General features: G+C 66.3%; 47 protein-coding genes and 3 pseudogenes (1 of these 50 running past the window's edge). 26 read left to right on the top strand and 24 right to left on the bottom strand.

The genetic code is table 11. The features are described from left to right. The 3 genes from pdxA to B4920_RS22405 all read right to left on the bottom strand — a co-directional run. A protein-coding gene (pdxA, locus tag B4920_RS22415) for a 4-hydroxythreonine-4-phosphate dehydrogenase PdxA (protein ID WP_079436907.1) crosses the window boundary here: on the bottom strand, nt 1–553 show its 5' portion. The gene continues 437 nt to the left of window position 1, outside the view; 553 of the gene's 990 nt are visible here — the first part of the coding sequence; it begins with the start codon at nt 551–553; its stop codon lies beyond the left edge, outside the window. A 92-nt stretch (nt 554–645) separates the two neighbouring features. Then, complete coding sequence (locus B4920_RS22410) at nt 646–1,944, bottom strand: peptidylprolyl isomerase (RefSeq protein WP_079436906.1); 1,299 nt, start codon at nt 1,942–1,944, stop codon at nt 646–648. A gap of 17 nt (nt 1,945–1,961) precedes the next feature. After that, complete coding sequence (locus tag B4920_RS22405) at nt 1,962–4,463, bottom strand: LPS-assembly protein LptD (RefSeq protein WP_079436905.1); 2,502 nt, start codon at nt 4,461–4,463, stop codon at nt 1,962–1,964. Between the two features lie 81 nt (nt 4,464–4,544). Here B4920_RS22405 and B4920_RS22400 point away from each other — a divergent pair, with 81 nt between their 5' ends. The 5 genes from B4920_RS22400 (at nt 4,545) to mgtE (ending at nt 10,363) form a co-directional block, all read left to right on the top strand. After that, the gene (locus tag B4920_RS22400; RefSeq protein WP_079436904.1) at nt 4,545–5,543 is read left to right on the top strand and encodes an aminoglycoside phosphotransferase family protein; all 999 of its coding nucleotides are present in this window, start codon (nt 4,545–4,547) and stop codon (nt 5,541–5,543) included. 19 nt (nt 5,544–5,562) lie between these two features. Next, on the top strand, nt 5,563–6,270 hold the full coding sequence (gene murU / locus B4920_RS22395) for an N-acetylmuramate alpha-1-phosphate uridylyltransferase MurU (RefSeq protein ID WP_079436903.1): 708 nt from the start codon (nt 5,563–5,565) through the stop codon (nt 6,268–6,270). A gap of 72 nt (nt 6,271–6,342) precedes the next feature. Beyond that, nucleotides 6,343–7,659, top strand: a complete 1,317-nt coding sequence (gene pepP, locus B4920_RS22390; RefSeq protein WP_079436902.1) for a Xaa-Pro aminopeptidase — start codon at nt 6,343–6,345, stop codon at nt 7,657–7,659. A gap of 1 nt (nt 7,660) precedes the next feature. Continuing rightward, nucleotides 7,661–8,809: an FAD-dependent monooxygenase gene (locus tag B4920_RS22385; RefSeq protein ID WP_079436901.1), complete on the top strand. Its 1,149-nt coding sequence runs from the start codon at nt 7,661–7,663 to the stop codon at nt 8,807–8,809. A gap of 111 nt (nt 8,810–8,920) precedes the next feature. After that, on the top strand, nt 8,921–10,363 hold the full coding sequence (gene mgtE / locus B4920_RS22380; protein ID WP_079436900.1) for a magnesium transporter: 1,443 nt from the start codon (nt 8,921–8,923) through the stop codon (nt 10,361–10,363). 91 nt (nt 10,364–10,454) lie between these two features. On the opposite strand, the gene hemL is transcribed toward mgtE, so the two are convergent. The 3 genes from hemL to thiD are packed head-to-tail and all read right to left on the bottom strand — an operon-like array spanning nt 10,455 to nt 13,219. Continuing rightward, nucleotides 10,455–11,741 (bottom strand): glutamate-1-semialdehyde 2,1-aminomutase, encoded by a 1,287-nt coding sequence (gene hemL, locus B4920_RS22375; protein WP_079436899.1) that lies wholly within the window; start codon nt 11,739–11,741, stop codon nt 10,455–10,457. Between the two features lie 19 nt (nt 11,742–11,760). Next, entirely contained in the window at nt 11,761–12,375 is a 615-nt protein-coding gene (gene thiE / locus B4920_RS22370) for a thiamine phosphate synthase (RefSeq protein ID WP_079436898.1), read from the bottom strand. A gap of 4 nt (nt 12,376–12,379) precedes the next feature. Next, nucleotides 12,380–13,219 (bottom strand): bifunctional hydroxymethylpyrimidine kinase/phosphomethylpyrimidine kinase, encoded by an 840-nt coding sequence (thiD, locus tag B4920_RS22365; RefSeq protein ID WP_079436897.1) that lies wholly within the window; start codon nt 13,217–13,219, stop codon nt 12,380–12,382. A 118-nt stretch (nt 13,220–13,337) separates the two neighbouring features. Here thiD and B4920_RS22360 point away from each other — a divergent pair, with 118 nt between their 5' ends. The 15 genes from B4920_RS22360 to hemF all read left to right on the top strand — a co-directional run bounded on the left by B4920_RS22360 (nt 13,338) and on the right by hemF (nt 32,874). Next, nucleotides 13,338–13,490, top strand: a complete 153-nt coding sequence (locus tag B4920_RS22360; RefSeq protein ID WP_216819992.1) for a rubredoxin — start codon at nt 13,338–13,340, stop codon at nt 13,488–13,490. A 73-nt stretch (nt 13,491–13,563) separates the two neighbouring features. Beyond that, nucleotides 13,564–13,962, top strand: a complete 399-nt coding sequence (gene pilG / locus B4920_RS22355; RefSeq protein ID WP_079436895.1) for a twitching motility response regulator PilG — start codon at nt 13,564–13,566, stop codon at nt 13,960–13,962. A 17-nt stretch (nt 13,963–13,979) separates the two neighbouring features. Continuing rightward, nucleotides 13,980–14,345, top strand: a complete 366-nt coding sequence (locus B4920_RS22350) for a response regulator transcription factor (RefSeq protein WP_079436894.1) — start codon at nt 13,980–13,982, stop codon at nt 14,343–14,345. 7 nt (nt 14,346–14,352) lie between these two features. Further along, a complete protein-coding gene (locus B4920_RS22345; protein ID WP_079436893.1) occupies nt 14,353–14,868 on the top strand; it encodes a chemotaxis protein CheW in 516 nt (171 codons plus the stop codon). A gap of 48 nt (nt 14,869–14,916) precedes the next feature. After that, nucleotides 14,917–17,037 carry a methyl-accepting chemotaxis protein gene (locus B4920_RS22340; protein WP_079436892.1) on the top strand — a complete coding sequence of 707 codons (2,121 nt, stop codon included), beginning with the start codon at nt 14,917–14,919 and terminating at the stop codon, nt 17,035–17,037. A 38-nt stretch (nt 17,038–17,075) separates the two neighbouring features. Further along, nucleotides 17,076–23,021, top strand: a complete 5,946-nt coding sequence (locus B4920_RS22335) for an Hpt domain-containing protein (RefSeq protein WP_079436891.1) — start codon at nt 17,076–17,078, stop codon at nt 23,019–23,021. Nucleotides 23,022–23,098: 77 nt separating this feature from the next. After that, nucleotides 23,099–25,069, top strand: a complete 1,971-nt coding sequence (locus B4920_RS22330; protein ID WP_079436890.1) for an RNB domain-containing ribonuclease — start codon at nt 23,099–23,101, stop codon at nt 25,067–25,069. 11 nt (nt 25,070–25,080) lie between these two features. Next, on the top strand, nt 25,081–26,040 hold the full coding sequence (locus tag B4920_RS22325; RefSeq protein ID WP_079436889.1) for an energy transducer TonB: 960 nt from the start codon (nt 25,081–25,083) through the stop codon (nt 26,038–26,040). A 7-nt stretch (nt 26,041–26,047) separates the two neighbouring features. Further along, the gene (gene aroE / locus B4920_RS22320; RefSeq protein WP_079436888.1) at nt 26,048–26,866 is read left to right on the top strand and encodes a shikimate dehydrogenase; all 819 of its coding nucleotides are present in this window, start codon (nt 26,048–26,050) and stop codon (nt 26,864–26,866) included. A gap of 11 nt (nt 26,867–26,877) precedes the next feature. Next, nucleotides 26,878–27,570, top strand: a complete 693-nt coding sequence (mtgA, locus tag B4920_RS22315) for a monofunctional biosynthetic peptidoglycan transglycosylase (protein ID WP_079436887.1) — start codon at nt 26,878–26,880, stop codon at nt 27,568–27,570. Between the two features lie 111 nt (nt 27,571–27,681). Then, nucleotides 27,682–28,710, top strand: a complete 1,029-nt coding sequence (dusB, locus tag B4920_RS22310; protein ID WP_079436886.1) for a tRNA dihydrouridine synthase DusB — start codon at nt 27,682–27,684, stop codon at nt 28,708–28,710. Continuing rightward, nucleotides 28,707–28,946: a helix-turn-helix domain-containing protein gene (locus B4920_RS22305; RefSeq protein WP_079436885.1), complete on the top strand. Its 240-nt coding sequence runs from the start codon at nt 28,707–28,709 to the stop codon at nt 28,944–28,946. The genes dusB and B4920_RS22305 overlap by 4 nt, the downstream gene beginning before the upstream one ends. A gap of 66 nt (nt 28,947–29,012) precedes the next feature. Continuing rightward, on the top strand, nt 29,013–30,581 hold the full coding sequence (purH, locus tag B4920_RS22300; RefSeq protein ID WP_079436884.1) for a bifunctional phosphoribosylaminoimidazolecarboxamide formyltransferase/IMP cyclohydrolase: 1,569 nt from the start codon (nt 29,013–29,015) through the stop codon (nt 30,579–30,581). 14 nt (nt 30,582–30,595) lie between these two features. After that, complete coding sequence (gene purD / locus B4920_RS22295; RefSeq protein ID WP_079436883.1) at nt 30,596–31,885, top strand: phosphoribosylamine--glycine ligase; 1,290 nt, start codon at nt 30,596–30,598, stop codon at nt 31,883–31,885. Between the two features lie 80 nt (nt 31,886–31,965). Next, nucleotides 31,966–32,874, top strand: a complete 909-nt coding sequence (hemF, locus tag B4920_RS22290; protein ID WP_079436882.1) for an oxygen-dependent coproporphyrinogen oxidase — start codon at nt 31,966–31,968, stop codon at nt 32,872–32,874. 134 nt (nt 32,875–33,008) lie between these two features. Here the strand turns inward: hemF and ahpC are convergent, their stop codons facing one another. From ahpC to hemC, 5 genes are all read right to left on the bottom strand, one after another. Then, complete coding sequence (ahpC, locus tag B4920_RS22285) at nt 33,009–33,572, bottom strand: alkyl hydroperoxide reductase subunit C (protein ID WP_079436881.1); 564 nt, start codon at nt 33,570–33,572, stop codon at nt 33,009–33,011. A gap of 298 nt (nt 33,573–33,870) precedes the next feature. Continuing rightward, nucleotides 33,871–35,046 (bottom strand): heme biosynthesis HemY N-terminal domain-containing protein, encoded by a 1,176-nt coding sequence (locus B4920_RS22280; RefSeq protein ID WP_173862692.1) that lies wholly within the window; start codon nt 35,044–35,046, stop codon nt 33,871–33,873. Nucleotides 35,047–35,054: 8 nt separating this feature from the next. Continuing rightward, nucleotides 35,055–36,152: a uroporphyrinogen-III C-methyltransferase gene (locus B4920_RS22275; protein ID WP_161493372.1), complete on the bottom strand. Its 1,098-nt coding sequence runs from the start codon at nt 36,150–36,152 to the stop codon at nt 35,055–35,057. 10 nt (nt 36,153–36,162) lie between these two features. Continuing rightward, entirely contained in the window at nt 36,163–36,963 is an 801-nt protein-coding gene (locus B4920_RS22270; RefSeq protein WP_079436920.1) for a uroporphyrinogen-III synthase, read from the bottom strand. Between the two features lie 10 nt (nt 36,964–36,973). Next, nucleotides 36,974–37,903: a hydroxymethylbilane synthase gene (gene hemC, locus B4920_RS22265; RefSeq protein ID WP_079436878.1), complete on the bottom strand. Its 930-nt coding sequence runs from the start codon at nt 37,901–37,903 to the stop codon at nt 36,974–36,976. A gap of 198 nt (nt 37,904–38,101) precedes the next feature. Between hemC and ppc the strand changes: the two genes are divergently transcribed. Continuing rightward, nucleotides 38,102–40,864 (top strand): phosphoenolpyruvate carboxylase, encoded by a 2,763-nt coding sequence (gene ppc / locus B4920_RS22260; protein WP_079436877.1) that lies wholly within the window; start codon nt 38,102–38,104, stop codon nt 40,862–40,864. Between the two features lie 47 nt (nt 40,865–40,911). Here ppc and B4920_RS22255 read toward each other — a convergent pair whose 3' ends face one another. The 5 genes from B4920_RS22255 to B4920_RS22235 form a co-directional block, all read right to left on the bottom strand. Beyond that, nucleotides 40,912–42,540: a PAS domain-containing methyl-accepting chemotaxis protein gene (locus B4920_RS22255; RefSeq protein WP_079436876.1), complete on the bottom strand. Its 1,629-nt coding sequence runs from the start codon at nt 42,538–42,540 to the stop codon at nt 40,912–40,914. 138 nt (nt 42,541–42,678) lie between these two features. After that, nucleotides 42,679–43,236, bottom strand: a complete 558-nt coding sequence (locus B4920_RS22250; RefSeq protein ID WP_254051023.1) for a hypothetical protein — start codon at nt 43,234–43,236, stop codon at nt 42,679–42,681. Between the two features lie 281 nt (nt 43,237–43,517). After that, the gene (locus B4920_RS22245; protein ID WP_216819989.1) at nt 43,518–45,650 is read right to left on the bottom strand and encodes a YgiQ family radical SAM protein; all 2,133 of its coding nucleotides are present in this window, start codon (nt 45,648–45,650) and stop codon (nt 43,518–43,520) included. A 267-nt stretch (nt 45,651–45,917) separates the two neighbouring features. Then, nucleotides 45,918–46,685, bottom strand: a complete 768-nt coding sequence (locus B4920_RS22240; RefSeq protein ID WP_079436873.1) for a LytTR family DNA-binding domain-containing protein — start codon at nt 46,683–46,685, stop codon at nt 45,918–45,920. Further along, entirely contained in the window at nt 46,682–47,701 is a 1,020-nt protein-coding gene (locus tag B4920_RS22235; RefSeq protein WP_173862690.1) for a sensor histidine kinase, read from the bottom strand. Before B4920_RS22235 ends, B4920_RS22240 begins: the two co-directional genes overlap by 4 nt. 84 nt (nt 47,702–47,785) lie before the next feature. Here B4920_RS22235 and argH point away from each other — a divergent pair, with 84 nt between their 5' ends. Together argH and B4920_RS22225 are read left to right on the top strand one after the other, a co-directional pair. Then, nucleotides 47,786–49,237 carry an argininosuccinate lyase gene (argH, locus tag B4920_RS22230; RefSeq protein ID WP_079436872.1) on the top strand — a complete coding sequence of 484 codons (1,452 nt, stop codon included), beginning with the start codon at nt 47,786–47,788 and terminating at the stop codon, nt 49,235–49,237. Nucleotides 49,238–49,248: 11 nt separating this feature from the next. Continuing rightward, nucleotides 49,249–50,532, top strand: coding sequence for a serine/threonine-protein kinase (locus tag B4920_RS22225; protein WP_079436871.1), 1,284 nt, complete (start codon nt 49,249–49,251; stop codon nt 50,530–50,532). A gap of 72 nt (nt 50,533–50,604) precedes the next feature. On the opposite strand, the gene grxD is transcribed toward B4920_RS22225, so the two are convergent. From grxD to gcvA, 5 genes are all read right to left on the bottom strand, one after another. Then, a complete protein-coding gene (gene grxD / locus B4920_RS22220; RefSeq protein ID WP_079436870.1) occupies nt 50,605–50,922 on the bottom strand; it encodes a Grx4 family monothiol glutaredoxin in 318 nt (105 codons plus the stop codon). Between the two features lie 67 nt (nt 50,923–50,989). Further along, nucleotides 50,990–51,820 (bottom strand): peptide chain release factor N(5)-glutamine methyltransferase, encoded by an 831-nt coding sequence (gene prmC, locus B4920_RS22215; protein WP_079436869.1) that lies wholly within the window; start codon nt 51,818–51,820, stop codon nt 50,990–50,992. After that, nucleotides 51,813–52,898 carry a peptide chain release factor 1 gene (gene prfA, locus B4920_RS22210; RefSeq protein WP_079436868.1) on the bottom strand — a complete coding sequence of 362 codons (1,086 nt, stop codon included), beginning with the start codon at nt 52,896–52,898 and terminating at the stop codon, nt 51,813–51,815. The genes prmC and prfA overlap by 8 nt, the downstream gene beginning before the upstream one ends. Nucleotides 52,899–52,945: 47 nt before the next feature. Next, a complete protein-coding gene (gene hemA / locus B4920_RS22205; RefSeq protein ID WP_079436867.1) occupies nt 52,946–54,199 on the bottom strand; it encodes a glutamyl-tRNA reductase in 1,254 nt (417 codons plus the stop codon). A gap of 76 nt (nt 54,200–54,275) precedes the next feature. Further along, complete coding sequence (gene gcvA / locus B4920_RS22200; protein WP_368664734.1) at nt 54,276–55,316, bottom strand: transcriptional regulator GcvA; 1,041 nt, start codon at nt 55,314–55,316, stop codon at nt 54,276–54,278. 78 nt (nt 55,317–55,394) lie between these two features. Between gcvA and B4920_RS29590 the strand changes: the two genes are divergently transcribed. After that, the gene (locus tag B4920_RS29590; RefSeq protein WP_161493371.1) at nt 55,395–55,541 is read left to right on the top strand and encodes a hypothetical protein; all 147 of its coding nucleotides are present in this window, start codon (nt 55,395–55,397) and stop codon (nt 55,539–55,541) included. A 139-nt stretch (nt 55,542–55,680) separates the two neighbouring features. Further along, on the top strand, nt 55,681–55,887 hold the full coding sequence (locus tag B4920_RS22195; protein ID WP_079436865.1) for a glycine zipper 2TM domain-containing protein: 207 nt from the start codon (nt 55,681–55,683) through the stop codon (nt 55,885–55,887). A gap of 71 nt (nt 55,888–55,958) precedes the next feature. On the opposite strand, the gene B4920_RS30795 is transcribed toward B4920_RS22195, so the two are convergent. Both B4920_RS30795 and B4920_RS22185 read right to left on the bottom strand, forming a co-directional pair. Next, nucleotides 55,959–56,354 carry a PilZ domain-containing protein gene (locus B4920_RS30795; RefSeq protein ID WP_079436864.1) on the bottom strand — a complete coding sequence of 132 codons (396 nt, stop codon included), beginning with the start codon at nt 56,352–56,354 and terminating at the stop codon, nt 55,959–55,961. Between the two features lie 511 nt (nt 56,355–56,865). After that, a pseudogene (locus B4920_RS22185) lies at nt 56,866–57,051 on the bottom strand (hypothetical protein); the annotation flags it as partial. 100 nt (nt 57,052–57,151) lie between these two features. Between B4920_RS22185 and B4920_RS31035 the strand changes: the two are divergent. Beyond that, nucleotides 57,152–57,328, top strand: a pseudogene (locus B4920_RS31035) (hypothetical protein); the annotation flags it as partial. Here the strand turns inward: B4920_RS31035 and B4920_RS30585 are convergent. Continuing rightward, nucleotides 57,277–57,671: pseudogene (locus B4920_RS30585) on the bottom strand (transposase); the annotation flags it as partial. The pseudogenes B4920_RS31035 and B4920_RS30585 sit on opposite strands and share 52 nt — an antisense overlap.

Genomic DNA, 57,671 nt, shown 5'->3' with positions numbered 1-57,671 from the left:
TGCGCAGGGTATCGGTGAGCAGCGCACGGGTGATCGCCGCCGGCACGTCCTTCAGTGGCAGATGGGTCGTCGCCAGCGCCACGCGCAGGCCGCCGCCGACCAGCATCATCACCACCAGCGGCGTGGCGGTGGCTTCGGCCAGGTACTCGGTGTGGCCAGAAAAGGGCACGCCGGCTTCGCAGATGATGCCCTTGTGCACCGGCGCAGTGACCATACCGGCGAACTCGCCGGACTTGCAGCCGGCGATCGCCCGATCGAGCACTGCCAGCACGTAGCGGGCATTGACTGCATCGAGGCGGCCGGGGCTGGCCGGCATGGCCAGCGGCACATGGAGCACTTCCAGCGCACCGGCGCGGGACGCGCCACCGGGGTGATAGTCGATGATGTCGAGGGACGGCTCGACGGCATGGATGCGGGCCGCGATCATTTCACGGTCGCCCAGTACGACGAGGCGGGCAGGCCATTCACGGCGCGGCAGGGCCGCGCACAGGTCGGGACCGATCCCGGCGGGCTCGCCGCTGGTGATGGCAAGGACGGGAAGCTGAGAGGACATCTGAGAAGAGAAAAATGGGAAAAGCCCCACGAGGGGGCTGGAGAGAAAACTATACGCGCGTCGGACTGCCATCCGACGCGCACGTTCCCGGTTTATTTGTCTTCCGTGCGGTATTCCACGTAGGCCCGGTCACGCAGTTGGCGCAGCCAATCCTGGTAAGCCTCGTCCATCTTGCGCTCGCGCAGCGCATTGCGGGCGGCGGCACGCTTGCGGTCCTCGGAGACATCCTGGGTGCGGCGCTCTTCCACCTGGATCAGGTGCCAGCCGAAGGGGGACTGGACCGGCTGGCTGATCTCGCCCGGCTTGAGGGCATCCATCGCCTGCTCGAACTCCGGCACCGTGTCACCGGGGTAGATCCAGCCCAGGTCGCCGCCCTTGGAGGCAGACAGGTCGGCGGAATGGACCTTGGCCAGATCGGCGAAACTGGCCCCACCCTGCACCACCCGCTCGCGCAGATCGGCGAGGCGACGGCGGGCTTCCGCGTCGGACACCACCTCGCTGGTCTTGACGAGGATGTGGCGTGCATGGGTCTGCTGCACCTGGGTCGGCGCCGCGGCTTCACTGCCGCCCCGGCGGTCCACCACCCGTACGATGTGGAAACCCGCGGCACTGCGCAGGATACGCGTCGTCTCGCCCGGCTTGAGGTTGGTCACCGCTTCGGCAAACAGGCTCGGCAGCCGTTCGGCGCTCCGCCAGCCCAGGTTACCGCCGGTCAGGGCATCCGGCGCATCTGAGAAGCTCGCCGCCAGCTTGTCGAAAGCTTCGCCACGGGCGATGCGGGCCGCCACGTCCTCGGCACGGGCCCGTACGCGCGCCAGTTGCTCCGGCGTGGCGCCTTCCGGCGTACGGATCAGGATATGGGCCAGATTGAATTCCTGCTGGCCGACCACGTTCTCCGGGTGAATCAGGAAATTGCTCACCTCCGCATCGGAGATCACGATGCGGCTTTCCACCTCGCGCTCGCGCACGCGGCTGATCAGGATCTCGTTACGGATCTCCTCGCGGAAGCGGTCCCAGGACACACCGTCCTTCTCGAGGGCCTTGCGGAAATCGGTCATCGACAGCTTGTTGTTGTCGGCGATGCGGCCGATGGCCCGGTCGAGGGTCACATCGTCCACCCGCAGGGAGGTCTCGTTGGCGAGCTGGATCTGCAGCCGCTCCATGATCTGGCGTTCGAGCACCTGCTTCTGGAGCACGTCGGCGGGCGGCAATGCCGTGCCCTGGCGGGAGAGCTGGCGGGTAACCTGGTCGACCCGCTGGCGCAGGTCGGAGAGGGTGATGACTTCACTATTCACGACGGCCACGATGCGGTCCACCTCCACCGGCCCATTGGCGGCGAAAGCGGACTGGGTGACCAGGTAGGCGGCAAGCAGGGAGACGATCAGTTTCATGGGGGCGGGACGATCTTTCAGAAGTCGTCTTCACTGTAGAAGGGGTTGGAACCGTCGTTGATCTTCCCATATCCGGGGATGCTACGGCGGAGCACGTTGATCGGGCTGGAGCCGAGGCTGCCGGCGCCATTGAAATCGAGCTGGAAGAAGAAGGCGCGGGTCACGTCGTTCACACTGGTGGTGATCTGCTGCACGACGCCGCGGAACACCCAGCAGCCGGCGTTGTATTCGAGGCCGGCGATACCCTGGTTGAGACGGTGGTCGCGCAGGTTGCGATTGTAGCGGGCCACGCCATACCAATTGCCCCACAGGGGCCACTGGCCGGTGATGTCCAGGTCACGGAAGCCGTCCGGGTTGACCGGATCGGTGGAATAGTTGCGACGATAGCGCCAGTTGACACTGACGGCGTGGGCGTAGCTGGGCTGGAAACGCAGGCCGAAATTGAATCTCTCGGTCCAGTTGTCCCGCGGGTTGTACTGCCAGGTGGTATCGAGCTGGGTCTTGGGGGCCAGGTTGATGCCGACGGCGCCCAGCAGATCGGCGCGCTTGCCGGTACGCGGCGTGCCACCGGGCAGCACCACACGCTGATCGTCCATGTAAAAACGCTGCCCCAGCAAGGCCCGCACGGTTTCTGAACCGCTTTCCGGATCGATCAGACGGGACTGGACGGCGGTCGTCACCTGATTGGCGTTGGCGATACGGTCGCCGCCGGTGAAAATGTTCTCGGCGAAGAGCTGCGCGAAATTGAAGTCGTAGGAACCCGAATCGAAGTTCGGGATCATCGACTGGTCGCGATACGGCACGTAGAGGTAATACACCCGCGGCTCGAGGGTCTGCACGTAATCACGGCCGGAAAAACTGGTTTCCCGCTCGAAGGTCACGCCGCTGTCCACGGAAACGATGGGAACCGAGCGGGTCAGGGAGTTCTCACCGACGGTCGTGCGGCGATCCACGTCATAGCGCGTCATGTGCACGCCGACCTTCGGCGTCACGTAAAAAGCTGACGTCTGGATCGGCAGGGACAGCTGCGGATAGAGCGTCATCCGCCGTCCCTCGTCGAGGGTCGGGTGGCTGAAAGCCACGTATTCGCTGTTGAGCAGGAAAGTCGTGCCGCCCGGCAGCTCCGGCCGGTTGGCGGTGAGCGTCAGCTGCGGCAGGCGTTTGTACGGCACGGCCACCGGCGCACCATTCGGATCCTGCAGCGTCTGGTAGGCCTGCAACAGACCCGTGGCATTCCACCAGCCGCCGCCCGAATAGCTGACCATCCCCTGGCGCAACAGGTTGACCTGGGAGGTCAGCGCCAGCCGCGAACTCAGGTCGATGAAGTAGCGTGGATCGGAAACACCGGAAAAATCGATGGCGCTCGCCCAACCGTTGCCGAAAACCTGATTGTGGCGGATCTGGCCGGCCATCCGGCTACGCCCTTCCACCTCGTCGTTGGGCATCCACTCGAAGTAGTTCATGCCCCGGTAGGTCGGCGTGATGTAGCGTGCCTCGTTGCGCAGCTGCAGACCCCGCCGCCCCATGTAGCGCGTGGTCAGCGTGTCGTCGTAGTTGGGCGCCAGGTTGAAGTAATACGGAATGGTGAGATCGAAGCCAACCTTGTTGGACGTCCCGAAGGTCGGCGACAACAGGCCGGACTTGCGGCTGTCGCCGAGCGGGAAATCGGCCCACGGCATGTAGGCCAGCGGCACGCCCTTGAAAATCAGCGTTCCGTTATGCGCCTCGCCCACACTGCGATCGTAGTCGAGCTCGAGCTCCTTGGCCTTCACGTACCAGTCAGGGCGGTCGGGCTTGCAGCTGGTCCAGGTGGCGTTGAAGAAGCGGAACTGGTTCTCCCCCTCCAGCTGCAGGGAGTCGGCAGAGCCATGGCCGGTGAGCGGCTGCTGGCTCATCGGCACGGCCTGGCCGGGCAGCAGCGGGGCGTCGCCGGGACGCGGCCCGCGCGGCGGGCGGCTGATCGAGTAATTCGGCGAATCGAAAGTGCCGACCTGCTCCTGCACTTTCATGCGCGCGTGGGGGCCGGTCATCTCGTCCTGGCCGCGGATCACACGAACGTTGCCGGTGGCTTCGACCTCGTCGGTCAGTTCGAAGTACTGCAGCCTGTCGGCTTCGACCCGGGTGTTGTCACGGGTCAGCACGGCCGAACCTTCGGCCACTGCGTCCAGGTCCTGGCGACCGCGCACCCGATCACCGTCGATCACCGTCGTATGCAGCGGCAGGGCCGGGCCCGCAGACGCGGGGACAGGCTGGATGGTGGTGCCCTTGCGCCCGCTGGCAGGCGGCATGGCCGCTTTCCTGGCGGGTGCTGCCGCGGCAGCCGGGGAGGCGGTCGCCGGCCTGGACGGTGCTGCCGCAGCAGGCACCGCGGCTTGCGGCGCAGTCACGGGGCGAACCGCAGCCGGCTTGCCGAGCAACGACGGTGCCACCACGAAGGGCGGAAGATCCTCGGCGCCGGCCCGCCCCCACAGGGCGAAAAGGGCGATGGACAGGAAGCGCAACTGCGTACGTGGTTTCATCCGGGGACAGGAACCAGCCGGCGAGCCGACCGCATGGTTTGATAAACTGCCGGATTTTACACGAACACTTCTTCGACTCCCGTGGAACGACGCCAACAACTCCAGACCTGGATCGCCGCCGAATTTCCCGGCCGCGCCTTCGAACTCGCCCCGGCCAGCGCCGACGCCAGCTTCCGGCGCTATTTCCGGCTGACCTTCGCCGACGATCCGGTATCGCTGATCGTCATGGATGCGCCTCCCAGCCACGAGGACTGCCGCCCCTACATCAAGGTTGCCGAGCTGCTCGGCGCCGCCGGCGTGCATGTGCCGCAGATCATCAAGCAGAACCTCGAACAGGGCTTCCTGCTGCTGTCCGACCTGGGCAGCACCACCTACCTGCAGGCGCTGACCAAGGACAACGCCCACAACCTGTACGCGGAAGCCCTCGGCGCGCTGATGAGCATTCAGCTCTCCAGCAAGCCCGGCGTGCTGCCCGAGTACAACCGCGAGCTGCTGCTGCGGGAAATGGAACTGTTCCCGGTGTGGTACGTGTCGCGCCACAAGGGCCTCACTCTCACCGACAAGCAGGCCCAGCAGCTCTACGAGGTCTTCGACCGCGTCCTCGACGTGAACCTGTCCGAGCCCAAGGTCTACGTCCATCGCGACTACCACAGCCGCAACCTGATGCAGTCCACGCCCAACCCCGGCGTGCTCGACTTCCAGGACGCCGTCTATGGCCCGCTGACCTACGACCTGGTCTCCCTGCTAAAGGATGCCTACGTCCACTGGGACGAGGACTTCACCCTCGACCTGCTGGCGCGCTACTGGGAAACCGCCCGCAGCCTCGGCCTGCCGGTGCGCGAGGACTTCGCCGATTTCCACCGCGATTACGAATACATGGGCGTGCAGCGCCACATCAAGGTGCTCGGCATCTTCGCCCGCCTGTATCACCGGGACGGCAAGGACGGCTACCTGAAGGACATGCCGCTGGTTCTGCACTACCTGCGCAAAACCTGCGAACGCTACGGCGAACTCAAGCCGCTGCTGCGCATCCTGGAACAGACCGACCCGACCGTCACCGAAGTCGGCTATTCGTTCTGAGCCCACGACGATGAAAGCGATGATCCTCGCTGCCGGCCGCGGCGAACGCATGCGCCCGCTTACCGACAGTTGCCCCAAGCCCCTGCTGGAAGTGGGCGGCAAGCCGCTGATCGTGTGGCACATCGAGCGCCTGGCCGCGGCGGGCATCTTTGATTTGGTGATCAACCACGCCCACCTGGGCCGGATGATCGAGGACGCCCTCGGCGACGGATCGCGCTTCGGCGTGCACATCCGTTACTCGGCGGAAGAAAGCGCGCTGGAAACCGCCGGCGGCATCACCCGCGCGCTGCCGCTACTCGGCAACGAGCCCTTCCTGGCGGTAAATGGCGACGTCTTCTGCGACGCCGACCTAGCCGGCCTGCGCCGCGCCGCCGACACCCTGAGCCCCGGTGGCACCCAGGCCCACCTGCTGCTGGTCGCCAATCCGCTCCACCACCCACAAGGTGACTTTGCCCTGTGCCCGGACGGCCTGGTCCACGACGACGGCGACGAACGCCTGACCTTCTCCGGCCTCGGCGCCTATCACCCGGCCCTGTTCATCGGCGTGGATGGCAGCCGCCCCGCCAAGCTGGCTCCGCTGCTGCGCGCTGCAATGGCCGGCAGGCACGTAGCCGGCAGCCGCCTGATCGGCGACTGGGTGGACGTGGGCACGCCTGAACGCCTGCGCGAGCTAGACACTTACCTGCGCGACACCCACCTGCGCGAGGCCCGTCCCTGCACGCCCTGACGGGATTCCCGTAAGCTCGCAACAAAGCGGCCACCTCACGGTCCATCCAGAATCCAGCCACCGGACATCGCCATGCCCCTCGACATTTCCCCCTTCCAGGCCCGCCGCGCCCGCCTGCTGCAGACCATGCAGGCCGCCGGCGGCGGCGTCGCCGTCATTCCCACTGCGCCGGAACGCGTGCGCAACCGCGACACCCACTACGGCTACCGTTTCGACAGCTACTTCTACTACCTCACCGGCTTCCGCGAGCCGGAGGCAGTGCTGGTGCTGGTGGCCGGGGACACCCCGCGCAGCATCCTGTTCTGCCGCACCAAGGACATGGAAAGGGAGATCTGGGACGGCTACCGCTTCGGCCCCGAGGCGGCGCAAGAGACTTTCGGTTTCGACGAAGCCCACCCCGTCGCCGAACTGGACGAGCAGCTCGCCACGCTGTTCGCCAACCAGCCGGCGATCTTCCATTCGGTCGGCTACGAGCCGGCCTGGGACAGCCGCATCGCCGACGCCCTCAACCGCGTGCGCGCCCAGGCTCGCACCGGCTGCCATGCCCCCGCCCAGATCCGCGACGTGCGCGGCCTGATCGACGAGATGCGCCTGATTAAGGACGCCAGCGAAATTGCCACCATGCGCCGCGCTGCCGAGATTTCCGCTGGCGCGCATCGCCGCGCGATGCGCGCCACCCGCCCCGGCGCCTGGGAGTACGAGGTCGAAGCCGAACTGCTGCACGAGTTCCGCCGCCACGGCAGCCAGGCCCCGGCCTACGGCTCCATCGTCGCCGGCGGCGCCAACGCCTGCGTGCTTCACTATGTCGAAAACGACGGCCAGCTGAAGGACGGCGACCTGCTGCTGATCGACGCCGGCTGCGAACTCGACGGCTACGCCTCGGACATCACCCGCAGCTTCCCGGTCAGCGGCCGCTTCAGCGGGCCGCAGAAGGCCGCCTACGAACTGGTGCTGGCCTCCCAGGCCGCCGCCATCGAGGCGATCCGCCCCGGCGCCGGCTGGAACGACCCGCACGACGCGGCCACCCGCGTGCTCGCCCAGGGCTTCATCGACCTCGGCCTGCTCACCGGCACGCTGGACGGCGTGCTCGAATCGGGCAGCTACCGCCAGTTCTACATGCACCGCACCGGCCACTGGCTCGGCCTCGACGTGCACGACGCCGGAGAATACAAGCTGGCTGGCGAATGGCGCCCGCTGGTCGCCGGCAACATGCTCACGGTCGAGCCCGGCTGCTACATCCGCCCGGCGGACGGCGTGCCGGAAGCCTTCTGGAACATCGGCATCCGCATCGAGGACGACGCGCTGGTCACCGACTCCGGCTGCGAGATCATCACCGCCGCCACGCCGAAGAGCGTCGCCGACATCGAAGCCGTAATGGCCGAGGGCTGAGATGAAGCGGCACGACCTCATCATCGTCGGCGCCGGCCCGGTGGGCATGGCGCTGGCCCTCGCGCTGAAGGATGCCGGCCTCGACCTGCTGCTGGTGGACGCCCGCGCCCGCGCCCGCGGCGCAGCGCGCGACGACCCGCGCATCCTGGCCCTGTCCCATGGCACCCGCCTGACCCTCGAACGGCTGGGCGTGTGGAACCGCCTGCCGGCCACCGCCATCGAGAGCATCCACGTCTCCCACCAGGGCGGCCTCGGCCGCAGCCTGCTGCAGGCCGAGGAATACGGCCAGCCGGCCCTCGGCTATGTGGTCGCCGCCGGCGATCTAGCCGCCGCGCTGGACGACGCGCTGATGGCGGCCGGCATCCCGCTGCGCGAGTACACGACGGTCAGCCGCCTGGTGCCCGGCGCCGATGACGTGCTGGTCAGCCTCGCCGACGGCCACAACCTGTCCGCCCGCCTGGCCGCCTGCGCCGAAGGCAGCATCGTCAGCGACGAAGATGCCCCCCTCGTCGAACGGGACTACGGCCAGCACGCGGTAATCAGCGTCGCCACGCCAGCCACGCCCCACCACGGCCGCGCCTGGGAACGCTTCACCCCGCAAGGCCCGCTGGCGGTGCTGCCCTGCGGCCACGACTGCGCCATCGTGCACACCGCCACACCGGCCGACGCGGATGCGCTGCTCGCCCTCGACGACGACACCTACCTTGCTCGCCTGCAGGAACACTTCGGCCAGCGCCTGCGCTTTGCCTCCATCGGCCCGCGGGCCCGCTATCCGCTGCTCCTGCGCTACCGGCAGGAACCTGTCGGACGCCGTACCGTATGGCTGGGCAATGCTGCCCAGACCCTCCACCCAGTCGCCGGCCAGGGCTACAACCTGGCCCTGCGCGACGTGTGGGCCTGCGCCCAGACCCTGATCCGCGCCGGCGGTGACCCGGGCGCAGCGGAAACCCTGGCCGCCTACGCCGACGCCCGCCGACTCGACCGCAACGGCACGATCCGCTTCACCGACACCCTGGTACGCCTGTTCAGCACGTCGTTCGGGCCGCTCAAGCACGCCCGTGGCGCCGGCCTGTTCGCCCTCGACCTGCTACCGCCGGCCCGCCATTTCGTCGCCAAACGGATGATGTTCGGAGCCCGCGCCTGGCCCTGACCCAAAACCCTTCCGCGAGCGTGAAAATGGCCGTCGCCGCAGCGCCGCAAACCCCGTAGAATCCGCCCCCTGCGTGCCGCCCGGCACGCAGGGCAGCACGGAATTGCGACCATGGCCGAAACCGACGACCTGCAGCAACACGACGACCTCGAAAGCCACCTGCGCGAGGTCCAGCACCTGCTTGCCCGCCACAAGCTGGTGGAAGAGCTCGTCCATCGCCAGGACATGCCCAAGCATGACCTGGTCGAAAGCCTGGTCCACAAGCAGCACGTCCATGAGCTGACCCACAAGCTCGACAGCCTGCACTCGGCCGACGTCGCCCACATCCTCGAAGCCCTGCCGCTCGACGAACGCCTGTTCGTCTGGGACCTGGTCAAGGCCGAGCGGGACGGCGAGATCCTGCTTGAAGTCTCCGACGCGGTGCGGGAATCCCTCATCGAGTCGATGGACTCGGCGTCCCTGCGCGCCGCCGCCGAACAGCTCGACGCCGACGAACTGGCCGACCTGGCACCCGACCTGCCCCACGAGGTCATGGAGGCGGTTTACCAGGGCCTCGACCCGGAGGAGCGCGAGCAGCTGCGCGCCGCGATGTCTTACCCGGAGGACTCCGTCGGCGCGCTGATGGACTTCGAGATGGTCACCGTGCGCGAGGACGTCACACTGGAAGTGGTGCTGCGCTACCTGCGCCGCTTCGACGAACTGCCTGACCACACCGACCAGCTCTTCGTGGTGGACCGGGACGAACACCTGCGCGGCGTGCTGCCCATCAACCGGCTGCTGATCAACGATCCGGAAACCGAGGTGAGCGAGATCATGCTCACCGACACCCTGACGCTCGAGCCAGCCGATGAGGCCGAGACCGCCGCCCAGGCCTTCGAGCGCTACGACCTGGTGTCGGCGCCGGTAGTGGATTACCACCGCAAACTGGTCGGCCGGGTGACGGTAGCCACGGTGGTGGACTTCATCCGCGAGGAAACCGAGAGCGAACTGCTCAGCCAGGGCGGCCTGAAGGAAGGCGAAGACATCTTCGCGCCGGTATGGGATTCGGTGAAGAACCGCTGGTCCTGGCTGGCCGCCAACCTGGTCACCGCCTTCGTGGCCAGCCGAGTGATCGGTGCCTTCGAAGGCTCCATCGAAAAGCTGGTGGCCCTGGCCGCCCTGATGCCCATCGTGGCCGGCATCGGCGGCAACTCCGGCAATCAGACCATCACGATGATCGTCCGCGGCATTGCCATGGGCCAGGTGCAGGACGACGCACTGAGCCGCCTGCTCAAGAAGGAGCTGGGTGTTGCGCTGATCAACGGCATCGTGTGGGGCGGCCTGCTCGGCATCCTGGCCTGGGTGCTCTACGGCAGCGGCAAGCTGGGCCTGGTGATGACCGCCGCGATGACGCTGAACCTGCTGGTCGCCGCCTTCATCGGCGTGATGGCACCGATGATCCGCCACCGCTTCGGGCAGGACCCGGCGGTCGGCTCCAGCGTGATCATTACCGCCGTCACCGACTCCGGCGGCTTCTTCATCTTCCTCGGGCTGGCGACGATCTTCCTGATGTAGCGCGAGCAAGCGGACAGACACAAAAAAGGGGGCGATTCACTCGCCCCCTTTTCACATCCGTCTCACCGGGGCCTCACCCCGGCGTTCAAGTTCAGCCCGCGTTGGCGGCAAACCAGGCTTCGGCGGCGGCGACGGTGCTGTCGATGTCGGCTTCCGAATGCGCAGCCGACACGAAGCCGGCTTCGAAGGCCGACGGCGCGAAGTAATGGCCGGCCTCCAGCATCGCGTGGAAGAAGCGGTTGAAGCGCTCCCGGTCGGAAGCCATCACGTCGGCGTAGCTCTGCGGCACGGCCTTGGCGAAATACAGGCCGAACATGCCGCCGACGGAATCGGCGATGAACGTCACGCCATGTTTGGCTGCCGCCGCATTGAGGCCCTTCACGAGGCGCTCGGTACGGGCGGTGAGCACTTCATAGAAACCGGGCTTGGCGATCTGCTCCAGGCTGGCGAGACCCGCTGCCACCGCCACCGGGCTGCCGGACAGGGTGCCGGCCTGGTACACGCCGCCCAGCGGGGCGATCTTTTCCATGATGTCGCGGCGGCCGCCGAAGGCCCCCACCGGCATGCCGCCGCCGATCACCTTGCCGAGGGTGGTCAGATCGGGCGTGATGCCGAACAGGCCTTGCACGCCACGCGGACCGACGCGAAAACCGGTCATCACCTCATCGAAGATCAGCACGGTGCCATGCTCGGTACACAGGCGGCGCAGCAAGTGCATGAATTCAGCCGACGGCTTGACGAGGTTCATGTTGCCGGCGATCGGCTCGATGATCACACAGGCGATCTCGCCGCCGCGGGCCTTGAAGGTATCCTCCAATTCGGCCGGGTTGTTGTAGTCGAGCACGATGGTGTGCTTGGCGAAATCTTCCGGCACACCTGCCGACGACGGATTGCCGAAGGTCAGCAGACCGGAGCCGGCCTTTACCAGCAGGCTGTCGGCGTGGCCGTGGTAACAGCCCTCGAACTTGAGGATCGCGTCGCGGCCGGTGAAACCCCGGGCCAGGCGGATCGCACTCATCGTCGCCTCGGTACCGCTGGACACCAGGCGCACCATCTCGAGGCTGGGCAGCAGTTCGCACAGGCGCTCGGCCATGTCGATCTCGCGCTCGGTCGGCGCACCGAAGGACAGGCCTTCGAGGGCCGCGGCACGTACCGCCTCGACCACCACCGGATCGGCATGGCCAAGAATGGCGGGGCCCCAGGAGCCGACGTAGTCGAGATATTCCTTGCCGTCCGCGTCCCACACGCGGGAGCCGAGCGCCTTCTTCAGGAAGCGCGGGGTGCCGCCCACCGATCGGAAGGCCCGGACCGGCGAATTGACGCCGCCGGGGATGGTGCGCTGGGCGCGGGCAAAGAGTTCTTCGTTACGACTGCTCATGCTGGTGTTTCCTTGTTGGTCAATCGAACAGCCCGGCGTAGGCGACCGCACGGGCGGCCGGAGCGGGGGCTGCAAATACGTCGCTGATGACGGCCAGCAGGTCGGCGCCGGCCTCGATCAGCGGCGGTGCATTGTCGAGGGTGATGCCGCCGATGGCCGCCACCGGCAGGCCTAGCTCACGCCGGGCACGGGTCAGGATGTCGAGGGGCGCAGGTATCGCGGCGGGCTTGGTGGACGACGGATACATCGCCCCGAAGGCCACATAGTCGACGCCGGCCGCCGCGCCGGCCACGGCACGAGGCCATTCGCCGTAACAGCTGACGCCGAGGATACGATCTGCGCCGAGGGCCCGCCGGGCGGCGGCCGGATCGCCGTCGTCGCGCCCCAGATGAACACCGTCGGCGCCGATTTCCAGCGCCAGCGCCAGATCGTCGTTGAGCACCAGCGGCACTCCCGCCTGGCGGCACAAGGCCAGCAAGCGGGTAGCCTGCACCCGCCTCAGGGCCGGATCGGCATTCTTGTTGCGGTACTGGACCAGCGCCGGCCGGGCTGGCAGCACCGCGCCAAGGGCGGCGGTCAGCGCCTCGGTGTCGCTCCAGTCCGGAGTGACCAGATAAAGTCCGCGTCGGAGCATGGTCTCAGCCCTCGTCCACCAGGCTGGGCCTGGACCAGAAAAAACGATCGGGAATGTGTTGCCCCATGCCGGGCCGGAAGGCCGCCGCCAGCGTCTTCCAGGTAAAACTCTGGGCCTCATGGACGGCCGCCGACATGTCCATGCCGTGGGCCAGTGCCGCCGCCACCGCGGACGCCAGCGTACAGCCGGAACCGTGGTAGCTGCCCGGCAGGCGCTCCCAGGTGTCGGCGCGGATCACGCCGCCGCGACCGTAGAGGGTATTGATGACCTGGGGCGTGTGCGCGTGGGAACCGGTGATCAACACATGCTCGCAACCCGAGCTCAGCAACTGGACGGCACAGTCATACAGAGACCGCTCGTCGTGCTCGTCCCGATGCAGGTCGGCCAGGCGACGCGCCTCCATGGTGTTCGGCGTAATGACGGTTGCCTGCGGCAGGATCAGTTCGCGCAGGGCTGCCAGCATGGCCTCGGAAGCCAGCTCGTCCCCCCGCCCGGAGGCCACCACCGGATCGACGATGACCGGCACGTGGGGATAGTCGGAAATGATCTCGGCGATCGCCGCAATGTTGTCGACGCTGCCCAGCACGCCGAGCTTGAAGGCCTGCACCGGCATGTCCTCGAGCACCGCGCGGGCCTGCTCGGCAACGAAATCGGCGTCGATCGCCAGCACCTCCTCCACCCCGGCAGTATCCTGCACGGTCAGCGCGGTAATGACAGTCAACGGGTGGCAGCCCATGCCTGACAATGTCATAATGTCGGCTTGCACGCCGGCCCCGCCGGTCGGATCGGATGCCGCAAAAACAAGGACTAGGGGAGGACCAGGATCGTTACGGGATATAGTCATTCGGAAAGACAAGGACGCACAAATTTAACTGCGACTGCGCTACCATTCACGATCCAAGCGATTCTAGCCGAAATCACTGCGCCGCACCCAAATGGCAAATCCTCCCTACAAGACCTGGATGTGTCTGATCTGTGGCCACATCTACGACGAAGCAACCGGCTCCCCGGACGAGGGCATTCCGCCCGGCACCCGCTGGGAAGACATCCCGCCGAACTGGACCTGTCCCGAATGCGGCGCCCGCAAGGAAGACTTCGAGATGGTTGCCATCTGACCCATCTGACCGCTCCCCAGACCAGTACCATGTATAACGATCACGCCATCCGAACCGTTTCCGGAGGTCCCCGGTGAATCTCAGCGGCATCAAGGTCATGGTCATCGACGACAGCAACACCATTCGCCGCAGCGCGGAGATCTTTCTCGCCCAGGCCGGCTGTCAGGTCGTGCTGGCCGAAGACGGTTTCGACGCACTGTCCAAGATCGCCGACCACGCCCCCGACCTGATCTTCGTGGACATCATGATGCCGCGCCTCGACGGCTATCAGACGTGTGCCCTGATCAAGAAGAACCCGCGCCTCAAGACCACCCCGGTGATCATGCTGTCGTCCAAGGATGGCTTGTTCGACCGCGCCCGTGGTCGTCTGGCCGGCTCCGACGAATATCTGACCAAGCCCTTCACCAAGGAAAGCCTGCTGCGCTCCGTGGCCAATCACACGCAAGCCGGCCGGGCCTCCGCCAACGACTGACCGCAAGAGAAGCATCCATGCCGATCAAGAAAATCCTTGTTGTAGACGACTCCCCGACGGAGCGCCTGGCCCTGTCGGAAGTGCTGGTGAAGAATGGCTACCAGGTAGTGACCGCCGAAAACGGCGACGAGGCGGTTCTGAAGAGCAAGAGCGAGCACCCCGACCTGATCCTGATGGACGTCGTGATGCCCGGCACCAACGGCTACCAGGCGACCCGCACGATCTCCCGGGACGAAAGCACCCGCAGCATCCCGGTGATCATGTGTACCAGCAAGGGGCAGGAAACCGACAAGATCTGGGGCCTCCGCCAGGGCGCCCTCGACTACATGGTCAAGCCCATCGATCACGCCGCGCTGCTCGACAAGATCCGCGCCCTCGACTGAGCATCCCATGGCAAAACGGATCAGTCTCCATGAATTCCAGGCCGGGCTCGCCCGGCGTCTGGCCGAAGCCCGCGACAACCGGGCCTCGGCCCTGCTGGCCGTCCAGGCCGGTGGTCGCAACTGGCTCGTGGACCTCACCGAAGCCGGCGAGATCCTGGCCGTGCCACCACTGGCCCCCGTGCCGCTGACCTACCCCTGGTTTCGCGGCCTGGCCAGTGTGCGTGGCAACCTGTTCAGCGTCGTCGACTTCGCCGCCTTTCATGGCGAGCCGCCCATCGCGCCGGTGGGCCACGCCCGCCTGCTGCTCGTCGGTGTGCGCCACGGTCTCAACAGCGCCCTGCTGGTAACGCGTGCGCTGGGCCTGCGCTCCATCGAAGACTTCATCCCGGTTCCGACCCCCGCCGACGAAGACCAGCCGTGGATCGGCGAACGCATGCAGGACAGCCGGGGAAGCTCCTGGACGCGTCTCAAGGTATCAGCACTGCTCAATCACTCGCGCTTTCTGGACGCCGCGCTTTCGTGAAATTCATTTCGGGAGATACAGCGGGCTCGATCCGCTGAAGAGGACAATATGGCATTCAAGCTACCAGGACTGTCGAAGGGCAACAGCAAGCCCGCCGCCGGCAATGTGGATACGATTCTTGATTCAGGAGAGGGTGCAATCAAGGCACCGCTTCCCTTCCTGGCCGGCAAATCATCCACCGAGCAGTTGCGCATCCTGCGCGTTCCCTTCCTGGTCTTCGCCGCGCTGACCGGAGCCTTCGTCCTCTACCAGATCCGCGTCAGCCACTTCGGCACGGCCTACGTCACCGCGGCCGGCGAGATGCGCACCCTGTCCCAGCAGATCGCCAAGGCCAGCCAGCTGACCCTGCAGGGCGACCCCAAGGCCTTCATCGAACTGAAGAACGGCCGCGAGCAGTTCAACACCCTCCTCGAAGCCGTGACCAACGGCGGTGACGTCAACGGCGCCAGCGTGCCGGGCGGCGCCAGCGCGGCCAGCGACGAACTCGCCGCAGTGACCGAGCTGTGGCAGAAGACCGACAAGGACGCCACCGCTCTGCTCGGCCAGGAAAAGAACCTCACCAGCCTCGGCAAGTCCGTCGGCACCATCAACGCCAAGAACCCTCAGCTGCTCGAGCTGTCCGAGCAGGTCGCCTCCCTCAAGCTGCAGGGCGGCGCATCGGCCCGCGAAATCGCCACCGCCAACCAGGTGGTGATGCTGACCCAGCGCATCGCCAAGAACGCCAACGCGCTGCTGGTCGCCAACGCCATCGACCCGGAAGTCGCCTTCCTGCTCGGCAAGGACACCAACACCTTCCGCGACCTCATCGAACAGCTGCAGAAGATGACCGCCGACGGCAGCGATGCCAAGGCCAAACTCAGCGAACTGGAAAAGGTCAGCAAGGACAACCTGGCCTCGGTGATGGAGATCCTCGGCAACATCCAGCTGCTGGTGCAGGCCAAGCAGGCCGGCAGCCACATCTTCCAGAACTCCGGCCCGCTGCTCGAAAAGACCTCGGCGCTGACCGATGCGTACACCCACGGCTACACGGGCTTCTTCACCTGGGTCAGCCTGGCGATCATCCTCTGTGCGCTGATCACCCTGGCCAGCCTGGCCCTGATGGCCAAGACCTATAACGACGACATCGCCCGCCGCCGCCTGGCCGCCGAACGCCTGCGGGAATCCGCCGAAGCCGAGCGCAACAACACCCAGCAGGCCATTCTGCGGCTGATGAACGAGATGGGCGACCTGGCCGACGGCGATCTCACCGTCCGTGCCACTGTCACGGAAGACATCACCGGCGCCATCGCCGACTCGGTGAACTACACCATTGAAGAGCTCTCGGTGCTGGTACGCCGCATCAACGACGCCGCCATCCGCGTGACCTCCGCCACCGAGTCCGCCCAGCAGACCTCGGACGAACTGCTGGCCGCCACCGAACGCCAGGCCCAGGAACTGCGCCTGGCCGGTGAAACCGCCCAGAACATGGCGAGCTCCATGAGTGCCGCATCGGAAGATGCCCTTCAGTCCGCCCGGGTCGCCCGGCGCTCCCTGCAGGCGGCCCAGAAGGGTGCCACCGCGGTGGAAGACACCATCAAGGGCATGAACGACATCCGCGAGAAGATCCAGGAGACCTCCAAGCGCATCAAGCGCCTCGGCGAATCCTCCCAGGAGATCGGTGAAATCGTGGAACTGATTTCCGACATTACCGAGCAGACCAACGTCCTCGCCCTCAACGCCGCCATCCAGGCCGCCTCTGCCGGCGAAGCCGGACGCGGTTTCTCGGTGGTTGCCGAAGAAGTGCAGCGCCTCGCCGAACGCTCCGCCGAAGCCACCAAGCAGATCGGCGCGATCGTGAAGACCATCCAGACCGACACCGGCGATGCCGTGGCGGCCATGGAAAACGCCACCCGCGACGTGGTGGATGGCGCCCACCTGTCAGAAACCGCCGGCCAGGAACTGGCGGAGATCGAACGCGTGTCCGCCGAAACCGCCGAACTGATCGAACGCATCTCGGTCAGTACCGAAGTCCAGGCCAAGGCAGCAACCCAGGTGGCCGAGAAGATGAAGAACATTCTCGCCATCACCGACCGCACGACCACCGGAACCCAGCAAACCGCCGTATCCATCGGCGAACTGGCCGACCTGGCAGTCGAACTCAAGGGCTCGGTCTCCGGCTTCAAGGTCTGAGCCCCCGATAGCGCACGGATTTCGCCGAAGAACCATTGATGAGCCCTGCACACGAACTCGACCTGGGTCCGCTGACCTGGGTCAAAGGCGAGATCGATCTGGCCCTCGGACGGGCGGCGGATGCGCTGGCCGAAGCCAGCTCGAGCCCCGACCGCCTTGGCCGGATCAAGTTTGCCCAGACCCACCTGCACCAGGCCCACGGCGCGCTGTCCATCGTCGGGCTGGACGGGCTGACCCAGTTCTCCGACCAGCTCGACCGCCTGCTCGGCGAGCTGGCATCCCAGCAGATCGCCAGCACGCCCGAGATCTCCCAGCTGGCCGCCCGCTGCATTGCGGCCATTGGCAACTATCTGGACGAACTGACCCGTGGCCAGCCCGACCAGGCCCTGCGACTCTTCGACCTGTATAGCGAGCTGGCCGCCGCCCGTGGCCAGGAAACGCCGACGCCCAGCGAACTGTTCTTTCCCGACCTGGGCCAGCGCCCCGACTTTGCGACCCCGGCCATCGACAGCGACGACCCGAAGCAATTGCGCAGCCTGCGCAGTCGCTTCGAACGGGGACTGCTGAAGTGGTTCCGCACCCCCCACGACCCAGCCGGCCCGCAGGAAATGCGCGAGGCAGCCAGCGGCATCGAAAGCCTGCAGACGGTCCCCGCAGCACGCGCCTTCTGGCTCGCCTGTTCAGCATTCTTCGATGCCCTCGGCCTGCAGGGCATCGCGGCAGACGCCGCCAGCAAGCGCCTGTGTGGTCGCATCGATGCCCAGATGCGGCGCGTGCTCGAAGGCTCCGGCGTCGTTGCCGAGCGCCTCATGCGCGACGTGCTGTATCAGGTCGCCGTGTCCACCGCCCATTCGCCGACCATCGACACGATCCGTGCCGCCTATCGGCTCGAGCATCTGATCCCGGCGGGCAGGCGTTCCATCAGCGGCACGCCCCAGGCGCCGCTGCTCGGCAGGCTGCGCAGCGGCCTGAACGAGGCCAAGGAAGCCTGGAACCAGTTCTCCAAGGGAAGTGCCATCGGCCTGCCCCATTTCCAGGACGCCATCGCGCCCCTCTCCGAAGTGGCCCAGGCCATCGACCAGCCGGAAGTGTCCACACTGTTCGACGAACTGGGTGCCACTGCACGCTGGCTGCGCCGGGACCCGCTGCAGCTCACCGACGCCCTGTCCATGGACATGGCGACGACGATGCTGCTGCTGGAAGCCCGCCTGGACAATCACCAGCATAGCGACGACGTCAGCGACGCCCAGCTGGCCCAGGTGGTGGCCCGCCTGCAGGCCCATCAGCGGGGCGAGAAGCTGTCCCCGCTGGTGATCGCCGACAGCGGCGACACCCAGACCCGCCACCTCAACCGCCAGCTGGCCCACGAGATCCTCGCCTCGCTCGGCGATGTCGAGCAGAACCTGGACAGTTTCTTCCGTGCACCGACCCGCACGGACATCCTCGCCGCAGTGCGCGAGCCCCTCAAGCAGATCGAAGGCGCCTTGTCGGTCCTCAACGAGGACGCGGCAGTCCGCCTGCTGCAGGATGCCGCCGCCCGCATCCGCGCCCTGTCCGCCAGCGAGGACGTATCCGCGAACCAGGAGGATTTCGAAGAGATCGCCCATCGCCTGTCGGCGCTCGGAATCTACGTCGAAGCCCTGCAGCACGGTCCGGCCGATCTCGAGCGCATCCTGCATCCCGACGCCGAGGTCCAGCGCCCGTCGACGACCAGCATCGAGATCGAGCTTGCCCAGCAACGCAAGGAAACCGCCGCCCTCGCCGCGGCCCTGAAGGACAACCCGGACGATTTCGGCCTGCGCACCGAACTCCAGATCAACCTGGAGAGCCTGCGCCAGGACGCGTCGCTGACCGCCGACACCGAACTCGAGAAACAGGCCCGCCAAGCTCTCAGCCTGCTCGACGCCGGCGCACTGTTCAACGAGACGCCCCCCATCGCCACCACTGAGACGCCGGCCCTGTCCCCCGAGGCCAGCCGACTCATGGATGCCAGCGAAGAAGAGATCGACGCCGAACTCCTGGCGATCTTCATCGAGGAAGCCATCGACGTCCGTGCGGCCATCGCCACCAACCTGGCCCGGCTGGAGCAGGAGCCGTCCAACACGGAAGTACTCACTGCGCTCCGACGCAGTTTTCACACCCTCAAGGGCAGCGGCCGGATGGTCGGGCTCAAGGATTTCGGCGAAGCTGCGTGGGGGATGGAACAGACCCTCAACCACTGGCTACGCCTCGAGCTGCCGGTGGACGGCCCGCTGCTGCACCTGATTGCCGATGGTTCGCAGGCCTTCTCCGCGTGGATCGACCAGCTCGAAGCCGGAGCCGGCCACCAGAAGGACGTCAGCGCCCTGCTCGCCGAAGCTGCCCGCCTGCGCAACGAAACAGCGCCGCCGCCCGCCGCCGCCCCGGAGCCACCGGAAGCCGCCCGGACACAGCCAGACGCAACACCCGCGGAGCCGCAGCTGACCGAGATCAGCCTCGACAGTGCGCCGCAGGAAGTCGACCTGGAAGCATCGATCACGCTGCCCGAGCTGGATTTCGCCGCCACCGATCTGGGCGAAAGCCTCACGCTGGCCGCCGCAGCCCATGCCAGCGCAATCGAGACCGTCGACCTCAACTTCCCCGACCTCAGTTTCGAGGAAGCGCGCGCCGCAACGAAACGGGCCGAGGCGCCGCCAGCGGAGCCGCTGCCCGCGTCCGAGGCCAGCCTGGCCGAAGCGATCGCAGAAGAGCCGGCTCCGACCCCCGTCGATTTCGATCTGAGCTTCGACCTTCCCGTCGAAGAAGAAGTACAGGCTCTGGAGGCGGAAGCGATCGAGTCTCCCGACGCCGCCACGCAGGAGCCCCTCGAGGAGCTGGAGATCCTCGACATCGGGGAAGAGCCGGCCGCCGTGCCGGAACCCCTGGCTATCGAGGTGCTGCTGTCCCCCGAGGAGGAGCACGCCGAAACAGCAGAGCCGGTCGCCGCCGACACCTTCGAGATCCCCGAAGCGGTCGAGACTGTTGAAGCCCTCGACCTCGACCAGATACCGCCCGCCGAACAGGCCCCCACGCCGGAAACGGAAACGGAAACGGAGGAAATTGTTAGCGGACATCCCGTGGAAACCGTGCTCGAAGAGGCGCTTCCCGGGAAAGAAGACATCGAGTTCGCCACGGAAGCCCTCGAGGAGCTCGAAGAGGTGGAGGCGCCCTCTGCCGCGCCTCTGCCGGCGGAGGAGCAGGCCATCGTTCAGCCCGAGACGGCAACCGGCCCGGACGAAATCCGCCTGGGCGAAATCACCCTGTCCCGCCCGCTGTTCGATCTCTATCTGGCCGAAGCCCGGCAGCACGTCGCAACCCTGCGCCAGGAGCTGTCCCGCCTGCCGGCCAATCCCACGCAGACACCGCCGACGGTGTCGATCCGCGCGGCCCACACCCTGTCGGGCATTTCCGGCACCGCCCATTTCAGCGCCCCGCAACAGCTGGCCAAGGCCCTTGAGCTGGCCCAGCAACGTCTCGCCGATCTGGACCAAGCACCATCCGCCGAGCAGACCGAAATATTGATCGACACCGCTGCGGCGCTCGAAAGCATGGTGGTCCAGCTGGGCGCCCGGGTACTGCCCGAACCGGAACCCGAGTTGATTGAACGGCTCGATGCCATCCTGGCATCCCAGCTCGCCGATTTCATCGGAGTTCCCACGGAAACGGCTCCACCCGAACTCGTCACCGCCACACTGCGGCCTCGCGAAGAAGCCCCGGTGCGCCAGCTGGAAAGCAGCCAGCCCGCCACGCCGCTACGCGACGATCTCGACCCCGAACTGCTGCCGATCTTCCTCGACGAAGGCAACGAACTGCTCGACCACCTCGACACGGCCCTGCGTGCCTGGCGCGCAGCACCGGGTGAGACGAGCCATGCCTCCGGCGTGGCGCGCCTGCTGCACACCCTGAAGGGCAGTGCGCGGATGGTCGGCGCGATGAACCTCGGACAGAACCTCCACGACCTGGAAACCCGTCTCGAACGTGCCCGGGCCCAGGATCCGGGCGGCATCGCCATCGTGGACGAGATCGAAGCCGCCCTCGACCAGGCCCGCCAGACCCTCGACACCCTGCAAAGCGGCCAGGCCACCGCCCCTGCGCAGCCCGCGGGCGAAGCGCCGGCCGAGGACATCATTCCGCTGCCAGCCGGTGAAGCGGCCAGTCCGGCCGCGCGTGCCCAACTGCGGGTGGATGCCGGCCGCATCGACCAGTTCGTCAACGAAGCGGGCGAAATCAGCATCGCGCGGACCCGCATCGAAGGCGAACTGCGCACCCTGCGCCGCTCCCTGCTGGACCTCACCGAGAACGTCATCCGACTGCGCAACCAGCTGCGCGAAGTCGAGATTCAGGCCGACACCCAGATGCAGTCGCGCCTGTCCCAGGTCGAAACCCAGCACACCGAGTTCGACCCCCTGGAGATGGACCGCTATACCCGTCTGCAGGAACTGACCCGGATGATGGCGGAGAGCGTCGGCGACGTGACCACCGTGCAGCAGAATCTGCTGCGCAACCTGGACGGCGCCGAATCGGCCCTGCACGCCCAGTCCCGCATGGCCCGCGAACTGCAGCAATCCCTGATGCACGTGCGCATGGTCCCCTTCGACAGCCTGGCCGAGCGGCTCTACCGCCTGGTCCGCCAGACCGCCAAGGAGCTCGGCCGCCGCGCCAACCTGGACATCATCGGCGGGCAGATCGAAATCGACCGCAGCGTGCTCGACGCGATGAGCGGCCCGCTGGCCCACCTGGTGCGCAACGCGGTCGCCCACGGCATCGAAACGCCCGAGGCGCGACGCGAAGCCGGCAAGACGGAAATCGGTCAGATCACCCTCAAGATCGCCCATGAAGGCAACGAGGTGTTGATCGAGTTCCGCGACGACGGCGCCGGCCTCGACTTCGCCCGCATCCGCCAGCACGCCATCGACAGCGGCCTGATAGCCGCCGACGAGGACGCCGACGACAAGCGCCTCACCAACCTGATCTTCGTGCCGGGTTTCTCCACCGCCAGCCTGTCCAGCCTGGCCGGCCGTGGCGTCGGCATGGACGTGGTGAAGAGCGAAACCGCGGCAGTCGGCGGGCGTATCAGCGTGGACACCACGCCCGGCGAAGGCACCACCTTCCGCATCCACCTGCCGCTGACCCTCGCGGTCACCCAGGCGCTGCTGGTGCGTGCCGGCAACCGGACCTTCGCGATCCCATCGTCGATGGTGGCCCAGGTCCTCGAACTGAAGGCCGCAGCCCTCGAGAAGATCCGCAGCGACCAAGGCACCGACTGGCTCGGCGAACACTACGGCTACCGCTACCTGCCCCGCCTCCTCGGCGATCAGGTTTCGCAGCCCCAGGTGGAACGCTTCAACTGGGTGCTGCTGCTGCGGGCCGGCAGCGAAACGCTCGCCTTGCACGTGGACGCCCTGCGCGGCAACCAGGAAATCGTCGTCAAGAACGCCGGCCCGCAATATGCGCGCATGGTGGGCTATTCCGGCGCCACCGTGCTCGGTGACGGCGAGATCGTGCTGATCCTCAACCCGGTCGCGCTGGCCGGTCGCAGCCCGGATGGCGACGACGACGAGGCTCCGCTCGCAGTCAGCAGCCACACACCGAGCCAGCCGACGGTGATGGTGGTGGACGACTCCCTGACAGTGCGCAAGATCACCGGCCGCCTGCTCGAACGGGAAGGCTACCGGGTCGTTACCGCCAAGGACGGGGTCGATGCGCTGGAGCAGTTGTTGACCGTCACCCCCGACGTGGTCATCGCCGACATCGAAATGCCGCGCATGGACGGCTTCGATCTGACCCGCAACATCCGCGCCGACGCCCGCCTGAAGGCCGTGCCGATCATCATGATCACCTCCCGCACGGCCGACAAGCACAAGCGCTACGCGGAGGAAATCGGCGTCAATCACTACCTCGGCAAGCCCTACGACGAGGACGTGCTGCTCGGCCTGATCCACGACTTCGTCGCCACGCCGGCCTGATCCGGACGAAACACCGCTTTCGTCCGGGCCAGGGCCCGGCTTGGCTATAATCGGCTGTTTTCCCGCTTGGCCATTCCATGAATCTGCTCTTCGAAGAGGATGGTGCCTTCAAGACCGGCACCATCCTGACCGACAACGACGCCTCCCTGCAGGTGGAAACGCCCCACGGCAAGCGCCTCAAGCTGAAGAGCAAGGACGTGTTGCTGCGCTTCGCCCAGCCTTCGGCCGGCGAATTGCTCGACCGTGCCGAGACCGAGGCGGAAGGCCTCGACACCGAATTCCTGTGGGAGGTCTGCGGTGACGAGGAATTCGGTTTCGCCGAGTTCGCACAGGAATACTTCGGCCATGTGCCCACCCCGGTGGAGTCCGTGGCGGTGCTGCTGCGCCTGCACGCCGCACCGATCTACTTCCACCGCAAGGGCAAGGGCCGCTTCCGCAAGGCGCCGGCCGAGATCCTGCAGGCCGCCCTCGCCGGCCTAGAAAAGAAACGCCAGCAGGCCGCCGCCATCGAGCGCATGCGCGACGAACTGCTGGCCGGCACGGTGCCGGACGAACTCCGCCCGCTGATCCGCCAGCTGCTCTACAAACCGGATCGCAACCGCCTCGAAACCAAAGCCCTTGAGGCCGCCTGTGCCGAGAACGGCAAATCGGCGGCCCGCCTGCTGCTCGACTGCGGTGCGCTGGCGTCGTCCCACGAGCTGCATTTCGACCGCTTCCTGTTCGAATACTTCCCGAACGGCACCAGTTTCCCGGCAGTGGAAGCGCCCATCGAGCCCGCCGACCTGCCGCTCGCCGACGTGCGTGCCTTCTCCATCGACGACGCAGCCACCACCGAGATCGACGATGCCTTCTCGGTAACCCCCACCGCCGACGGCTGGCGTATCGGCATCCACATCGCCGCACCGGGCCTGGGTTTCGGCCGCGACTCGGCGCTGGACGGCATCGCTCGCGACCGCCTGTCCACGGTGTACATGCCCGGCAACAAGATCACCATGCTGCCGGACGATGTGGTCGCCCGCTTCACGCTGGGCGAAGGGCGCGACTGCCCGGCCCTGTCCCTGTACCTGGAGGTCAGCCGCGACCTGATCGTCACCGGCCACAGCTCGCACCTCGAACGCGTACCGGTGGCCGCCAACCTGCGCCACCACGACATCGAGCCGGTTTTCAACGAGACCACGCTGGAGGAAGGCGGCCCCGACTTCCCGTGGAAAGCCGAGCTGACCCTGTTGTGGGAACTCGCCACCGTCCTCGAAGCCGGCCGCGGCAAGCCGGCCGCCAACCAGACCCTGGTGGATTACAACTTCAGCGTCGACTGGAATGCCAGCACCGACGACGGCCCCGGCCGCATCGAGATCGGCCGCCGCCCACGCGGCTCGCCCCTCGACAAGCTGGTCGCCGAGTTGATGATTGCCGCCAACAGCACCTGGGGCAAGGCCCTCGCCGACGCCGGTATTCCGGCCCTGTACCGGGCCCAGACCGGCGGCAAGGTCCGCATGACCACCGCCGCAGCGCCCCATGAAGGTCTCGGCGTCGACTGTTACGCCTGGTCCAGCTCACCGCTGCGGCGCTACGTGGACCTGGTCAACCAGTGGCAGCTGATCAGCTGGCTGCGCGGCACGCCGCCGACCTTCCCGCCCAAGTCGCCGGAACTGATCGCCGCAATGCGCGACTTCGAGCTCACCTACGCCGCCTACGCCGAATTCCAGCGCGGCATGGAGCGCTACTGGTGCGTACGCTGGCTGCGCCAGGCCGGCCACCCACCGATGACGGCCCGTGTGCTGCGCGAGAGCCTGGTCCGCCTCGACGAGATTCCCTTCGTCTTCAAGGTCCCGTCGATGCCGACCCTGCCACCGGGCACCCGGGTACGCCTGGCCATCGAGCGCAGCGACCTGGTGGACGTGGAAGTCCACGCCACCTATCTGGAAACCGTGGCCGCAACGAGTGGCGATCCGCCCCCCATCGACGAGGTGCAGCTTCCCGACGACGCCGAGCCCACGGCCGACGCCCCGCCGCCCACCAACGCGGAAGCGCCGCCCGCCACCGCCTGACGCCGATTTCCATGCAAGCCCTGCGCCGCCCCCCGCCTCCGCAGCCGAGTACCCCGTCACGCGCACCGCCCGCCACCGGCGGGGGCGGCGCCTGGCCGGTCTTTACCGGTAGCACGGCGCGTTACGCGCTGGAATGGGGGGTCGGCCTGTCCCTGGCACTGCACGCCGTCCTGCTGTCGCTCCATTTCGTGATGCCGGACGCCGACAAGCTACGCCACCGGGACAAGGGCCTGGAAGTCGTGCTCGTCAATTCGCGCCACGCCGAACGCCCGGAGCAGGCCGACGTGCTGGCCCAGACCAATCTCGACGCGGGCGGCACCGACGGGGCAGAAGGGCGGCCGAGCACACCGCTGCCACCGCTGGAGCAGACCCGCTCCGGCGACAGCTTGGTCGAGGCGCAAAGACGCAGTGAAACACCGGAAACACCCCAGTCCCAGGCCATGACCGCCAGCCGCAGCCGAACCGCGCTGCCGGTGAACAACCAGCAGGTCTCGCCCACCGAGACACCGCGCCCGGTGTCGGGCTACGACCTGCTCGACAGCTCCGCGGCGGTTGCCCGCATCGAGGCACAGATCGACAAGGACCTGGTGGATTACTCGGCGCGGCCGCGCAAGAAGTTCATCGGTGCCCGCGCCCAGGAATACCGCTTTGCCCAATACGCCGAGGACTGGCGCCAGAAGATCGAACGGGTCGGCACCCTTAACTACCCGGACGCGGCCCGTGGCAAGTTCTACGGCAGCCTGCTGCTGTCGGTCACGATCCGTGCCGACGGCAGCGTGCAGAGCATCGACATCCACCGCTCGTCCGGCCACAAGGTGCTGGATGACGCAGCCCGGCGCATCGTCCAGCTGGCCGCCCCCTACGCCGCCTTCCCGCCCGACATCCGGCGCGACACCGACGTGATCGAGATCACCCGCACCTGGACCTTCACCAACTCGGACATGCTGCAGACGTCCGCCAAGAAAGAATAAGCCCACGATGGACCGCTACGCCGTCATCGGTAATCCGATCGCCCACAGCAAGTCGCCGCGCATCCACACCCTTTTCGCCGCGCAGACCGGCCAGGCGCTGAGCTACGAGGCCTTGCTCGCGCCCCTGGATGCCTTCGTCGCCACCGTCGAGGCCTTTCGCGCTGCCGGCGGCCGCGGGCTCAACGTGACCGTGCCCTTCAAACTCGAAGCCTTCGATTTCGCCGATCGCCACACCCCGCGGGCGCTGGCTGCCGGCGCCGTGAACACCCTGGCTTTCGGCCCCGACGGCGTGCTCGGCGACAACACCGACGGCGCCGGCATCCTGCGCGATATCACCGTCAACCTGGGCTGCCCGGTGGCGGGCCGCCGCGTGCTGCTGCTCGGTGCCGGCGGCGCCGCCCGCGGCACCATCCTGCCACTGCTCGACGCGCAGCCGGCCAGCCTCACCATCGCCAACCGCACGGCCGTCAAGGCTGCCGAACTGGCGGACGAATTCTCCACCGGACCGCTGCGCCCGCTGGGCTGCGGTTTTGCCGATCTGGCCGGCCAGGATTTCGACGTGGTCATCAACGCCACCAGCGCCAGCCTGTCCGATGCGGCCCCCGATCTACCGGCCGGCCTCTATGCGCCGGGCAGCCTGGCCTACGACATGATGTACGGCAAGGGTGATACCCCGTTCATGCGTGCCGCCCGCGAACAAGGCGCCGCCCGCCTGGCCGACGGCCTCGGCATGCTGGTCGAACAGGCGGCCGAGAGCTTTCTCCTGTGGCGCGACGTCCGCCCCGCAACCGCCCCGGTTCTCGCCGAACTGCGCGCGGCCCTGTAGGTGCCCCGGCGGTGAAGACCCTCTGGCGCTGGACCCGTCGCAGCCTGCTGGCGCTGGTCCTGCTCCTCATCGCCTATCAGTTGTGGCTGCTCGGCCATGTGCTGTGGTGGAAATGGGAGCCGCCCGCCGAAACCAGCTTCATGAGCCTGCGCCGCGATGAACTCGTCGTCCGCAAGCCCGATGCCGAGCTGCATTACCGCTGGGTGCCCTACGAGAGGATCTCGGTACACCTCAAGCGGGCAGTGATCGCCGCCGAGGACGACAAGTTCGTGGACCACGAGGGCTTCGACTGGGAGGGCATCCAGAAGGCCATCGAGAAGAACCAGAGAAAGGGCAAGGCCGTCGCCGGCGGCTCGACGATCAGCCAGCAACTGGCCAAGAACCTGTTCCTGTCGCCAGCCCGCAGCTACCTGCGCAAGGTCGAGGAAGCCATCATCACGGTGATGATCGAGAACCTGTGGGACAAGCGGCGCATCCTCGAGGTCTACCTCAACGTCGTCGAATGGGGTGATGGCATCTTCGGCTGCGAAGCTGCCGCCCAGCGCTACTACCGGGTCTCCGCGGCCCAGCTGACCCCCGCCCAGGCAGCCCGCCTGGCAGTCATGCTGCCCAACCCGCGCAAGTACGAAAAGACCTACGGTCCGCGCCTGGCCGCTCACGCGGTACGCATTCAAGGCCGCATGCAGTACTCCGAAGTGCCCTGAAATCCCTTGCCCGGCAGGGACTAAGTCACTTCATTGCGGGAAGTCGGCACCTGCCAGACGCAGGGCCCTTGAGGTAGAATGCGCTGCTTTTCCCCAGTTGTGCCTCCCCCGATGCAATTCGCCGGATTCACCTTGCGAAACAACCTGTTCGTCGCGCCCATGGCCGGCGTGACGGATCGTCCCTTCCGCCAGCTTTGCAAAAAGATGGGGGCAGGCCTCGCCGTGTCCGAGATGGTCACCTCCAACTCCCTGCTCTACGGCAGCGCCAAGACCCAGCGGCGCGCCAACCACGACGGCGAGGTGGAACCGATCTCCGTGCAGATTGCCGGCGCCGACCCGGCCATGATGGCCGAAGCGGCCCGCCACAACATCGACCGCGGCGCGCAGATCATCGACATCAACATGGGCTGCCCGGCCAAGAAGGTCTGCAACGTGATGGCCGGCTCGGCGCTGATGCAGGACGAACCGCTGGTCGCCCGCATCCTCGAGGCGGTCATCCAGGCTGCCGGCAACACCCCGGTCACGCTCAAGTTCCGCACCGGCTGGAACAAGGCCAACAAGAACGCCCCGATGATCGCCCGCATCGCCGAAGAGTCCGGCGTACAGCTGATCGCCATCCACGGCCGCACCCGCGCCTGCCAGTACACCGGCAACGCCGAGTACGACACCATCGCCGACGTGAAGACCCGCGTACGCATCCCGGTGATCGCCAACGGCGACATCACCACGCCGCAAAAAGCGAAGTTCGTGCTCGACTACACCGGCGCCGACGGCGTCATGGTCGGCCGTGCCGCCCAGGGCCGCCCGTGGATCTTCCGCGAGATCGAACACTTCCTGAAAACCGGCGAGGAGCTGCCGCCCCCGCTGGTTTCCGAAATCCTGCAGGTGTGCAAGGAGCACCTCGCCGACCTCTACGCCTTCTACGGCGAAGACACCGGCGTGAAGATCGCCCGCAAGCACATCAGCTGGTACACCAAGGGTCTGGTCGGCTCCGCGCAGTTCCGCAAGACCATGAACACCCTGCCGACCGTCCAGGCACAGCTGGCTGCCATCGACGAATTCTTCGGCAGCCTCGCCGACCGGGACAGCCGCCTGGTCTATGCCGAACCCGAAGAATTCCCCCAGGAGCTTGCAGCATGAGCAGTACCAGCAATGAGATTGCCGAGTCCGTCTGCCGGGCGCTGGACACCTATTTCCGCGACCTCGACGGCGAGAAGCCGAACGCCCTGTACGACATGGTGATCAAGAACGTCGAACGTCCGATGCTCGAGTTCGTCCTCAAGCAGGCCGGCGGCAACCAGACCCTGTGTGCCGAGATGCTCGGCATCAACCGCAACACCCTGCGCCGCAAGCTCTCCGAGCACGAACTGCTCTGAGCGGCGGCGCCCCCGTTTTCCTCCATTGACCGCCGCGGCGCCCCCGCGGCCTTCCAGAGAAACACCATGAAAGTCACCCAAGCCCTGCTCAGCGTCTCCGACAAGACCGGCGTGATCGAATTCGCCCGCGAACTGTCCGCCCTCGGCATCGCCCTGCTGTCCACCGGCGGCACCGCCAAGTCCCTCCGCGACGCCGGCCTGCCGGTCACCGACGTGTCCGACTACACCGGTTTCCCCGAGATGCTCGACGGCCGCGTGAAGACGCTGCACCCCAAGGTCCACGGTGGCATCCTGGCCCGCCGCGACCTGCCCGAGCACCTGGCCAAGCTGGAAGAGCACAGCATCCCGCGCATCGACCTGGTGGTGGTCAACCTCTACCCGTTCCAGGCCACCATTGCCAAGCCCGACTGCGCGCTGGAAGACGCCATCGAGAACATCGACATCGGCGGCCCTACCATGGTCCGTGCGGCGGCCAAGAACCACGGCAATGAAGCCGGCGGCGTCGGCATCGTGACCGATCCGGAAGACTACGCGGCCATCGTCGCCGAGCTGAAGGGCAACGCCGGCGCGCTGTCCTACAAGACCCGCTTCGATCTGGCCCGCAAAGCCTTCACGCACACTGCCCGCTACGACAGCGCGATCTCCAACCACCTGACCGCACTGGCCGACGACGGCTCCAAGAAGGCCTACCCGGAGCGCTTCCAGCTGGCCTTCGACAAGGTGCAGGACCTCCGCTACGGCGAGAACCCCCACCAGACCGCCGCCTTCTACAAGGAATCCGAAGCCCCCGCTGGCGCCATCGCCGCCTACACCCAGGTGCAGGGCAAGGAACTGTCCTACAACAACATCGCCGACTCCGACGCCGCGTGGGAATGCGTGAAGGCTTTCGACAGCACGGCCTGCGTCATCGTCAAGCACGCCAACCCCTGTGGCGTGGCCGTCGCCGCCAGCCCGCTGGATGCCTACAAGAAGGCCTTCTCCACCGATCCGACGTCCGCCTTCGGCGGCATCATTGCCTTCAACACCACGGTTGACCGCGCTGCCGCCGAAGCCGTCAGCGCCCAGTTCCTGGAAGTGCTGATCGCCCCCGCCTACACCGACGAAGCCCTCGAACTGTTGAAGGCCAAGCAGAACGTGCGCGTGCTGATCGTGCCGCTGGGCACCGTCAAGCAGCCCGACTACAAGCGCGTCGGCGGCGGACTGCTGGTGCAGAGCGCCGACTTCGCGCCGATCACCGCGGCCGACCTGAAGGTCGTCACCAAGCGTGCCCCGACCGAACAGGAACTCGGCGACCTGCTGTTCGCCTGGCGCGTCGCCAAGTACGTCAAGTCCAACGCCATCGTCTACTGCAAGGACGGCATGACCATCGGCGTCGGCGCCGGCCAGATGAGCCGCGTCGACTCCGCCCGCATCGCCAAGATCAAGGCCGAGAACGCCGGCCTGGTGATCCCCGGCTGCGTGGTCGCCTCCGACGCCTTCTTCCCGTTCCGTGACGGTCTCGACGTGCTGGCCCAGGCCGGCGCCACCGCCGTCATCCAGCCGGGTGGCTCGGTGCGCGATGCCGAAGTGATCGCCGCGGCCGACGAGCAGGGCATCGCCATGGTCCTCACCGGCTTCCGCCACTTCCGTCACTGATCCGGGACCCGTCCATGAAGATCCTCGTCATCGGCTCCGGCGGCCGCGAACACGCGCTGGCCTGGAAGCTGTCGCGCTCGCCGCGCATCCAGAAAGTCTTCGTCGCCCCCGGCAACCCCGGCACCGCCCGTGAGCCGGGCGTGGACAACGTGGCAGTCACGGCAATCCCCGAACTGGTCGAATTCGTCCGCAAGGAGCAGATCGCCCTGACGGTGGTCGGCCCCGAGGCGCCGCTGGCCGCCGGCGTCGTCGACGCCTTCCGCGCCGCCGGCCTGCCGATCTTCGGGCCCACCAGGCTGGCCGCCCAGCTGGAGAGCTCGAAGGACTTCGCCAAGCAGTTCCTGATCCGCCACAACATCCCGACCGCCAAATACCGCACCTTCTCCGACTCCACCGAGGCCCATGCCTACGTGGACGAGGAAGGCGCACCGATCGTCATCAAGGCCGACGGCCTGGCGGCCGGCAAGGGCGTGGTGGTGGCAATGAGCCTCGACGAAGCCCACCAGGCCATCGACGCGATGCTCACCCACAACACGCTCGGCGTGCAGTACGACGAGCGCGGTCCGCGGGTGGTCATCGAGGAGTTCATGGACGGCGAGGAAGCCAGCTTCATCGTGATGGCCGACGGCCGCCACGCACTTCCGCTGGCCACCTCCCAGGATCACAAGCGCCTCAAGGACGCCGACCTCGGCCCCAACACCGGTGGCATGGGCGCCTACTCGCCGGCGCCGGTGGTCACCCCCGAGGTACACGCCCGCGTGATGCGCGAGATCATCAACCCGACGCTGGCCGGCATGGCTGCCGACGGCCTGCCCTACACCGGCTTTCTGTACGCCGGCCTGATGATCGACGACAAGGGCGCGCCCCGCGTGGTCGAGTTCAACTGCCGCATGGGCGACCCGGAAACCCAGCCGATCATGATGCGCCTCAAGTCCGATATGGTTGATCTGGTCGAGGCCGCCATCGCCGGCAAGCTCGACAAGATCGAAGCCGAATGGGACCGCCGCTTCGCGCTGGGCGTGGTGATGGCCGCCGCCGGCTACCCAGACAGCCCCCGCAAGGGCGACACGATCCGCGGCCTGAACAGCGCCGTCTCCGACGATGTGCACGTCTTCCACGCCGGCACCACCGAAGTGGACGGCGAAGTGCGCACCAGCGGCGGCCGCGTGCTGTGCGTCACCGCCCTCGGCGACAACGTGAAGAGCGCCCAGAAGCTCGCCTACGAACAGGTGGATCAGATCCAGTTCGACGGCATGCAGTGTCGCCGCGACATCGGCCACCGCGCGGTGGCACGCAAGCTCTGACGCCGGCCGTAACCGGCCCCTGTTGAATCCTGGCCGGCTCTTCGCAGCCGGCCTTTTTCTTGTCCATCGGAAAGACACCCATGCCCGACCGCAATGCCGTCAAGGCCTACCTCCTCGACCTGCAGGCACGCATCGTCAGCGCCCTCGAAAGCTTCGACGGCAAGCCCTTCGTCACCGACAGCTGGGAGCGCCCGGCCGGTGGCGGTGGCCTCACTCGACTGATCGAAGAAGGCAACTTCTTCGAGCGCGGCGGCTGCAACTTCTCCCATGTGATGGGCGAAGGCCTGCCTCCGTCCGCCACCGCCGCACGCCCCGAACTGGCCGGCCGCAGCTACGAGGCGATGGGTGTGTCCCTGGTCCTGCATCCGCGCAACCCGTACTGCCCGACCGTGCACATGAACGTGCGCTTCTTCATCGCCTCAGCGCCGGGCAAGGATGACGTGTGGTGGTTCGGCGGCGGCATGGACCTGACCCCCTACTACCCCTTCGAGGAAGACGTCCGCCACTTCCACGCCACCTGCAAGGCCTCCGTGCTACCGTGGGGCAAGGACGAGTACCAACGCCTGAAGGACTGGTGCGACCGCTACTTCTTCCTGAAGCACCGCAACGAGCCGCGCGGCGTCGGCGGCCTGTTCTTCGACGACCACGGCGCCGACGGCAAGGTGGATTTCGATGCGGCCTTCGCGATGACCCGCAGCGTCGGCGACGCCTTCCTGCCGGCCTACCTGCCGGTCGTCGAACGCCGCCGCGACACGCCCTACGGCGAGCGCGAACGGGACTTCCAGGCCTACCGCCGCGGCCGCTACGTGGAGTTCAACCTGGTCTTCGACCGGGGCACCCTGTTCGGCCTGCAGTCCGGCGGCCGCACCGAGTCCATCCTGATGTCCATGCCGCCGATCGTGAAGTGGCGCTATGACTGGCATCCGGAAGCCGGCAGCGCGGAGGAGAAGCTCTACACGGACTTCCTCGTGCCCCGCGACTGGGCCTGATCGATTGAAAGACAGAAAAACCGCCGGGCCAAATCCGGCGGTTTTTTATTGGCACTCCAGATACAACAACGCCCGAACGTCACAAGGACGTTCGGGCGTTGCGGAGCAGCTTGCCGAAACCGGCTAGCGGCGAATTAGATCTTGCCGACCAGGTCCAGGGACGGGGACAGGGTCGCTTCGCCCGGGGTCCACTTGGCGGGGCACACTTCGCCCGGGTGGGAAGCCACGTACTGGGCAGCCTGCACCTTGCGCAGCAGTTCCTTGGCGTCACGGCCGATGCCCAGATCGTGGATCTCGGCGACCTTGATCACGCCTTCCGGATTGATCACGAAGGTGCCGCGCAGGGCCAGGCCTTCTTCTTCGATCAGCACTTCGAAGTTGCGGCTGATGGTCTGGGTGGGGTCGCCAACCATCGGGTAGTTGATCTTCTTGATGGTGTCGGACGCGTCAGCCCAGGCCTTGTGGGTGAAGTGGGTGTCGGTGGACACGGAGTACACCTCAACGCCCAGCTTCTGGAATTCGGGGTACACATCAGCCAGGTCGCCCAGCTCGGTCGGGCAGACGAAGGTGAAGTCAGCCGGGTAGAAGAAAACGACGGACCACTTGCCCTTCAGGTCGGCGTCGGAAACCGGAACGAACTTGCCATTGCTGAAAGCGGTAGCCTTGAACGGCTTGATTTCGGTATTGATCAGGGACATAGCTGTTTCCTTCACGGGTTGATGAATTCTGGAGATCACATGATAGGCCCGAGAGCGCTATCGCTCAAATTGATTAGAGAAATAATCTGAATTGAGAAAAACTATCGAGTACATCTCTCCCACGGTAGTCGGGAGAGATGCAAAAATTCTAACGGTATCCGGCAGATTTGAAAGGCCATGCCGGTGACAAGTTCGCCGCACGCCGGATAAATTCCCAGTCGAGGCGAATGAATTCACCCGACTGGGCACGGGGGTTCCACAACTGAACGCCGGAGCCAGCACAGGCCCACTCGGCGTATCAGCGGCGCGACAGTTCCGCCGCGGCCCGGTAATGCCGGTTGGCGTCGTCGGTACGTTCGATGCGTTCGGCCAGGTGAGCCAGCTCGACATGCGCCTCCCAACCGGGCGCGATGGCCAGCGCGGCCTCCAGGTAGCTCTCGGCCTTGCCCCACAGTTGGGACTGCACGCACAGGCGGCCAAGGGTCAGCAGCAGCTGCGGATCCCGCGGATGCTGCCTGAGCCACTCCTCGGCCCTGGCTAGGCGGCCGCGGATGTCCCCATCTTCGCAACGGCCGTACACTCCGGCCAGGGTCGAATCCCACTCGCCCGTCAGACGGGTCTCGATGACTTTCTGCGCGCTGTCGCTGTCACCCGCCGCGATCAGCGCCCGGGCCAATTCGGCGACCACCGCCGCATCCCGCTGCTCATCCCGCGGCACGCCCTGCCAATAGGCCAGCAAGGCCTGGGCATCGCCAACGCGCTGGCGCAGGCCTTCCTGATGGGCCCGGCGCTTGACCGGTTCGGCCTGGTCCGGACGCAGGGCCTTGACCTTCACCAGCTGGCGCACCAGCCGCACCGCCTCCACCCAGTTGCCCTCGGCTTGAGCCGTACGCAGAGCCAGACGCAAGGCCGCGATATGGCGCTGACCGCCAGCCTGCAGGTCGGCGATGCGCTCTGCGGCCTCGTCGAAACGACGCCCTTCCACCGCCAGCTCGGCTTCGGTCATCAGGCGGGCGACACGGACTTCGCCGTCGTGTTCGGCCGCTTTGGCCAGCCAGTGGCGATAGCGTTCGTCATCACGCAGGGAATGGGCCGCCCGCGCCGCCATCAGGGCTGCCAGACCCGGCGACTCGTTGGCTGCGTAGGCCGCCGTCGCCTGCTTCAGGGACTGGCCGAAGCGCCCCTCGATACGCAGCCGGGTGGCGTCATAAAGCGCCTGGGATGCGCGCTCCTTGCTCTTGCGCGCACGGAAGCGCTGCACCGCGGCAGGAAGCGCCATCGTCCGCGAAACGAGGCGGGACGCGCTGTAAAGCATGCCGAAGCCGCCGAGCAGCAGCAGGATCAGCAGGTTGAGGGAAATCTGCACCCGGTACGGCGGCCACACCAGCAGTGCATAACCTTCGTTGTACCGGCCGGCTACCGCGAGACCGGCGGCAAGGGCGAACAGGCCGAGCAACCACAGCAATCCACGCATCACCGACCTCAGTTCTTCTTGGCCGGCTTGGCGGCATGCGCGGCCGGGGCGGCCGGGGCGGCCTCGACGCGCTTATCCGGCACCGCCATCAGGCTGCGCAGCGCGGACTGGCTGGCCTGCAGGGTCGGCAGATCGACACCGACCGGAGCTTTGCGCAGTTCGGCCAGATCCTGCGCGGCGGCTTCGACTGCCGAATTGCGGGTGTCGAAGTAGCGCTCCAGCCACTGGGCGGCCAGGCGCACGTCTTCACGGAAGGAATTGCCGTCCCGCGACAACAGGGCCAGCCGCGCATTGAGCAGACGCAGCTTGAGGTTTTCCCGCAGGAACACCGCATTGCTCGGCGCCAGCAGCGCCGGATCGGGCCGGTCCATACGTTCGATGCGGACGAGCTGGCTGAACTCGGTCCAGAAATCGAGCCACAAGCCCTTCAGCCAGCCAAGCTCGGCATGGTTGGCCTTGGACGCTTCCGCCTTCGGCTTGGCCTCGAAGGCCAGCGGCAGGTTGTCGAGGCGGCCGATCAGGGTTTCCAGCTTCAGGACCATCCCACCGGCATCCACCTGGGGCAAGGCCTTGAGGGTCTCGATGTCACCGGTCAGGGCCTTGCGCAAGGGCAGCCACTGCGGGCGGTCGATGTTGCCCAGGCGGGCATCGGCAGTCTGCAGCGCGAACAGCGCCGCCTGCACGTTGCCGGCCAGCTGAAGCTGCTGAACGGCAATCGCCACCGCCTGGTCCACCTCGCCCAGCACGCGGTCGTCACGGGTGCGTGAGAAATCCTGGTACATGGCTTCCAGCGCCGCCTGCTGGCCCTGGGAGTCGTTCAGGCGCGCCTCCAGCGCACCGACCTTGCCCTGCAGATCCTGCAGACGGTCCTGGGCTTCCTTGGCAAGGACACGTCCTTCCTTGGCCAGGTTGTCGCCGTCGGCGGTGCGACGGACCAGTTCGTCCTGCAGATCGGCGATGCGATTGCGGGTGTCGGCCCATTGCCAGCCCAGCAGGACCAGCCCCACGACGGCAACAATGATGGTGGAAGCGCGCCGCGAAGCGGGCGCCGGCGACACCGGCTGGGCGGTGTCGATAGGGGGAAGGCTCGGAATTTCGCTGCTCATGAAAACGAGTTTAACCCGGATAGGTGGTGTGTTTACGGTCTGAAAAATGGCCAACAAGGCCATCGATGAGGCCCCGGTCGCCGGCTCCGGTGGCGATCACCGTGTTGAAACCGGCCTCCCGCGCCGCCGTGGCGATCCGCGGATGGGGCACGAAAACCGGGACATCCAGCAAGGCGGCGGCGTCCGGCAATGCGCGCAGGTGGCCGACGCTCTCGCTGCTGGTCAGCGTCAAGGCGTGAAGGTGCCCGGCACGGGCACGCGCCACGACGGGCGCGGAATCCTCCACCGGGCCGCTGCGGTGATAGCAGGTCAGGTATTCGACCTCGGCGCCGCGGGCCTTCAGCATGTCGCCGAGCAGGTCGCGTCCACCGTCGCCGCGCAGGATCAACACCCGGCGGCCCGCCACCGCGGCGGGCTGGAAGGCCGGCAGGGCCAGCACGGCCTCGCTGTCGAAACCGTCCGTCGGAGCGATCACCTCGGCAAAACCGCACGCCGCCAGTGCCGCCTCGCTGCCTTTGCCGACCGTCGCAATGGCCACCCCGGCCGGCCACATGCCAACCACCGGCAACATCGCGTCGAGCGCAAAATGCACCGCGTTGGGGCTGACGAAGAACACCAGCGCGAACTCGCCGAGGCGCCGGGCCGCCGCCTGCAAGGGTGACGGATCGACCACCGGCGAGATCGTCAGTAGCGGAAAGCGCAGGGGCTCGGCCCCCAGCGCGGCAAGCGCCGCGCACAGGCTGTCGGCCTGCCCTGCCGGACGGGTGATGAGAATGGAGCGCCCGGCGAGGGGCAGCTGGCCGACGGCCATGATCGAATGACTACAGGCCGGCGAGGATCTCGTCGGCACCGTCGGCCCGCAGGTCTTCGGCCAGCGCCAGGCCGAGGGCCTCCGGCTGGTCGATGGGACCGCGCCGCTCGGCACGGGCGATGCGGGAACCATCGGGCAGCGCGACAAAACCACGCAACCACAGCTGGCCGTCCTGCACCTCGGCATAGGCGCCCAGCGGCACTTCGCAACTGCCGGCCAGCGCCCGCGAGGTCGCCCGTTCGGCGCGCACGCAGGCTGCGGAATGGGGATTGGCCAGCGGAGCGATCCACGCCGCCACTTCGGGGCGATCGGCCAGCGCCTCGATGCCCAGCGCGCCCTGGCCGGCGGCCGGCAGCGACACATGGGACGGCAGCGTGGCGCGGATGCGACTGGCGAGGCCCAGGCGGGTCAGACCGGCCGCGGCAAGGATGATCGCGTCGTACTGGCCTTCGTCGAGCTTGCGCAGGCGGGTATCCAGGTTGCCGCGCAGGCTGGTGACCGCCAGCATCGGGTACTGGGCGTGGATCTGGGATTCGCGGCGCAGGCTGGAGGTGCCGACAACCGCGCCCGGCGGCATGTCGTCGAGGCTCGCATATTTGTTGGACACGAAGGCGTCCAGCGGCACTTCGCGGTCGGCGATGGCCACCAGCGCGAACTCGGGCGCGAGGGTCATCGGCACGTCCTTCATCGAATGCACCGCGATATCGGCGGCACGGTCGAGGAGCGCGGTTTCCAGTTCCTTGACGAACAGGCCCTTGCCGCCCACCTTGGCCAGCGGCCGATCGAGGATCTGGTCGCCGCGGGTGGTCATGCCCAGCAATTCGACGCGGCAGGACGGGTACAAGGCTTCGAGACGGGCTTTGACGTGCTCGGCCTGCCACAGGGCGAGGCGGCTTTCACGGGTGGCGATGACGATGCGGTCGGGCGTAGAGGCGCTCACGGTATTCGGGCTCGGCTGGCGTAAATGGGCGGTTCGGAGGAATGGACAAGCCGGGAACCCACGGGCAAGCTGCGCACTGACTGCAGTGCAGCAATCAGGGTAGGCACCTATGGCGACCATTCGGGTCTGGATTCTAGCATGGGGCCCTGATGCGCCTCCCGCGCCGACCGCAACCGACAGGACAGGATTCCGCCCCCGATGAGCGAACAGACAAGCAGCGAAGACAAGGACCTCCCCCTCCGTGACGACATCCGCCTGCTCGGCCGAGTTCTCGGCGACACCGTGCGCGCCCAGGAGGGCGAGGCGGTGTTCGACCTGGTCGAGACCATCCGCCAGAGCTCGATCCGCTTCCGCCGCCACGAAGACCACGCCGCCCGCCGCGAGCTCGAAGCCACGCTGGACTCCCTGTCCCGCGACCAGACCATCGACGTGGTGCGCGCCTTCAGCTACTTCTCGCACCTGTCCAACATCGCCGAGGACCAGCACCACATCCGCCGCTCCCGCGCCCACCAGATCGCCGGCTCCGCGCCAAAGGAAGGCAGCCTGGCCCACGCCCTCGAGCGGGCCTTCGAGTCCGGCCTGGGCAGCGCCGAGCTAGTTTCGTTTTTCGACACCGCCAACGTGGTGCCGGTGCTCACCGCCCACCCGACCGAGGTTCAGCGCAAGAGCATCCTCAACTGTCAGATGGCGATCGCCCGCCTGCTCGACGAGCGCGACCGCATGCAGCTTACCCCCGACGAGCAGGAAGCCAACGACGAAGCCCTGCGCCGCGCCGTGCTGACCCTGTGGCAGACGCGCATGCTGCGCACCGAAAAGCTGTCGGTGATGGACGAGGTAAGCAACGGCCTGTCCTACTTCGACTACAGCTTCCTGCGCGAACTCCCCCGCCTCTACGCCAGTGTGGAAGACCGCCTGGCCGCCCGCGACCGCAGCTGGAGCGCGCTGGAGCTGCCCAACTTCATGCGCGTCGGCAGCTGGATCGGCGGCGACCGCGACGGCAACCCCTTCGTCACCGCCGAGATTCTCGAGAAGGCCCTCGCCACCCAGGCCGAGAAGGCCCTGACCTACTTCATGGACGAGGTGCACACCCTCGGCTCCCAGCTGTCCATCGCCCAGGGCCTGGTCAGCGCCTCCGACGCGCTGCTGCGCCTCGCCGCCGCATCACCGGACGGCTCGCCGCACCGTAGCGACGAGCCCTATCGCCGCGCACTGACCGGAGTGTATGCGCGTCTTGCCGCCACCTACGCGGCCCTCCTCGGCCACCAGCCACCGCGCCACGCAGTAGGCTCCGCAACCCCCTACGCCGGCCCGGACGAACTGGCCGACGAGCTGGAAGTCGTCCATCGCTCGCTGACCGCCAACGGCCTCGGCGCCCTCGCCCGCGGTCGCCTGCGCCACCTGCGCCGGGCGGTGTCGGTGTTCGGCTTCCACCTGGCGCCGATCGACCTGCGCCAGAACTCCGACGTGCATGAGCGCGTCGTCGCAGAATTGCTGAAGGCCGCCGACCCGGCGAAGGACTACCTGGCCCTCGACGAAGCCGGCCGCATCGAGATGCTGCTGGAAGAGCTGGCCACCGCTCGCCCGCTGGCCTCGCCGTGGATCGAGTATTCCGAAGAGAGCCGCGGCGAACTGGCGATCTTCCGCGCCGCCCGCGCCGCCCACCTGCGCTACGGCAAGGCCGCGGTGCCCAACTGCATCATCTCCAAAACCGACGACGTCTCCGACATCCTCGAAGTCGCCGTGCTGGCCAAGGAAGCCGGCCTGCTGCGGCCGGCCGAAGGCGCGCTGGACGTGAACATCATCCCGCTGTTCGAGACCATCGGCGACCTGCAGAACGCCGCCGGCGTGATGGACCGCCTGTTCTCCCTGCCTGCCTACATGGCCCTGCTGGCGTCCCGCCGCAAGGAGCAGGAAGTCATGCTCGGCTACTCCGACAGCAACAAGGACGGCGGCTTCCTGACCTCCGGCTGGGAGCTCTACAAGGCCGAGATCGGACTGGTGGATACGTTCGCCCGCCACGGCGTGCGCCTGCGCCTGTTCCACGGCCGCGGCGGCTCCGTCGGCCGCGGCGGCGGCCCCAGCTACCAGGCCATCCTGGCCCAGCCGGGCGGCGCGGTGCAGGGGCAGATCCGCCTCACCGAGCAGGGCGAAGTCATCGCCTCCAAGTACGCCAACCCGGAAGTCGGCCGCCGCAACCTGGAAGTGCTGGCCGCCGCGACGCTGGAAGCCACGCTGTTCGCACCGCGCGATCCGGCCCCGCGCCCCGAATACCTGGAAGCGATGGATGAGCTGTCGGACGCCGCCTTCAAGGCCTACCGCAACCTCGTCTATGAGACCGACGGCTTCGAGCGCTATTTCTGGGAATCCACGGTAATCGCGGAAATCGCTGCGCTGAACATCGGCAGCCGCCCGGCGTCCCGCAAGAAGTCCACCGCCATCGAAGACCTCCGCGCCATCCCGTGGGTGTTCAGCTGGGCCCAGTGCCGCCTGATGCTGCCGGGCTGGTACGGCTTCGGCTCGGCGGTGCACGCCTACATCGCCAAGCACGGCGACGCCGGCCTGGCCCGCCTGCAGGCGATGCACAAGGAGTGGTCCTTCTTCTCGACGCTGCTGTCCAACATGGACATGGTGCTGGCCAAGAGCGATATCGCGATCGCCAGCCGCTATGCCGAATTGGTCAAGGACGGCGCGCTGCGCGAGGCGATCTTCCCGCGCATCGCCAAGGAACACGCCAGCACCATCGAGATGCTGCTGACGATCAGCGGCCAGGGCGAGCTGCTCGACGCCAACCCGCTGCTCAAGCGCTCGATCCGCAACCGCTTCCCCTACCTCGACCCGCTCAACCACGTGCAGGTCGAACTGCTGCACCGCTACCGGGAAGGCCACCAGGACGAACGCGTGCGGCGCGGCATCCACCTGTCCATCAACGGCATCGCCGCCGGCCTGCGCAACAGCGGCTGATACACGGCGCCGGGGGCCGGCATTCCGGCCCCCGGGCTGGCCCCCACCTACACCGCGTACTGGGTTACCGCAATCTCCATCCGCTCGACGGCCTGATTGAGGATCTGCACTGCCTCACGGGTCACCCCAATGACGGCCTGGTTCTGGTCGGTCATCGCCGACACGCGCTCGACGCTGCCGGTCAGATGGGCCACCGCCCCCTGCTGCTCCTCGGACAGGCGCGAGATCCCGTTCACCATGTCCTGGGTTTCCGCCATCTGAGTCTGGATGGCCTGCAGGGCTTCGCGGGCGTCCTGCACCAGGCGCACCCCCGCCTCCACCTGCACCGCACCGGCACGCATGCCATCCACCGCCTTGCCGGTTTCGGCCTGGATGCTGCCGATCATCGTACCGATCTCCTGGGTCGCCTGGCCGGTACGTTCGGCCAGCTTGCGCACCTCATCGGCGACCACCGCGAAACCACGCCCCTGCTCGCCGGCCCGCGCCGCCTCGATGGCCGCATTGAGGGCGAGCAGGTTGGTCTGGTCGGCAATCTCGCGGATCACCCCGGAAATGCGGGAAATCTCGGCCGACTGGGTGCCGAGGAACTCCACCTGCTGGGCCGACGTAGTGACCGTTTCGGCCAGCGCCAGGATGGTCTCGCTGGCCTGCACCGACAGGCTGGCGCCCTGCATCGACACCTGGCTGGCCGCCTCCGCCGCCGCGCGGGTTGCCGCCGCCGACGCGGCGACGGTGCCGATGGACTGGGAAATCTGCTCGATGCCCTGGGCCGCCGAGGCGGTCGCCTCGCCCTGTACCTCGGCCGAGCTGGCGCTTTCCGCGACGCCGCGGGCCACCCGGGTAGCCACCTGCTGGACCTGCGACGCGGTATCCGCCATGCCCTGGATCGTGGCCTGCATCGACGCAACGAAGTCGTCGAGCCCGCGACCGATCTGGCCGACCGTGTCGCGGCGGGACAGGTTGAAACGCTGGTCCAGGTTGCCGCTGGTCAGCAAACGTTCGATATGTTCGGCGGTGGCGCCCAGATCCCGCCGCAGACGCGGCACGAACAAAGCCAGGAACCAGATGCTCCACAACAGGCCGACGAGCCCCAGCCCCTGCAGCACGTAGGGTGGCAACAGCGGCGCGAAGCCCGACACCATCAGCAGGCTACCGAGCAGGCAGCCCAACCCCACGCCGATCAGCTGCACCGGAAAGGAGCCCAGCATGCCCCACGGCGACACCCGCGCCGGCACCACGCGGCCGTGCTCGATGCGGACCGACGTATCGCCGTCCGAGATGCGCTTGTAGGCTGCTTCAGCCGCAGCCACATCGTCCAGCGCCGGACGCGAGCGGATCGACTGGTAGCCGGTAACCCGGCCATGCTCGCGCACTGGAGAGGCATTGGCGACGACCCAGTAATAGCCGCCGTCGCTGCGCCGGTTCTTCACCAGCCCACGCCACGGGCGCCCGGCCTGCAGGTCGCGCCACATGTCGTCAAAGGCCTGCGGTGGCATGTCCGGATGGCGCACCATGTTGTGCGGCTGCCCGAGCATGTCCTCGCGGCGAAAGCCGCTGACCTTGGCGAAGGCCTCATTGGCCTCGGTGATCGTGCCCTTCAGGTCGGTGCGGGAATAAATGAACTCGCCGTCCGGCAACAGGGTTTCCGAACGGGTAACAGGCTGATTGATGCGCATGGTGGCAGGGGCTTCGGCTCGGGTATCCGGACGCAACGACCACCGCCGGCTCGCAGAAACGGCGAGCCGGTTGTCGGCGTGTCACAAGGGGAGCAGAAGCAGACGGCACGACGCGCCATCTGCTTCCGACGCGGCGGCTTAGACCGCGCCGCGGGCTTCCCGCTTGGCGTCGGTGGCCAGCCCCAGCACCTCGACGAGGGTGAGCTTGTCGATCTTGGGCTTGCGGGACGCGAGGCCGTCCACCAGGGTCACCACCTTCTGGGCGGCCGTCTGGCCCTTGAAGTCTTCCTTCTCGTAGCCGATCAGATCGGCCAGTTCGTTCCAGGTCATGCCGTCCTGCAGCGGGATCAGCTCGACGCTGGCGCCGTTGAAATCGAACAGCACCGGCTTGGCGACGTTGACCACGAACAGGATCGCCTTGGTGCCTTCGGTGAAGTCCGGGCCGTACTTGGCGAGTAGCGGCTCGAGCAGGTCGAGCTGATCGAGGGAGCCGGACAGGAACACCAGCTTGTCGCCGGCAGCCAGGGACACGCCCTGCTTCAGCACCGCCTTCGGCGCATTGCGTCGGCCCTGGGCATCACCGATTTCCCCTTCGACCACCACCAGCTCGCCGCGATAGGCAGCCTTGTCGCCGACGGCTTCCTTGAAGTTCATGTTGAAGAGGAGTTGGTCTTTTTCGTAGCGGTCGTACAGCATGGCGGCTTCCTTGGCAGGTAGATGGCAAATGGCCATTACTGTGCAAAAGGAATGCCAGCCCGTACGAGCGCATGTCAGAGCCTTGCAGCACAAGGCTTTCCGCCTTCTCGACGGCCACGGTCGCTTGTCGCAAAGACGACAATGGTGCATCCGCGACGCGCACAGAAAAGACAAGCCCGGCCCTTAGGCCGGGCCGGGTTTCGCCCATTCAGCGCGAGTCGAAATGGCTGCGGCCGCAGGACTTCAGAACCGGGCCCGCGAGGCTCCGGCCCGATGAGCGCTCAGCGCTTTCCGCGCGATCGCCCCACCACCGACACCGACTGCTTGCGGACGTCTGGCGCTGCACGCCGCGCACCGACAGGGCTGGCGGCCTTGCCGCCGCTCTTGCGGGAAGCACCAGCCGTCGCCCCTGTCCGTCCTTCGCCGCGGTCGAGGATCACCGGCTGGTCGCGCGGCACCAGGTGACGCGGAGATGCGCCGATCAGGTCGCCGCGGCCCATCGCCCGCAGGGCTTCGCGGATCAGCGGCCAGCCTTCCGGATCGTGGTAGCGCAGCAGCGCCTTGTGCAGGCGGCGCTGGCGGCCGGACTTGGGCGTATCGACCGCTTCGGACGCCGCCGACACCTTGCGTAGCGGGTTCTTGCCTGAGTGGTACATGGTGGTCGCCATCGCCATCGGCGTCGGCATGAAGGTCTGCACCTGGTCGAGCTTGAAATTGTTGGTCTTCAGCCAGAGGGCCAGATTGACCATATCCTCGTCCGTGGTGCCCGGGTGGGCCGCGATGAAGTAGGGAATCAGGTGCTGCTTCTTACCGGCTTCCTTCGAGAAGCGCTCGAACATCTCCTTGAAGCGGTCGTAGGTGCCGATACCCGGCTTCATCATCTTGGAGAGCGGGCCGTCCTCTGTGTGCTCGGGAGCGATCTTGAGCAGGCCGCCGACGTGGTGGGTGACCAGCTCCTTCACGTATTCCGGCGAGCGCACGGCGAGGTCGTAGCGCAGACCGGAGCCGATCAGCACCTTTTTCACGCCGGGGATCGCCCGCGCCTTGCGGTACAGCCGGATCAGCGGACCATGGTCGGTGCCAAGGTTTTCACAGATGCCCGGGAACACGCAGGACAGGCGCCGGCAGGAGGACTCGATCTTCGGGTCCTTGCAGGCCATCCGGTACATGTTGGCCGTGGGGCCGCCGAGGTCGGAGATCGTGCCAGTGAAACCCGGCGTCTTGTCGCGGATCTCCTCGATCTCGCGCAGGATCGACGCCTCGGAGCGGCTCTGGATGATGCGCCCCTCATGCTCGGTGATCGAGCAGAAAGTACAGCCGCCGAAGCAGCCGCGCATGATGTTGATCGAGAAACGGATCATGTCCCAGGCCGGGATGCGCGCCTCGCCGTAGCTGGGGTGCGGGCGGCGGGCGTAGGGCTGGCCGAAGACCCAGTCCATCTCTTCGGTGGTGAGCGGGATGGGCGGCGGGTTGAGCCACACGTCGCGGCAGCCCGGGCCGGTGCCGTGGGCCTGGACCATCGCGCGGGCGTTGCCGGGGTTGGACTCCAGGTGGAAGGTGCGCGACGCGTGGGCGTACATCACCTTGTCGTCCTTCACCACCTCGTAGGCCGGCAGGCGGATGACCTGCTGGGCACGTGCGGCCTTGCGGGCGGCGACACGCTCGGCGGCGGGCACGATGCGCACCGGCTGCGCGCCATCCGGCGTCGCCGGGGCGGTTTGCTGGGGCTCCATCGCATAGGGATCGGGATGGGGCTCGACGGGACCGGGCCGGTCGATGGCGACGGAATCGATCTCCACGAAACCCTCCGGATGCCAGCCGGGCTTGACCATGAAGGCCGTGCCGCGCAGGTCGCGGATCTCTTCGATCGGCTCGCCGGCGGCCAGGCGATGGGCCAGTGCGATCACCGCCCGCTCGCCGGAGCCGAAGATCAGCAAGTCAGCCTTGGAGTCGGGCAGCACGGAGCGGCGCACCTTCTCGGACCAGTGGTCGTAATGGGCGATGCGGCGCAGGCTGGCCTCGATGCTGCCGATCACGATGTTGGCGTCCGGATAGGCCTCGCGGGCGCGCTGGGCATACACCACCACCGCCCGGTCGGGGCGCTTGTCGGGCAGCGCGTCCGCCGTATAGGCGTCGTCCGAGCGCGGCTTGCGGTCGGCGGTGTAGCGGTTGATCATCGAATCCATGTTCCCGGCGGTGATGCCGTAGAACAGGCGCGGCTTGCCGAGGGCACGGAAAGCGTCGGCGGAATGCCAGTCCGGCTGGCTGATGATGCCGACGCGGAAGCCCTGGGCTTCCAGCGTGCGTCCGATCAGCGCCATGCCGAAACTGGGATGATCGATGTAGGCATCGCCGGTAACGACGATGATGTCGCATTCGTCCCAGCCGAGCGCGTCCATTTCCGCCCGGCTCATGGGCAGGAAAGGCGCCCGCTTCAGTTCGGGACGGTAACGGGAATAAGAAAACAAAGAGGGGGTGGTGCCAGGTTTTTCCATGGGCGCGATTGTACGGGAGCCCTCGTTGGAACACCCGCGCAAGCGAATGTTCCGGCGAGGAAACACGCACCTGTGCGAGCGAATTCATTCGCCCGCGGAGGCGTATCAATCGACGATGGGCGGGTGAATTCGCCCCCACCATAGACGGGCCCCAACACCCGCAACCTGCGGCCAACAAATGGCCAGCTACACCCCCAGGGCCTCCTTCACCACGGGCCACTGGCGGCGGCTGACCGGCAATTGCTCGACGATTCCGTCGAGCAGCACGACCCAGTGGGCTTCGCCGTCCTCCCCGGTGGTGGCACGCGCCACGCCCTTCACTGCCTGGGCGGCGATCAGACAGTTGCGGTGGATGCGCAGGAAGCGGCCGGCGAATTCCTCTTCGAGCTGCACCAGGGATTCGTCGAGCAGATATTCCCGTTCGCGGGTACGGGCCATCACGTATTTCTGCTCGGCCTTCAGGAACAGCACCTCGGCCACCGGCACCAGCAGGATCCGCCCGCGCTCGCTGACACTGAAATGCCCACGGCCGGCCGGCATCAGCTGGCGCAGCGTTTCCTCCGAAGGTCTGTGCTGGCGTCGCACTTTGACCAGCGCATCGGCAAGACGTGTGGCCCGGACCGGCTTCAGCAGATAGTCCACCGCCGCCAGTTCGAAGGCCTGTACCGCGTACTCGTCGTAGGCGGTGGTGAACACCACGGCCGGAGGCGGCGCGAGTTTACCGAGATGGGCGGCCAGCTCGATGCCGTTCATGACCGGCATGCGGATGTCCGTCAGCACCAGATCCGCCCTGCCCCGCTCCAGCACCGCCAGCGCCTCGACCCCATTGGCGGCAGTCCCGACGATACGCGTCGGGTGCTCGTCGGCGAGGTCTCCGAGCAGATCCAGCAGGCGCGTCCTCGCCGGCGCCTCATCATCCACGATCAGCACGGCAAGCGGTGTCACGGCATTCATCTGGCAGTCCGATAAGGCAAGCGGATGCGCACCCGATAGACGTCGGCCCCCTGCTCGACGTCCAGGCTCGCTTCCAGGTCGTAGAACAGCATCAGCCGCTCCCGGATGTTGTCCACCGCCATGCGGTTACCCGCATGGTGGGCAGCGGACTCGCACACCGGATTGCTGATTTCGATATGCACCTCCGCGCCCCGGCGGGCGGTGGCGATGGATACAGTCCCAGCCGTGACGCCCGGTTCGATGCCGTGATAGACGGCATTCTCGATCAGCGGCTGGAGCATCAGCGGCGGTACCAGCGCAGCGTCGGCGGCCGGATCGCGCAGCCAGTCCACGGCCAACCGTTCGCCGAGGCGCAACCGCTCGAGATTCAGATAGCGTTCGCACAGGTCCGCCTCATGGGCCAGCGGCACCAGCTCCCGGTTGTCCTGCATCAGCGCGCGAAACAGGTCGGACAGCTCCTCCAGGGCTTCCTCTGCCCGCCGCGGATTGGAACGCAGCACGCCGAGCACCCCGTTCAGGCTGTTGAACAGGAAATGCGGGCGGATCCGCGCCGTCAGCGCCAGCAGACGGGCTTCGGCCAGCGCGGGCGCATAGGTGGCGCCGCGGTGGTGAAAGTAGGCCAACACGCAGCCCAGGGCCATCCAGGACCACATCAGGGAGCGTCCCAGGCCATCGCCGTCGATCGGCGCCAGCAGGATGTGAGCGAGCACGTCCGCCACGAGCACCACCCCGCCGACGGCAATCAGCCCGCCCGGCGCAGGCAGGCGGGCCAGCAGGGGCTGGGCGAGGAACAGCACGGCGACCGACAGGATCAACGGAAATTCGACGCGCATTGCCATGTCGAGCACTTCGAGCCACAGCCGGGCCCCGTCAGCATTGCGTACCAGCACCGCAAGCAAAGCCAAGGCATTGACGAGCAGCAGGATGCGCAGCATGACACCCAGATTACGGAAGTCCGGCAGCCCCCCCCGGTAGCGCACGCGACCGGCAAGCTGCGGGTTTTGTTTTATACTCATGGGTCAAAAATCGGGCCAAAACCTTGAATCCACGGGATTCTCCACGGGCATAGGCCTTCTTAATCGCAGAGAGCATTCGCAATTATGGCAGATCAATCCGCGCCGCAGGACGGCCCCAAGGCCTGGTCCGGCCGCTTCTCCGAACCCGTTTCCGACCTGGTCAAGCGTTACACCGCCAGCGTGTTCTTCGACAACCGCATGGCCGCCCAGGACATCCGAGGCTCCCTGGCCCACGCCAGGATGCTGGCCAGGCAGGGCATCATCGGCACCACCGACCTGGCCGACATCGAGCGCGGCATGGCGCAGATCGTCGGCGAGATCGAGCGCGGCGAGTTCAACTGGAACCTGGACGACGAAGACGTCCACCTCAACATCGAGAAGCGCCTCACCGCCCTCGTCGGCGATGCCGGCAAGCGCCTGCACACCGGCCGCAGCCGCAATGACCAGGTTGCCACCGACATCCGCCTGTGGCTGCGCGACGCCATCGACACCATCCTTGGCCTGATCAGCGAATTCCAGCTGGCCGTGCTTGATCTGGCCGAGCACCACGCGGCCACTCCGCTGCCCGGTTTCACCCACCTGCAGGTCGCCCAGCCGGTCACCTTCGGCCATCACCTGATGGCGTACTACGAGATGACGCGCCGCGACGCCGAACGCTTCGCCGACTGTCGCAAGCGGGTCAACCGCCTGCCGCTGGGTTCCGCCGCGCTGGCCGGCACCACTTACCCGATCGACCGCGAATACGTGGCCGAGCTGCTGGGCTTCGAGGAAGTCTGCTTCAACTCCCTCGACGCGGTGTCCGACCGCGACTTCGCGATCGAATTCAGCGCCGCCGTGTCGCTGCTGATGACCCACCTGTCGCGCTTGTCCGAAGAACTCATCCTGTGGATGAGCCCGCGCGTCGGCTTCATCGATCTGGCTGACCGCTTCTGCACCGGCAGCTCGATTATGCCGCAGAAGAAGAACCCGGACGTGCCCGAGCTGGTGCGCGGCAAGACCGGCCGCGCCAACGGCAACCTGATCGCGCTGCTGACCCTGATGAAGGGGCAGCCGCTGGCCTACAACAAGGACAACCAGGAAGACAAGGAACCGCTGTTCGACTCCGCCGACACCGCCATCGACACCCTGCGCATCTACGCCGACATGATGGGCAGCCGCGTCGAAAACGGCGAAAAGATCTTCAACGTGCGCGTCAAGCCGGCCGCCATGCAGTCCGCGCTGACCCAGGGCTACGCCACCGCCACCGACCTGGCCGACTATCTGGTCAAGAAGGGCCTGCCCTTCCGTGACGCCCACGAAGCCGTGGCGCTGGCGGTGCGCGCTGCCGATGCCAAGGGCTGCGACCTGCCGCAGATCCCGCTCGAGGAGTTGCGCGCGGCGATGGCCCATGTGGCCGGCGCCGTCGAACGTCTGGGCGAGGATGTGTTCCAAGTATTGACGGTCGAAGGTTCGCTGGCTGCCCGCGACCACGTGGGCGGCACGGCACCGAATCAGGTGCGCGCTGCCATCGCTCGCGCCCGCGCTCGTCTGGCCTGAGGAGAGGCATGATGGAAAGGATCGGCAAGTACGAGGTCCGGCGTTTGCTCGGCGAGAGTGCGACGAGCGCTGTCTATCTCGGCTTCGATCCTTTCAGCCAGCGTGAGGTCGCCATCAAGCGCCTCCATCCGGAGATCCTGCGCAGCACCGACCGCACCACGCTGTATCACCACCTGCTGCTCAACGAAGCTGCCCTGGCAGGCAAGCTTCAGCATCCGCACATCGCCCAGATCCACGACGCTGTCATCGAGGACCGGGACGCCTACGTTGTGATGGAGTACGTCCCGGGCGGAACACTGGAGCCCTTCACCCAGGCGGACAATCTGCTGTCCTTCGAGCGCTTGGTGGAGATCATCTTCAAGTGCACGCGGGCCCTCGATTACGCCTACCTGCAGGGCGTCACGCACCGGGACATCAAACCGGCCAACATCCTGCTCACATCGCCAACCGGCCAGGACATCAAGGTGTCCGACTTCGGCGCGGCCATCTTTACGGCCAGCGAGACGACACAGGTATCCGGCCTCGGCTCGCCGGCCTACATGTCGCCGCAGCAGGTCCGCGAAATGCCGTTGGATCACCGCACCGACATCTATTCCCTCGGCGTGGTGATGTATCAGTTGCTGACCGGACAGCTGCCCTTCCAGGCTAGCACCAACGTCAATCTGATCTACCAGATCGCCAACCAGGTCGCCCCCCCACCGTCGAGCATCCGTCCAGAGATTCCGCCCGAACTGGACGCCATCGTCGTGCGCGCGATGCAAAAGGACCTGTCGGCCCGCTACGCGACCTGGATGGAGTTTTCCCACGACCTTGCGCAAGCCTACCGCAACCGCAATCTCGCCACGGACGACCGCAGCGAACCACCGGACAGCGCCAAGTTCGAGCGCCTGCGTGCTTTCCGCTTCTTCCGGGAATTCAGCGATATCGAAATCTGGGAGATCGTCCGCTTCGCGGAATGGAAGCTGGTTCCAGCCGGCTCCGTCGTCATGAAGGAAGGCGAGCCGGGCAATCACTTCTGCATTGTCGTGGAGGGCGAACTGCGCATCGTCAAGAAGGGCCACCTGCTCAACGTACTGAGCGCGGGCGACTGTTTCGGCGAGATGGCCTTGTTCACCGCTGGTCGCGGAGCTCGCACCGCTTCGGTGGAAGCCACCGCCGAGACACGCATCCTGATCATCCGGGCGCCGGCCCTGCTGCGCGCCTCAGCTCTGTGCCAGATGCACTTCTACAAGGGCTTCCTCGAAGTCCTCGCGACTCGACTGTCGCTGGCCAACAGCCGCATTTCCAGCATCTGAGTGCAGACCGGCACCCATAAGCACAAAGGGGGCGGCCAGTGGCCGCCCCCTTTGTTTCCAGCCTGGCCGGGTTCAGGCCAGTGCTTCGTCCAGCAGCTTCTTCAGCTCACCAGAGTCGAACATTTCCTTCATGATGTCCGAACCGCCGACGAACTCGCCCTTGATGTAGAGCTGCGGAATCGTCGGCCAGTTGGCGTATTCCTTGATGCCCTGACGAATGCCTTCATCGGACAACACGTCGACGGTGAACAGGTTCTGCACACCGGAAACCTTGAGGATCTGCGTGGCGGCAGCGGAGAAGCCACAGCGCGGCATGGCCGGCGTACCCTTCATGTACAGCACGACCGGGTGCGTGGTGACTTGTTCGTGAATGATCTTTTGAACGTCCATCGTGGTCTCGCAAATAGAATAGTTGAGCAATTCAGTCGGGTAAGTCTAGGCCTGACGGAGGAAAGCGTCAAGGGCGGCGGCCATAGCTCGTTCTTTCGATACCCGCCAGATCCATCGCCGACGCCACCTCCTGGAAGCCGGAGGAAACAAGCAAGTCACGGACCACTGCTGCCTGATCGTACCCGTGCTCCATCAACAGCCAGCCGCCGGGGACAAGGAAGGACAGTGCGTCCAAGGCAATCCGGCGCAGATCGTCGAGCCCCGCGGGCCCCGAAGCCAGCGCCGTGCGGGGCTCGAAACGCACGTCGCCTTCCTTCAGATGCGGATCCGCGTCGGCAATATACGGTGGATTGCTGACAATGAAATCGAAAGCTGTCGCGTCCACTGCGGAAAACCAATCACTCACGATGAAGCGCGCCGTGGCACCGAGGCGGGCCGCATTGCCGCGCGCCACATCGAGTGCGGCTGGTGACAAGTCCACCGCTGTCACCAGCGCATCCGGAATCTCCAGCGCCAGCGTCACAGCCAGCGCACCGCTGCCGGTTCCGAGGTCGAGAATGCGCGGCGCACTTCCTGCCCGGATCCGGGCGCGAACCAGATCGACGATCAGTTCGGTTTCGGGGCGTGGAATCAGCACCGCCGGGCCCACCTGGAAAGACCGCCCGTAGAATTCCCGCTCTCCGAGAATATAGGCCATCGGCTCGCCTGCCGCGCGGCGCTCGAGCCACGCCGCATAGTGTGCAGCCTGTTCGGCCGCCAGATTGCGCTCCGGGTAGGCCGCCACCTGGGCAGCTCCGATGCCGAGCAAACGGCACAGGAACATGCGCGCTTCGCTGGCCGGGATGCGCCCGCGCGCAAACGCCAGGGCTGAGCCAATGGTCACCGCCACCTCAGGCATTCTCGTCGGCCAGTGCCGCCAGGAGTTCCGCCTGGTGCTCGGCGGTCAGCGCCGCGATGACTTCGTCCAGTTCGCCCTGCATCACCGCATCGAGCTTGTAGAGGGTCAGGTTGATGCGGTGGTCGGTCAGGCGCCCCTGCGGGAAGTTGTAGGTGCGGATGCGCTCGGAACGATCGCCGCTACCGACCAGGCTCTTGCGCGTCGCGGCCTCACGGGCCTGCTGCTCGCGCACCTGGATGTCCTTGATCCGTGCTGCCAGCACGCGCAGCGCGGAAGCCTTGTTCTGATGCTGGGAACGCCCGTCCTGGCATTCCGCCACGATGCCGGTAGGAATATGGGTGATGCGCACCGCCGAATCGGTCTTGTTGATGTGCTGACCGCCGGCACCGGAGGCCCGGAAGGTATCGATGCGCAGATCGGCCGGGTTGAGCTCCACGTCGCCGACTTCATCGGCTTCGGGCATCACGGCCACGGTACATGCGGAGGTGTGGATGCGTCCCTGGGTCTCGGTGGCCGGCACCCGCTGCACACGGTGACCGCCGGATTCGAACTTCAGACGGGAATAGGCTCCGGCGCCGGCAACACGGACGATGACTTCCTTGTAGCCACCCAACTCGGAGTCGCTGGCCGAAATGATCTCGACGCGCCAGCCCTGGCGCTCCGCGTAACGGGTGTACATGCGCAGCAGGTCACCAGCAAACAGGGCGGCCTCATCGCCACCGGTGCCGGCGCGGATTTCCAGGAACAGGTTACGGTCGTCGTTGGGGTCGCGGGGCAGCAGCGCCGTCTGCAGCTCGTCGTCGATGCGTGCCTGGGTGGCCTGGGCGGTCTCCAACTCGGCAACGGCCAACTCCTTCATCTCCGGGTCGGCCAGCATGTCCCTGGCGGTGGCTTCGTCTTCGAGCGCCTGACAAAACTCCTGGTAGAGGGCGACCACCGGCGAGATTTCGGCATGCTCGCGCGTGAGCTTGCGGTAGTTGTCCATGTCGCTGGCCGCCTCGCTGCTGGCGAGCAGGCGATCGAGCTCCTGCAGGCGGTCGGCGAGATTGTCCAGCTTGTCGCGGATACGCTGTTTCATTGGCATGGGGCCTGCAGCTGCAGGCGAAGACGACCGCCCCGAAAGGGCTAGTGGTCTGTGTGAAGATTGAAGATACGCTGGACCAGCTCGGCGCTGTCGCCCCGCTGATCGCCCTCGGCGTCATTCAGGAAACGCGTCGGGGCATGCATGAACTTGTTGGTCAGGCCGTGGCTGAGGACCTCGAGCACCTTTTGCGGATCGTCGCCGCGGGACAGCAGGCGCATGGCCCGCTCAAGCTCGGCGCGACGCAACTCGTCGGCATGGGAGCGCAGGGCCCGGATGGTCGGCACCGTATCACGGCTATCGAGCCAATGCAGGAAGCCGTCGACTCGCTCGTCGATGATGGTCTCGGCTTCGACCACCGCAGCCTGACGGGACTCAAGACCGGAATCCACCACCTGGGCCAGGTCGTCTACGGTGTAGAGGAAAACATCGTCGAGCCCAACCACCTCAGCCTCGATATCCCGAGGAACAGCGAGGTCCACCATCACCATGGGACGATGACGACGCACCTTGAGGGCCCGCTCGACCATGCCAAGACCAATGATGGGCAACGGACTGCCCGTGCAGGACACCACGATGTCGTAGCCAGCCAGGGCCTCGCCGACCTGATCGAGGCGAATCACGTCGCCACCGAAACGGGCCGCCAGGTCTTCAGCCCGCGACTGGGTGCGGTTGGCGATGGTCAGGCGGCGCGGCTTGGCCCCGCCAAAGTGGGCCGCACACAGCTCGATCATTTCGCCAGCACCGACGAACAATACCTTCTGGTCGCCGACCCGCTCGAAGATCCGCTCAGACAGATGAACCGCCGCTGCCGCCATCGACACGATGTTGGCACCGATCGCCGTCGTCGAACGGACTTCCTTTGCGACCGAGAAGGTGCGCTGGAAGAGCTTGTGCATCGTCGCACCAAGCGTTCCCGCCTCCTCCGCCTGGCGCACCGCGTCCTTCATCTGACCGAGGATCTGCGGTTCGCCGATGACCATCGAATCGAGCCCGCTCGCCACCCGAAAGACGTGCCGAATCGCGTCCCGCTGGGGAAAGGTATAAAGGTAAGGAGAAATGTCCTTCAGTGCGACCCGGTGGTATTCGGCAAACCAGTCCGCCGCATACTGGGGCTGCTGGGTCGCAAAATACAGCTCGGTGCGATTGCAGGTGGACAGGATCGCCGCTTCCTTCACCGGCTTGGCCTGCACCAGATCAGCCAGCGCCTGAACCAGACGCTCAGGACGAAACGCCACCTGCTCACGAATCGACAGGGGCGCGGTATGGTGATTCAGGCCGAGGGCAAAAAGCTGCACGGGAAAAGCCAGGCAGTGGCGGAATTCTGCAAAGAAAGATTATATCACCCGAAAATTTGGCGATAAGGGCACGTCGTCACATGCCTCTAGGCCTGAGCGCCTCCGTCAGCATCCAGCTGCGGAAGGCCTGCACCTCCGGACGTTCGCTGACAGCTTCGGAGATCACCAAATGATAAGCATGGCAGGAAGGCAGCGATACATCAAAAGGCAGGACCAGACGGCGGGCAGCCACCTCAGCCTCGACGAGTGGACGCAGGATCAAGGCCACCCCCTGCCCACCCAGAACTGCCTCAAGAACCAGCGCCGTACTTGAAAAACGGGGCCCCCGGCTGACATCGACTCCAGGCAACCCCGCCAGCCGGAACCACTCCGCCCAGCTCGGCCGTCCTCCCTCGTCAGGCAAGGACTCGTCATGGATCAGCACCTGGCGACACACATCCGCCGGTGTGCGCAGCGGCCCCGTGCGGGCAATCAGATCCGGGCTGCAGACCAGCATGTAATCCGGCACGAGAATCTGGTCGCACTGATAGCCCGCGTAATGTCCTACCCCGAAGCGCACCATTACATCAGTCACATCCCCGTGCAGATCGGCCTGCGCGTCAGCAGGCTCCCCCATCCCGTCGATGCTGGCCACGCTGCTCGCCAGACGCAATTCGATCTCCGGGTGCACGTCTGCAAAGCGTGGCAGGCGTGGCACAAGCCAGCGTAGCGCAAAAAAAGGGGGCACATGCACGATCAGGGCTTTCGGCCCCCCACGGCGCGTCGTCTCCACGGCAGCCACAAGACTGGCGAGCCCCTCGCTGACCTTGGGCAGCATCGCCATACCCGCGTCCGTCAGCTCCAGCGCACGGGGCAGGCGCCGGAACAAGGAAGTATCGAGATAGGTTTCCAGGGCCTTGATCTGCTGGCTGATTGCAGCAGGCGTCACAAAGAGTTCGGCCGCCGCGCGTTTGAAGCTCAGGTGGCGGGCCGCCGATTCGAATGCACGCAGCGCCGGGAGAGGTGGCAAACGATAGCTCATCACACAGACGAATAAGCAAATCTTAATCGTAGCATTACAAATACTCGTTTGCTGCACCGCAGCATAAGAAATATATTGAATGTACGGCGCGCTCAAATAGCCTGCTGCCCGCCTTCCTCCCCTCCCTCGCCAGGCGGCAGGCCGCGCCAACCCTCATATGAAAAGGACTACTCCATGAGTTTCATCGAACTGCGTGATCTCCTTGCCAAGCAACTGGACCAGCGGGTTGCAGCCGAACGTCAACAGGCTTCTGGCGGAAGCCAAGGTACGACCGACGACGACGCCTATTTCAAGGAAGTGTTCGCCGGCCTCGTACTCTGAGTCCACGCAATCCGCTGCGCGGCAGATGCACCGCTTACAAATCCATACGACTCGTTACACCCGCCCGCCGGTCCGTCTTCTACAGTTGAAAAACAAGCCGTCGGCCCTAACCGACAACAGAGAGTAACTGGAGAACAGCATGAAGACGATGACGAGAACCCTGGTGCTCGTGTTGGCAATGAGTACTTTCACGGGCTGCTCAAACATGAGCGCCCGGGACAAGAACACGGCGATCGGCGCAGCGATCGGTGGCGTCGCCGGGTCGGTTCTGACCGGTGGTAGCACGAGTGGCACAGTTGGTGGTGCAGCCGTGGGCGGCGTCATCGGTCACCAGATCAAGCGCTAAGCCCAGAAGCAGTGCCGCTGCACAGTCGGAAAAACGGCGGTAGGCGTACCTCTTGCCTACCGCCGATTACGTCAGTCATTACTCGTCAATGCGGCCATCTCGCGATCCAGAATTCCCGCATCCCCTAGATTAAGCTCTACCAACCGGCGCAAATGGGTAATGCTGTCCAGATCAATTTCCCGACAACGCATCCCAATGTGAAGTCGACCGTTGCTGGCCTCCACATGGGCAATCTCCCCACTCATCGACACGGCCACATCTCCTTCGCCCGACAGCACCAAGCGTAGCTCGCAGGCCTCTCCCCGTCTGGCCGAGCTGGATGCATCATCAACCGCGGGGCAGGTCAACAAAGCACCTTTCAGTGACAGGTCGCGCACTTCACACGCCAGCCCATGGCCGGCCAGTTGCAGCATTGCCCCTTCCTGAAACTGAACCCGGCTGAATTTCCTGCGTTGTTCGCTCTGCATTTGTCGATCCTCGAGCACTGACACCTCGCGGCACACACCGCGCAATCGGGCAAGCTGCTGACTCACCCGTGAAAACCGGCTTCCGCCTTTCATGGAATGCTGCCACGCCCTCGGCATAATCACAGCGATTTAAACCGCCCCCACAGGCCCGGCATGCGCTCGAAGTCATCCGGCACCATGGCATGCGATGCCCGACAAGATCCGCAATTGCTCCTGCATCACAGATGATCAACAAGGGTTCGCTCTCCGCGCTGAGGACGATCAACACGCCCCGACATTGTAAGGCACACTTAGTTAGGCCGGCGTCGCAGCAACGATCACCTCATCCGCGGCGGCGCTACCAGAAGGCGCGCAGCAGTGGCTATAGATCAGGTGGTGCCGGAGCCGATGACAGCCAGCGCGGTTGAAGAGGTGATGCCGAGGGTGAGATAAAGCCTGAAGCGAGCGTCAATCAGCGCAACGGCGGGAGCGGCATGAAAGTGTCCCCAGCTAGAGTCTATTGACAAGTATGTCAGCCATATGACGGCAGCGGTGATGACAACGAAAGAGGCGAAGCGTCGGCGAGTTTGTCGCAGCGCGTGACGACGCGGCGGAATTGCTTGATGCGGCGGAAAAAGCACTCGATCAAGTTACGATTCTTGTATTGATGACGATCGAACTGGCGCTGGACACGGCGATGGCTGGGCGGCGGGATGACGGCTAGATGCCTTGCTCGGCGAGATGCCTGAGGATCGCATCAGTGTCATAGGCGTTGTCTGTCCTGAGCGAGGCGGGTTGCATGGCCCGCCCGGCGCAAGTTCTTCGAGTTGAAGGAACACGGGCAGAGCCTGATAGCCGGAGATGCGCTAGAGCGGATCACCGGTCTCTACGCCATCAAGCAAACGATGCGCGAACTGGACGCAGCCCCCCACAAGGCGCTGCGTCAAACCAAGGCCAGGCTGCTGTTGGAAGACTTCAAGGTAAGCCCCCGGTAATCCCCTCTTGACCGAGCCTCAGGGTGACTCCAGCCGCCCCGATGCGGCAACAGGTCCCCGATCCGACTCTGCGGCGGAGTCGGCAGGCGGGTGAGGATGTTCTTCAGATAAGCGCACGGTTCGTGCCCGTTGAGGCGCGCAGCGAGCCGGCAAAGAGCCAGTTCTTGCGGCCGATGGCAATCGGCCGGATCTGGTTCTCGATCCAGTTGTTGTCGATGGGGACGTTTCCATCGCCGTACTCATGTGTCGTTCCTTTCAAGGCTAACACCTGAGCAGGGATTTACTGGATCAATACACCGAGGTGTTCGCGGGGCGCTTGGAGGCGGCGGGAGGTGTGGGTATT

This window comes from Zoogloea sp. LCSB751, assembly GCF_002028455.1.
Classification (GTDB): domain Bacteria; phylum Pseudomonadota; class Gammaproteobacteria; order Burkholderiales; family Rhodocyclaceae; genus Zoogloea.
Note: the sequence above shows the minus strand (reverse complement) of the source record. Positions and strands in the feature narration are given on the sequence as shown.

Bases quoted from the DNA above. Each gene is read 5' to 3' on its own strand.
- B4920_RS22410 (WP_079436906.1), bottom strand. From the start codon at position 1,944: ATGAAACTGATCGTCTCCCTGCTTGCCGCCTACCTGGTCACCCAGTCC.
- B4920_RS22405 (WP_079436905.1), bottom strand. From the start codon at position 4,463: ATGAAACCACGTACGCAGTTGCGCTTCCTGTCCATCGCCCTTTTCGCC.
- murU (WP_079436903.1), top strand. From the start codon at position 5,563: ATGATCCTCGCTGCCGGCCGCGGCGAACGCATGCGCCCGCTTACCGAC.
- pepP (WP_079436902.1), top strand. From the start codon at position 6,343: ATGCCCCTCGACATTTCCCCCTTCCAGGCCCGCCGCGCCCGCCTGCTG.
- B4920_RS22385 (WP_079436901.1), top strand. From the start codon at position 7,661: ATGAAGCGGCACGACCTCATCATCGTCGGCGCCGGCCCGGTGGGCATG.
- mgtE (WP_079436900.1), top strand. From the start codon at position 8,921: ATGGCCGAAACCGACGACCTGCAGCAACACGACGACCTCGAAAGCCAC.
- hemL (WP_079436899.1), bottom strand. From the start codon at position 11,741: ATGAGCAGTCGTAACGAAGAACTCTTTGCCCGCGCCCAGCGCACCATC.
- thiE (WP_079436898.1), bottom strand. From the start codon at position 12,375: ATGCTCCGACGCGGACTTTATCTGGTCACTCCGGACTGGAGCGACACC.
- thiD (WP_079436897.1), bottom strand. From the start codon at position 13,219: ATGACTATATCCCGTAACGATCCTGGTCCTCCCCTAGTCCTTGTTTTT.
- B4920_RS22360 (WP_216819992.1), top strand. From the start codon at position 13,338: ATGTGTCTGATCTGTGGCCACATCTACGACGAAGCAACCGGCTCCCCG.
- B4920_RS22350 (WP_079436894.1), top strand. From the start codon at position 13,980: ATGCCGATCAAGAAAATCCTTGTTGTAGACGACTCCCCGACGGAGCGC.
- B4920_RS22345 (WP_079436893.1), top strand. From the start codon at position 14,353: ATGGCAAAACGGATCAGTCTCCATGAATTCCAGGCCGGGCTCGCCCGG.
- B4920_RS22340 (WP_079436892.1), top strand. From the start codon at position 14,917: ATGGCATTCAAGCTACCAGGACTGTCGAAGGGCAACAGCAAGCCCGCC.
- B4920_RS22335 (WP_079436891.1), top strand. From the start codon at position 17,076: ATGAGCCCTGCACACGAACTCGACCTGGGTCCGCTGACCTGGGTCAAA.
- B4920_RS22330 (WP_079436890.1), top strand. From the start codon at position 23,099: ATGAATCTGCTCTTCGAAGAGGATGGTGCCTTCAAGACCGGCACCATC.
- B4920_RS22325 (WP_079436889.1), top strand. From the start codon at position 25,081: ATGCAAGCCCTGCGCCGCCCCCCGCCTCCGCAGCCGAGTACCCCGTCA.
- aroE (WP_079436888.1), top strand. From the start codon at position 26,048: ATGGACCGCTACGCCGTCATCGGTAATCCGATCGCCCACAGCAAGTCG.
- dusB (WP_079436886.1), top strand. From the start codon at position 27,682: ATGCAATTCGCCGGATTCACCTTGCGAAACAACCTGTTCGTCGCGCCC.
- B4920_RS22305 (WP_079436885.1), top strand. From the start codon at position 28,707: ATGAGCAGTACCAGCAATGAGATTGCCGAGTCCGTCTGCCGGGCGCTG.
- purH (WP_079436884.1), top strand. From the start codon at position 29,013: ATGAAAGTCACCCAAGCCCTGCTCAGCGTCTCCGACAAGACCGGCGTG.
- purD (WP_079436883.1), top strand. From the start codon at position 30,596: ATGAAGATCCTCGTCATCGGCTCCGGCGGCCGCGAACACGCGCTGGCC.
- hemF (WP_079436882.1), top strand. From the start codon at position 31,966: ATGCCCGACCGCAATGCCGTCAAGGCCTACCTCCTCGACCTGCAGGCA.
- ahpC (WP_079436881.1), bottom strand. From the start codon at position 33,572: ATGTCCCTGATCAATACCGAAATCAAGCCGTTCAAGGCTACCGCTTTC.
- B4920_RS22280 (WP_173862692.1), bottom strand. From the start codon at position 35,046: ATGCGTGGATTGCTGTGGTTGCTCGGCCTGTTCGCCCTTGCCGCCGGT.
- B4920_RS22275 (WP_161493372.1), bottom strand. From the start codon at position 36,152: ATGAGCAGCGAAATTCCGAGCCTTCCCCCTATCGACACCGCCCAGCCG.
- B4920_RS22270 (WP_079436920.1), bottom strand. From the start codon at position 36,963: ATGGCCGTCGGCCAGCTGCCCCTCGCCGGGCGCTCCATTCTCATCACC.
- ppc (WP_079436877.1), top strand. From the start codon at position 38,102: ATGAGCGAACAGACAAGCAGCGAAGACAAGGACCTCCCCCTCCGTGAC.
- B4920_RS22255 (WP_079436876.1), bottom strand. From the start codon at position 42,540: ATGCGCATCAATCAGCCTGTTACCCGTTCGGAAACCCTGTTGCCGGAC.
- B4920_RS22250 (WP_254051023.1), bottom strand. From the start codon at position 43,236: ATGCTGTACGACCGCTACGAAAAAGACCAACTCCTCTTCAACATGAAC.
- B4920_RS22245 (WP_216819989.1), bottom strand. From the start codon at position 45,650: ATGAGCCGGGCGGAAATGGACGCGCTCGGCTGGGACGAATGCGACATC.
- B4920_RS22240 (WP_079436873.1), bottom strand. From the start codon at position 46,685: ATGAATGCCGTGACACCGCTTGCCGTGCTGATCGTGGATGATGAGGCG.
- B4920_RS22235 (WP_173862690.1), bottom strand. From the start codon at position 47,701: ATGAGTATAAAACAAAACCCGCAGCTTGCCGGTCGCGTGCGCTACCGG.
- argH (WP_079436872.1), top strand. From the start codon at position 47,786: ATGGCAGATCAATCCGCGCCGCAGGACGGCCCCAAGGCCTGGTCCGGC.
- B4920_RS22225 (WP_079436871.1), top strand. From the start codon at position 49,249: ATGGAAAGGATCGGCAAGTACGAGGTCCGGCGTTTGCTCGGCGAGAGT.
- grxD (WP_079436870.1), bottom strand. From the start codon at position 50,922: ATGGACGTTCAAAAGATCATTCACGAACAAGTCACCACGCACCCGGTC.
- prmC (WP_079436869.1), bottom strand. From the start codon at position 51,820: ATGCCTGAGGTGGCGGTGACCATTGGCTCAGCCCTGGCGTTTGCGCGC.
- prfA (WP_079436868.1), bottom strand. From the start codon at position 52,898: ATGAAACAGCGTATCCGCGACAAGCTGGACAATCTCGCCGACCGCCTG.
- B4920_RS29590 (WP_161493371.1), top strand. From the start codon at position 55,395: ATGAGTTTCATCGAACTGCGTGATCTCCTTGCCAAGCAACTGGACCAG.
- B4920_RS22195 (WP_079436865.1), top strand. From the start codon at position 55,681: ATGAAGACGATGACGAGAACCCTGGTGCTCGTGTTGGCAATGAGTACT.
- B4920_RS30795 (WP_079436864.1), bottom strand. From the start codon at position 56,354: ATGCAGAGCGAACAACGCAGGAAATTCAGCCGGGTTCAGTTTCAGGAA.